Here is a 56,362-nt window from a genome sequence, read left to right on the forward strand (position 1 = left end):
ACGATGGCATCCAGGCCTTCGTCAATCTTGGACGAAGACTTGAACATCCGGTCTTTGAGTTTCTTAAAGAATGACATCGCAAAGCGCCCTAAACAGTGGTGTTAAACCTCACCTAATCGCACCGCTGCGCGGATGCAAAGGTTCAGGGCAAGGAATAAGGCGCGAGGGCCGCCAAAAACAGCGCCTGTGCCGACCAATACGTCACCCAGATCACAAATGGTGTTGCAACCCGCAGGCGGCTTTGGCGCGGCAAGATGAAATATTCAAATCCAAGGACGGTATCTGAAAGCATGAACAATAGGGCAGCAATCAAGGCCAGCGCATAGCCCGCTGGCAGGCCAACAGCCAACAGCCCCATGACAGCGATGATCGTGACATAGCCCACCACCGGCCAGCGCAATTTGCCCGTCGTGCGGAACAATAGAACGGCCATGACGCAACCCAAAAGAACAACGATCAAGCTAGGCAGGTCAGCGCTGACAGACGCCCCTACCTGCAACAACAGCGCGATATAGGCCAGATGCGCGAGCGCAAATGCCGACAACCCGGCCAGAAAGGCTTTGTCACCTGCGCGTGACAGACAAAAATCGCCCACAGCCCCAAGCGCCAAGGCGGCAATCAGTAAGGGTGGCGCCGCAAGGGCAACGCCCGCAATCGCCAATCCAGCGACCGAGGCCGTCTTGACGATTGATTTTGCAACACTGGGTGGCTGCCAGCAGTAGCGGCAACCGAACCAGATTGCTGCAATCAGGGACAGGCCGACAAGAAGGTCGGCAGTTGCAAGGTCCGTCAAATTTCGTCCGGGAAGTGTTTGACAACCAACTTGATGGGGTTCGGTGCCGCCTGCCCCAAACCACAAATCGATGCATCCGCCATTGCTGTGCAAAGGTCCTCAAGCAAGGGTTGATCCCACTGATCTGCTTGCATCAGTTTGACCGCCTTTTCGCAACCCACACGGCACGGGGTGCATTGCCCACAGCTTTCATCCTCAAAGAACCGCAGCATGTTCAGCGCTGCATCTCGCGCGCGATCCTGATCGGACAAGACAACCACAGCAGCAGAGCCAATGAACGTGCCCAAAGGTTGCAACGTGTCGAAGTCCAGCGGGACGTCGTTGATTGAAGCAGGCAACAAACCAGAGGATGGGCCACCGGGTTGATAGGCTTTAAAAACATGGCCCTCGGCCATGCCGCCCGCTGCCGCGATGACATCCGTGATCGTCGATCCTGCGGGCAACAGATAGACGCCCGGTTGCGTCACACGACCAGAGACCGAATAGGACCGCAGGCCAACGCGGCCATTCTTTTCGGTGCCGCTCAGCACTTCGGGCCCTTCGCGGCACACCCGTGCGACCCACAACAACGTTTCGACGTTATGCACCAGCGTTGGCCGGTCAAACACGCCGACTTGCGCTACAAACGGCGGGCGATGGCGCGGAATACCGCGTTTGCCTTCGATGCTTTCGATCATCGCGGATTCTTCACCGCAGATATAGGCGCCTGCACCGCGACGCAGATCGATATAGCCTGCCTCGACAACACCTGTCGCTTCCAACACTTTGATTTCACGTGCCAAAATCTCAAGCACGGCAGGGTATTCGTCGCGCATGTAGATAAAGCAGGTTTTGGCCTCAACCGCCCAGGCGGCGATCAACATACCTTCGAGAAACAGATGCGGCGTGCGCTCTAGATAGTAGCGGTCCTTGAACGTGCCCGGTTCACCTTCGTCACCGTTGACGGCCAGATACCGCGGACCCGCATTGCCACGCACAAAACCCCATTTCTTGCCAGACGGGAAACCAGCCCCGCCAAGGCCGCGCAGGCCAGAGGCAAGGACCTTTTCCTGCACCGCTTCCCAATCTCCACCGTCGCGCAGCGCGGCCAGCTCAGCATAGCCGCCGTCAGCGACATAGGCCTCATAGCCCTGATAGTCCGGCAGATGCGCGTGGGTATCATTGGCGGCAATCGCTGCCTCTACCTTGTCCAACGTCGCGTGGTCGATGTGATTGTGGCCCAATTCCAGCACAGGGGCCGTGTCGCAGCGGCCCATGCAAGGCGCACGCAAGACGCGAACCTCAGAGGCGTCCAACCCGTCTTCCAAGGCGGCCAGCAACTGCTGGGCGCCCGCCAATTCACAAGACAGCGAATCGCAGACCCGGATTGTCAGCGCGGGCGGCGTTGGCTCACCTTCTTTGACCACATCAAAATGCGCATAAAACGTTGCAACTTCATAGACTTCGGCCTGACCCATCCGCATTTCTTCGGCCAGCGCACGCAGATGCGCCGCAGAGAGGCAACCATGTGCATCCTGGATCAGGTGCAGGAACTCAATCAGCAGATCACGGCGGCGCGGCTGATCCCCCAAAAGCGCGCGAACCTCGTCCCAGGCCGCATCATCCAATTGGCGGCCCTTGGGCGTGTGCCGCCCCTTGCCTTTGCCAGATTTCCAAACACCTTCGCGGTTGTCCAAAGCCATCGCCTTTCCCCTTCAACTTACCGCAACATATCCGCCAGCTATCTGCCAAACCACGCAAAAACGACAACTACAGGGGCCAATACGCGCAGAACGGCAATTTCCCCTGACCGATCGGGAAACCTATGGTAACGATCCGAAGTATGAACCGCGCGATTTTGCCTTTTGGAATAGCCACGCTGACACCTGCCGCATTGCTGGCCGCGGGGGCGGTTTGGGGCGGCCTATGGGTGCTTGCCGCCGTGATTTATCTGACTGCAATGACCAGCCTGCTAGACCGTGTTCTTCCGCGCGAATGCACAGCCGATGAAGCCACCAACGGCGACGGGCTCGCCAGCGTGATTGCCTTGACCCACTTTGCGCTGATGCCATTGATGGTTTGGGCGCTGGCCAGTGATGGGCTTGTTTTACTTGAGAAAATAGGGCTGTTCCTGGCCGCTGGTTTTTGGTTCGGACAGGTCAGCAATGCCAATGCGCATGAATTGATCCACCGCCCCGGTCGCGGGCTGCATCGGTTGGGGATGTGGGTCTATATCACCTTGCTATTTGGGCATCACACCTCGGCGCATGTGCTGGTGCATCACATCCATGTCGGCACAGCCGCTGATCCCAACACGTCACGCAAGGGTGAAAACCTGTATCACTATATGCGGCGGGCATGGGTCGGATCATTCGTAAAGGGGTACCGTGCAGAAAAGGCCCGCCTGCAAAAGATCAACAGACCGCGCTGGCGTACCCCATATGTCGTTTATGTCGGCGGAGCCATCTTATGTCTGTCTCTGGCGGTCTTGTCAGGTGGGTTTGCACCCCTGCTCGCTTATCTCGCGCTTTGCGCACATGCCCAAGCCCAACTGCTGATGTCGGACTACGTGCAGCACTATGGCCTGTCGCGCCGCATCGGCGCGAATGGCAGGGCAGAGCCTGTCAGCGCGCGTCATAGCTGGAACAGCCCGCATTGGTTTTCCTCTGCAATGATGCTGAATGCCACGCGCCATTCCGACCACCATGCCCGGCCTGTACTGCCTTATCCCGCACTATCCATCCCCGACAATGCGCCCATGCTGCCGCGCCCCCTGCCCTTGATGGCAAGCATTGCGCTGGTCCCGCCGCTTTGGCGGCGGGTGATGGACCCACGTGTTGCGAGGTGGCAGAATGCGTAATCTTCTTTTGGCACTGGTTGTGGCCACCCCTGCGGCCGCGCAGGATCAGATGAACGCCGAAGACTTTGAGGCCTATGTCACAGACCGCACCATCACATTCCGCACTGAACTGAGTCCCGAATTTGGGGTTGAGCGTTACCTGCCCGGTCGCCGCGTCATGTGGTCAACCTTTGATGGCATCTGCCAATATGGGGTCTGGTTTGAAAGCAAGGGCGACATCTGTTTTCGCTACGAGGGCGACCCTGAACACAAATGCTGGGCAATCTTTGATGAACCCGGCGGGATGCGCGGCGTTTTCACGACACGACCAAACACGACCGTCATCTATGAAGTCCCAGAGCGCGATGACCCATTGATTTGCAACGATTTATCGTCCTGAGCATAGCGCGCTACTAAAGCCGCCCCTGCGCATCTTTATTGACCGCAAGACGACCATCCGCAAATTCGATCTCAAGATCATCAGCCTTCGCCGCAGAGGTTTTATCGGTGACAACTGCACCATCACCACGCACCACCGCATAACCGCGCCGCAGCGTTTCAACATAACCCAATGTCTCGCGCAGGCGGTCGAGGGCGTCCAGTCGCGCGGCACGCTCTGACTGTTGGCGCGTTGCCCGGTCAGACAGACGGCGCAGAACAACGTCCAACCGTTCAGCCGCCCGCGACACCCGAGTGTGCAGCACATCACTGCGTAATCCACGACTGGTCTGCGCAAGCATCTTTTGCCCGTCCCGTGTTCTGCGGCTCAATGCTGGTTCCAGACGCGCGGACAGCCCGTCCAATCGGCGGCGTTCCTCGGCCAACCGGCGCATCAAGACACCGGGGCGCAGCGCGGCCTCGGTCATCTGCAGGCGTTTTTTGTCCGCCGCGCTGCGCAAAGCAGCCGGCAAACGCTCGCCCAGATAATCTAACCGCTGGCGTGGTCCTTCGACCAGCGTATCAACCTGCGGCAACGCTCGGCCCAGATCGCGCAGCCGTTGCTGGCGCTGTGCGATCCCTGTGGTCAAGGCCCTGCTCAACCGCGCGCCTTGCTGATCAGTCCAGGCGAGTAGTTCCATCCGAACAGGCACGGCCAGTTCGGCAGCAGCTGTTGGTGTGGGCGCGCGCTGGTCAGATACAAAATCAATGAGCGTTGTGTCTGTTTCGTGACCAACGGCGGAAATCAACGGAATCGCAGACGCAGCAGCAGCCCGCGCGACAACCTCTTCGTTAAAACCCCAAAGGTCTTCGAGCGATCCACCACCGCGTGCCACAATCAGCAAATCAGGCCGTGGCAAGGCCCCGCCGGGCGTCAGCCTATTGAATCCTTCGATGGCGGCAGCAACCTCTGGCGCACATTTGGCACCCTGCACGGCAACAGGCCACACCAGAACCTTACGAGGAAAACGGTCGCGCAGACGGTGCAGAATATCGCGGATCACAGCACCCGATGGTGAGGTTACAACACCAATGATTTCAGGTAGATAAGGCAACGGCTTCTTGCGCTCGGGTGCGAACAACCCTTCGGCAGCCAGTGCTGCTTTGCGTTTTTCCAGCATGGCCATGAGTGCGCCCGCGCCCGCAGGTGCGATATCTTCAATCACCATCTGGTATTTGGATTGACCGGGAAAGGTCGTCAGCTTGCCGGTGGCGATAACTTCCATCCCTTCCTCGGGACGATGGGCCAGGCCCTGTGCGCGGCCCTTCCAGATGACACCAGCCAACACGGCGCGTTCATCCTTGAGGTCCATATAGATATGCCCGGACCCCGGACGCGACACGCGGCCGACCTCGCCACGCACCCGTACATGTGAAAACCCGCCTTCAACGGCCTTTTTCACAGCACCAGAGATTTCCGATACCGAAAATTCCGGCGTGTTATCCGCCGGGCCGTCTTCAAAAAGGTCGTTCATTCTACCCTCAGGAGGTGTCTAATCTGCGCAGTGGCAGCGATGCGAATTTCCACCGCATAAACACTTGGGTCAGAATAACCAATGCGCCGAAGATGGCAAACAGTGTTGAGTTCACCAAAACGGCCAACCCCACAGCAACAAGCCCGATCAACCAGAGCAGAAAACTGGACATCCCAACAGACGGATCATCAGGGTCGGGCCAGAACTGAACCTGTGCACGACCAAACTCTTGGGCATAGTAGTCGAGTGTCTTGAGGTAGGCCGGATCATCCAGAAAATGTTCTGTCTCGGTGTCGTGCGGCGTATAATGGATGGTGCGCCCAATGATCCGGGGGCAGAAATCCTCAAAATAGGCTTTCTCATCAGCCACATGCAGCCGCCAGACCACATCAACAATGGGCGACGGGGCCAGCGTCTCGCCGGTGCTTCCGACCAGATACATGTAGCGACGATATTCCTCGACCAGAATATAGCAAACGTCGGTCGAGTGTCCGGTCTCTTCCTCAAGCCGGTCGACCAGTGAACGTGTCAGAGGCCGTTCGTGAAAACTGTAGCCTTCCAGCCGATGCCATAACCGGCGGTCGGTTTTCGTCCTTTTCATCGTTAACACCTGCGCAGCAGCGCCCCCACGGATCAGCTTAGGTGCCGTCGGTCGGTCCGCCAAGCACCATGTTTAACAAACTATGAAAGTGTGACACTTGTGGTCCCCCCGGCGCGGCCCTAGAACCGCAACAACGCATTTTCGTCTTTTGGGGGCCGCTATGAATATTCTGATTTTGGGCAGTGGTGGGCGCGAGCATAGCCTCGCTTGGGCGATCAAGCAGAACCCAAAGTGTGACCGCCTGATCGTGGCCCCTGGCAACGCGGGCATTGCCGCCATCGCTGATTGCGCGGATATCAATATTCTTGACGGTGGCGCGGTGGCGACCTTTGCCGAAGAGAACGCCATTTCCTTCGTGGTCATTGGACCAGAGGCGCCTTTGGCCGCTGGTGTTGCAGACCGCTTGCGGGCCGCTGGCCTGTTGGTTTTCGGACCAAGCGAGGCTGCCGCACAGCTTGAAGCCTCAAAATCCTTCACCAAGGCAATCTGCGACGCGGCCAATGCCCCAACAGCGGCCTATGCCCATTTCACCGATGCCGACGCTGCGCGCAGCTATATCCGGGATCAGGGCGCGCCCATTGTCGTCAAGGCCGACGGTTTGGCCGCTGGCAAAGGCGTGATCGTTGCCATGACCGAGGACGAGGCCCTGGCCGCCATTGACGACATGTTTGATGGCAGTTTTGGCGACGCGGGCGCCGAAGTTGTGATCGAAGAGTTCATGGAAGGCGAAGAGGCGTCGTTCTTTGTGCTTTGCGATGGCAAAACCATCCTGCCTGTGGGCACGGCACAGGATCACAAACGCGCTTTTGATGGCGATCTAGGGCCCAATACAGGCGGCATGGGCGCCTATTCCCCAGCCCCAGTGATGAGCGATGAGATTACCCAAAAGGCGCTGGATGAGATTATTCGCCCCACAATGGATGAAATGGCCAAACGCGGTACGCCGTTTCAGGGCGTTCTTTTCTGCGGGCTGATGATCCAGAACGGGCAGCCCCGGCTGGTGGAATACAACGTGCGCTTTGGTGATCCAGAATGCCAATGCCTGATGATGCGGCTTGGGGGGCAGATCCTTGATCTGTTGCAGGCCTGCGCAGAACAGCGCCTGCACGAGATCAAGGTCAATTGGGCCGATGATCATGCGCTTTCTGTGGTGATGGCGGCCAATGGCTATCCGGGGTCCCATGCCAAAGGCACGGTGATTGCAGGGCTGAACAGCCTGCCAGAGGATAGTTTTCACATGGCGTTCCATGCGGGCACGGCTGAGACTGACGGCAAGATCGTTGCTAACGGGGGGCGTGTTCTGAACATCACCGCGCGCGGCGCATCATTGGCCGAGGCGCATGAGAAGGCCTATGCCATGGCGCAAAATGTGGACTGGCCAGATGGATTCTATCGGTCTGATATTGGTTGGCGGGCACTCTGACCCGGACAAACGCAAAAGCCGCGCCCCACTGGGACGCGGCTTTTTTCTTTTACGGTCAACCTTAAGCGGCGCGGCTTACCAAAACAGAATCGATCTCTGCGGCGGCGGCGTTTTCGTCGTTGCCTGCAACAGCTGCGATTTCACGTGTCAGACGCTCCAAAGCGGCTTCATAAAGTTGACGCTCTGAATAGCTTTGCTCGCGCTGATCGTCCTGACGGTGCAGGTCGCGAACGACTTCCGCAATCGCGATCAGGTCGCCAGAATTGATCTTTTGCTCATATTCCTGCGCCCGGCGCGACCACATGGCCTTTTTCACCTTGGCCTTGCCGCGCAGTGTTTTCATCGCATGGCTTACCACATCAGGCGTTGCAAGCGCGCGCATGCCAACATCAGTTGCCTTGTGGGTTGGGACCCGCAATGTCATCTTGTCCTTCTCAAAGGCGATGACAAACATCTCAAGCTCAAACCCGGCGACTTCCTGGGTTTCGATCGAGACAATCTTGCCAACCCCATGTGCTGGATAAACGACAAATTCGTTTGGGCTAAACTCGTTCTTCTTCTTGCTCATGATCGTCCTTTCATGGCGATTCATCGTGAAAGACAACAAAAAAACCGGCGGTGGCGGCACGCCTCCGTCGGGTCTGTCGACTACAAAACTAAATCAATTTCTTCGCTGCATTGCGGCAAGTATATCACAAAATTGCGTCCTTCGGAAGCGCCGTGAAAATCAACCCCTATTGGTTCATTTCACGTTTCACGCCCGAATCAGCCGCCCTCGCCTGCGGTTTCGGAAAACAGCTCCATTTTGCCTTCTTTGCCGTCCATCTCATCGGCGGAGGGCAATGGATCTTTCTTGGTAATGATCACGGGCCACATCTCGGAGTATTTGCGGTTGAACTCAACCCACTTCTCCATGTCAGGCTCTGTATCGGGGCGGATCGCATCCGCTGGGCATTCCGGTTCGCACACACCGCAGTCGATACATTCGTCAGGGTGAATCACCAGCATATTTTCACCCTCATAGAAGCAATCTACGGGGCACACCTCGACGCAGTCGGTGTATTTGCAGGCGATGCAGTTGTCGTTGACGATATATGTCATGGGGTCATCCGGCGAAGTTTACCGGCACTAGCTAGAATAGTCGCGTGGGTCATTCAAGGTCGAATGGGTCACGATTTGCGCGATGGGTCATCATGTCCCGGCGATCCTTCTTTGTGGGGCGACCTTTTCTGTCACCACCGGGATTGTAGGGACGTTTTTCCACCACAGGTGTCAGGTCTTCATATAGCGCTTGGGCTTCGGGTGCGGGGCCGCGCCTTTCACCACACGAAAGGATACGTACAACGCGGGTTTCACTGGCCTGAATGAAGGTCAAAACATCGCCCGGCCCCACCGCACGGGCGGGTTTACTTACCGGTTGGCTGTCCACCCGCACCTTTCCAACGGTCACAACGCCCGCGGCAATGCTGCGCGATTTGAAGAACCGCGCATGCCAAAGCCATTTATCGAGCCGGATAGTAGGGCGAGCCTCGCTCAATCCTTCTTGAACCCGGCCAAAGCCGCCGCAAATGGGTTATCAGGATCGATTTTCTTTTCGCGCTTGGGCTTGGCAGAGAAACTTTGCGGCTTGTTGCGATCGCCCTGCGGTTTGCCCTTGCCCTTTGGTTTGCCTTTGCCACGTGGACGCGCATCGTTTTGGGGGCGTTGCTGACGCACAGCACGGCCACCCCAAGTGAAGGTGTAAAAGACCTCCATTTCAGGTCCGGTATCGGGCGTTTCCAGCGTCGTCTCGGCGGGTGCTTCATCGGTTGGTGGCACCACCTCGGCGGGGGTTTCCGCAGGGATTTCTGCGGGGGTTTCTGTTTCGACCGAAGCCTGATCGGCGATCACATCAGCCGCGACAGCCTTAACCTTTTCGCGTTCACCCTTCTCAGCTTTATAGCCAAGGCCCGTCATCAGATCGGCGAATTGTTCCAGCGTCATACCGGTGATCGACAGCATATCGGGATTGGCCTCAAACCCACCACGGCTATCCTTGTCGCGCAGCATGTCGGCCAGACGCTCCAGCATATCAATGCGAATCGCCCGCTCACCCGCAGCACGATAGCCGGCCATGGCATAGTAGCCCGCAACTGCATCCTTGGCGGCGGGAACCGTGACCAGACCGGGCGGCGGGCTTTCTGGGAATTCAGAGAGGTCCTTGGCCAGCGACCAAAGCACCAGACGCAGGCGTGTCGGCGCCGGCTTGAGCAACAGCGGCATGAAGATCGTGAATTGACCAAAGCGCACACCATGCTTGCGCAGCGCACCGCGGGCGTCTTGGTCCAGTGCTTTGACCTCATCAGCAACTTCACCACGCGGGATGATGCCGAACCCTTCAGCCATGCGGTAAGCAAAGCCTTTGGCAGTACCCGTCAGCGTCTCGTCGTTCTTGAGCGCCAAGAGCGGTTCGAACCCGGCGGCGATCTTGCGGTCAATGAAATGTTGCAGGCGGCGCTGCACCTTTGCGGCCACGTCGGTGCCTGCCTCTTCGTCGACAAAAACCTCGATACCCGGCTTGAGTGGATCATCCCCAACCGTCAGCTTGCCAACGGCTTGGTCGCCCCACATCAGTCCACCCTGTTCGGTGAAATCAATCTCGGGGTCAGGCGCGTTATAGAACCGATCCGCCAGCAGATGGAATTGCGGTACCAGCGCCTGCACAGATGCCTGTCGCAAGGTTTTGGCCTCATCGGGGCTGCCCGCCTTGTCCATACGGAAGCGGAACCCTTCTAACCGTCCGACGAATTCGCCCTCTACGGTCACTTCACCCTTGTCGTTCACGTCAGCCACAAGGCTCTCCTTCTGCTTGAGCCGGCGAAGCAGAATGCTGGTCCGCCGGTCCACAAATCTTTGCGTCAACGCGCCGTGCAGCGCATCTGATAGTCGATCTTCTACCGCGCGGGTTGCATCACGCCAATGAGATTCGTCATCAAGCCACCCTTTGCGTTGCGCCACATACGTCCACGTGCGGATATAGGCCAGCCGCTTTGACAGCGTATCGATGTCCCCGTCGGTGCGGTCAATGCGTTTCACCTGCAAAGCGAACCAGTTGGCAGAGACATGCCCAAGCTGGTGCAGATCATTGAAGATATGGGTCAAAAGCCCGGCATGTTCACCTTTGCTGATGCCCCGGAAATCGGGGATGCGGCAGACATCCCAGAGCAGTTTCACCGATGGGCCGTCCGTCGCACGCGCGATCACTTCGGGATCTTGGGCCAGGGCCTTGAGTGCGGCCAGATCATCGCTTTCGCGCACGCGTGTCAGCCACGGATCGTCAGTGCGGTCTTCGAGCGTCGCGACCAATCGTTTCATCGAGCCGAACTGTAAATCGCTGTTGCGCCATTGCAGTTTTTTCACCGGTTGAAAGCGGTGTTCGCAAATGGCCTCTGCCACGGCGTCGTCCAACGCGGGGGCCTCGCCCGTGACGCCAAAGGTGCCATTCTCTATGTGCCGCCCGGCGCGCCCTGCAATCTGGCCCAGTTCTTCGGGTTGCAAATGCCGCATCCGTCGCCCATCGAATTTGGTGAGCGAGGAAAAGCCGACATGGCTGATATCAAGGTTCAGCCCCATCCCGATGGCGTCCGTTGCCACCAGATAGTCAACATCGCCGTTTTGATACATCTCGACCTGCGCATTGCGGGTGCGCGGCGACAAAGCGCCCATAACAACGGCTGCACCACCTTTCGTGCGGCGCAACAGTTCTGCAATGGCGTATACGTTTTCAACCGAAAAGCCCACGATCGCTGATCGCGCGGGCATGCGGCTTATCTTTTTCGAACCTGTGTAGGTCAGCTCTGACATCCGTTCCCGCCGCATGAATTGCGCTTCTGGCACCATCGCCGCAATCGCGCCGCGCATGGTTTCAGCGCCCAGCAACAGCGTCTCATGCAGGCCGCGCGCATGCAGCAGCCGGTCGGTAAACACATGCCCGCGTTCTGGATCACCGCACAGCTGGATCTCATCCACTGCAAGGAAATCACATCCCATGCCATCCGGCATCGCCTCAACCGTGCAAACCCAATAGGCGGCACGCGGCGGCACGATGCGCTCTTCTCCGGTGACCAATGCAACAACACTGGGACCACGCACAGCGACAATTCGGTCATAAACCTCGCGCGCCAGAAGACGCAGCGGCAGGCCAATCACGCCGGTGCGATGCGATAGCATCCGCTCAATCGCATAGTGGGTTTTGCCAGTGTTGGTCGGGCCCAGAACGGCCGTTACACGGGAAACCGTCATGTCATTCCCCGATACCCGGAGGCAGGCGCGCTAAAGCGACTGACCTTCCAATTCCAATTCAAGACGATCCGCAAAGCCTTGTACTTCTGCGGACTGCGGATTGAGTTCAAGGATCATACGATAAAGATCCAATGCATCATCCTTGCGATCCATTTCTTCCATAATCAACGCCAGCCCGCGCATTGCTTCAAAATGACGTGGGTTGAGGCTAAGGACTTGGCGGATATCATCCAAGGCCGGGCCGGTCTTGCCCAACAAATAATACGAGGACGCCCGCCCATAATACCCTTCAGCGAAATCCGGCGCATGATCGACGAGGGCCGTAAAGTGTTCAGCCGCTGCCAAAGGGTCTCCATCATCCAATGCATCTTTGCCGCGCCGCAAAAGCAGGTCCATGGCCGCTGATCCGCTTCGTTCCCAAGCAGTTATGATCTGCCGCTCAATGCGCGGATAGCTGGCCTCATCAGCGTCCTGTAGCTGTTGATAAAGCTCGTCCAATGCGGTTTCTTGCGCAACCACGGGTAAGGAAAACCCGCATACGACAAAAAGTGCCGTAACGATATGTTTGAAGCGATGTGTCATCATACCCATAACAGTAAGTGTAGCGCACTGTGCGGCCAACACCAGAGCCCGTGCAGTCACATAAATGACAAAGGGAAGAAATATGAGTGATGTTGTGACCGAAGCCGTCGCCGCCTTAAACGCAAAAATGGATGGAGCCGGTTTTAATGGCACCGCAAAATTCGCCATCAAAGGCGAAGGAAGCATCATCATTGATGCTGATGGCGCACGTGCAAGCGACGACGACGCCGATGTAACATTGACCGCTTCGCCTGATGTGTTCAAAGCAATCCTCGACGGCGAAATGAACCCGACAACCGCATTCATGACTGGCAAGCTCTCTGTTGATGGCGATATGGGTCAGGCAATGAAACTATCAGGCGTGCTCAGCTAATATGGAAACGGCCCCCCTCTTTGAAGAGATCGCAGATGGTCCCGCAGGCGGGGTGGCCCATTGGCTTAAGACATCTGATGGGCTGCGCATTCGCGTGGCCCATTGGGATTTGGCAAACGCCAAAGGCACCGTGCTGATCTTCCCCGGTCGTACGGAGTTCATTGAAAAATATGGACAATCTGCCGCCGCATTCCGTGATCGCGGCTATGCCAGCCTTGCAATTGACTGGCGCGGACAGGGCCTTGCCGACCGCATGACTGACAACCCCGCCGTTGGGCATGTGGGGGCATTTGGCGATTATCAGCAAGATGTGACAGCCACGGTCGCGCATGCATCCGCGCTTGGCCTGCCGCGCCCATATTTCCTTTTGGGCCATTCCATGGGGGGCTGCATTGGATTGCGATCCCTGATGGAGGGCCTTGATGTGCAGGGTGTGATGTTCTCTGCACCGATGTGGGGTGTTCAGATGGCCGCCCCCTTGCGCCCCCTCGCTTGGGGCCTTTCTGCGATGAGCACGCCATTGGGCTTTGATCAGGCACTGGCCCCCGGCCAATTCGAGGAAAGCTATGTCAATCGTACCACATTCGAAGAAAACACCCTGACCAACGACCCAGAGGTTTTTGGAACCCTGCGCAACCAGCTCGCCCAGCATCCCGAACTGGGCCTTGGTGGCCCGTCCTTGCGCTGGTTGAATACGTCACTGCGCGAAATGCATAAGCTGGCCCTTGATCCGTCGCCCAACATCCCTTGCCTGACTTACCTTGGCACGCAAGAAGCTATTGTCGATCCGCTGCGCATTCAGGAACGGATGGGCGGTTGGCCCGGCAGTACACTGCGGGTGATCGATGGCGGCAAGCATGAAATGCTGATGGATGTCCCAAAGATGCGCGATGCAATCTTTGATGAAACTGTAGCGTTCTTTGACGCGCAGCGCGCCGTCGCCGCTTAATCCAGTTCACTTTCTGCCCGCACCCGAAAGCCGGCGCGCCGCAATTCTGCAACCGTGTCACCAACATGCTGAGCATCGCGGGCCTCGATCACGATTTCCAATTCGGCCTGCTTCAGCGAGACACTTTGCATCATCCGCTGGTGGATGACCTCGATCACATTGGCCCCTGCCTCACCAATGATCCTTGAAATATCAGAGAGTTGTCCAGGCGTGTCGTCAATTTCAAAGGTCAGGCGGGTGATCCGCCCGTCGCGCACCAATCCCCGCAGGATGAGTGTGGACAACAGCCGCGAGTCGATGTTGCCACCGCAGACCACCAATCCGACCTTCTTGCCGCGTAGTTCTTCTGCGTATTTTTCAATGACGGCCAGCCCGGCCCCTGCCGCCCCTTCGGCCACGATTTTTTCGTGCGACAGCAGGTCAAAGACCGCCGCTTCGATTTCGCCCTCGGTCGCTGTTTCAACGCGGTCAACATGCTGGTTGATCAAAGCGACATTTGCATCCGAAGGCGCGCGCACAGCGATCCCTTCTGCCAGCGTTGCCCCACCAAAGTGGGTGTCGCTCCCATCGAATCTGGCCTTCACAGCATCGAAATTCGCAGCCTGCGCGCCGACCACCTGCACCCCCGGCTTTATCGCCTTCGCCGCGACGGCCATACCAGCGATCAAACCACCCCCGCCAATCGGCACCACGATGCAATCCAGATCAGGTTCTTGCTCCAGCATTTCGACCGCGACGCTGCCCTGCCCTGCGACAACGACTGGGTCATCAAATGGATGAATAAAGGTCATGCCCTTAGAGGCCGCCATATCAAGCGTGAACTGCACGCTTTCATCAAAGCCCGTGCCGTGCAGCACGACCTCTGCCCCGAAATCCTTGGTGCGTTTGACTTTGTTGAACGGCGTGCCCTCGGGCATGACAATCACAGCAGGTATGCCTAACCGACTGGCGTGATAGGCGACCCCTTGGGCATGGTTACCTGCCGAACAAGCGATCACGCCAGCCGTGCGTTCCGCCTTGGTGAGCGTCAACAGCTTGGCCAGCGCACCCCGCGCCTTGAAGGCATTTGTGTGCTGCAGGTTTTCCAACTTGAGATAAAGATCAATGCCCAGATGCAGTGACAGCCGCGCGGCATGCACAGTTGGCGTGCGCATCGTGGCAGGCTTGATGGCCGCGTAAGTCTTTGTAATCAGGTCAAGATCAAGGGTCATCTGCTGCCTCGGCAAATCGGTTTCGGCACAGCCTATCCAGCTTGCACGGCAGGCGAAACCCACCTTGCACGTCAGCCTGCCATTGGCGGACGCAGGTGATGCGCTATTGTGGTGGTCATGGCTGATGTGCTTACCTTCACGGACCGCGGGATCTATTGCCCCGCTGGTGATTTCTACATTGATCCCTGGCGTCCTGTTGACCGTGCGCTGATCACCCACGGGCACAGCGATCACGCGCGCCCCAATATGGGCCGTTATCTGGCGACCATAGGCACCGCCCCGGTCATGCGGCACAGGCTGGGCGAAATTGACTTGCAGACGACGGCCTATGGGCAGGTCATGCAAATCGGTGATGCTGCTGTGTCATTCCACCCTGCTGGCCACGTGCCCGGCTCGGCCCAGATCAGGGTCGCGGTCAAAGGTGAAGTCTGGGTTGTTTCCGGCGATTACAAAACTGTTGCGGACGGTTTGTCGGAACCATTTGAACCGATCGCCTGTCATGCCTTCATTACAGAATGCACATTTGGGCTGCCGATCTTCAAATGGACGCCAAAGGACCTGCTGACAACGCAAATCAATGATTGGTGGGCTGTCAATGCCGCCGCCGGGCGGACGTCTATTCTGGGGGCTTATGCATTGGGCAAGGCCCAGCGCCTGTTGGCAACTGTCGATCCAGAGATCGGCCCGATCCTGACCCATGGCGCGATTGAGGCCACCAATGAGGTGCTGCGCGCAAGGGGTCACCCTGCCTGAAACCATCCCTGTGACCCCCGAGACGACAAGCAAGACCCATCCCGGCGCACTCGTGTTGGCGACACCCAGCGCGCTTGGCACCACATGGAGCCGCAAGTTCGGCCCCTCATCCACGGCCTTTGCCAGCGGCTGGATGGCCCTACGCGGCGTACGCCGCAGACGTGCGGCGGATCGGGGGTTTATCGTGTCAGATCATGCCGATTGGGATGGGTTGAACGATGCCATCAAGGCCACAGGTGCCACCAAGATCTTTGCCACACATGGCTACACCACCGCGTTTCAGCGCTGGTTGTCCGGGCAGGGCTATGACGCGCATATCGTGAGCACCGATTATCACGGCGAAGCACGCGACACCGATCCGGCAGAGGACACATGAAGGATTGCTCCGCCCTCTTCACCCGGATTGATGAAAGCACCAAGACAACCGTCAAAGTGGCGGCCCTTGCCGAATATTTCCAGACAGCCACGCCCCAAGACCGGCTTTGGACGATTGCCCTGTTCACAGGTCGGCGCCCCAAACGGACGATCACAGCGGCACGGCTACGTGAATGGGCCGCAGAGGTGGCCGGGCTGCCGGATTGGCTGTTTGAGGAAAGCTATAGCATCGTTGGCGATCTGGCCGAGACGATTGCCTTGGTGCTGCCGCCTGCAACGACGACCAGCGATGACACACTGACCGGCTGGATTGGCTATATTCGCCAGCTTTCTACAATGGAGGATGACGCGCGCAAATCAGGTATTCTCAAGGCATGGGACAGCCTGCCCAGCACAGAGCGGTTTTTGTTCACTAAACTGCTGACTGGCGGGTTCCGCATCGGGGTCAGTGCTAAGCTGATCATCCGCGCGCTGGCCAAAGCCACAGGGCAGGACGAGGCCACGTTGACCCATAAACTGATGGGCAATTGGACGCCTGACAGCACCACATGGGAGGCTTTGATCGAAGCGGATGACCCCGCCGCCGATTTGTCGCGCCCCTACCCCTTCTATCTGGCCTATCAGTTGGACGGGTTCGATGATCTGGGGCCGCCTGCCGATTGGAATGCCGAACGCAAATGGGATGGCATCCGGGGGCAACTGATCCTGCGCGGTGGTGAACATCACCTGTGGTCGCGGGGCGAAGACCTGATGACGGACCGCTTTCCAGAGCTCGCACAACTCAAGGACTATCTGCCCGATGGCACGGTTCTGGTTGGCGAAGTACTGGCATTTCAGGATGAAACCCCGTTGTCCTTCAACGCATTGCAAAAACGGATCGGGCGCAAGACTGTGCCCAAGAAACTGCTGGCCGAGGCCCCTGTGATCTTAATGGCCTATGACCTTCTGGAACATGCAGGTAACGATATCCGCGACTGGCCACTGGCAAAGCGGCGCAAGACGTTGGCGGCGCTCATCAAGGGCGTCCCATCAGCAGCACCCCTGCGCCTGTCGGCGTCAGTGCCCTTCAAGACGTGGAACGATCTGAGTGCCGCGCGCGATCAATCGCGCGACCTGAACGCCGAAGGATTGATGCTCAAACGCCGCGACAGTCCTTATTTGTCGGGGCGCAAGCGGGGTGATTGGTGGAAATGGAAGATTGATCCGCTGACCATCGATGCGGTGATGATCTATGCGCAGGCCGGGCACGGGCGCCGGGCAAATCTGTTCACCGACTACACATTTGCCGTGCGCAACGGCAATGATCTGGTGCCCTTTACCAAAGCCTATTCCGGCCTGACCGATGCAGAGTTTCGCGAAATCACCGCTTGGGTCCGCAAGAACACGTTGCAGCGTTTTGGCCCCGTGCGTCAGGTGCCGCCCACACATGTGTTCGAAATCGCCTTCGAAGGTATTCAGGCCAGCCCGCGCCACAAATCCGGCGTCGCCTTGCGGTTCCCGCGGATGCTGCGCTGGCGCCGGGACAAGCCCGTAGATGAGGCCAATACACTTGATGATCTCAAAGAGTTGTTGGCGACATTCGGCTGATGGGCTTCCAACCCAATTCCTTCAAGCATATGTAGGGCTTGATCGAGATTGAAAGGCTTCCCAATGCAACGTCCTCAGCCCGTATTTGATGCCAACACCAGTGGAGGCCAGAGCTTTGGCGATCTGCCAGAGTGGGACCTCACGGACCTTTATCCCGCGACCGACAGCCCCGAGCTGAAACGCGATCTGGCGTGGCTTGAGACCGAATGCGCAAGTTTTGCCGCAGACTATGAAGGCAAGTTAGCCGCGCTTGATGCCATAGGCCTTTTGAAAGCGGTGCAACGCTACGAGCAGATCGATGTCATTGCAGGGCGCATCATGTCCTTTGCGGGGCTGCGGTACTATCAGATCACAACTGACAGCGAACGCGCCAAGTTTATGGCGGATTGTCAGGATCAGATCACGAATTCCACAACGCCTTTGGTATTCTACGGGCTGGAATTCAACCGGCTGGACGATGATCACCTCGCGGGCCTTCTGGCCGCCAATGCGGGTCTTGCCCGCTACAAACCCGTTTTTGACCGGATGCGCGCGATGAAACCGCATCAGCTCTCTGATGAGCTGGAGAAATTCCTGCACGATCAATCAACCGTCGGGGCCGCCGCGTGGAACCGTCTGTTTGATGAAACCATGGCCGGGCTTGAGTTTGAGGTGAATAGCGAAACGCTCAACCTCGAAGCGACGCTGAACTTGTTGACCGAACAGGACAGAACCAAACGCGAAGCAGCGACCCATGCTTTGGCCGCCGTCTTTGGTGAAAACATCAAAGTCTTTGCCCGTGTCCACAACACATTGGCAAAAGAGAAAGAGATCGAAGACCGCTGGCGTCAAATGCCCTCGCCGCAGGCGGGGCGGCATCTGGCCAACCATGTGGAAGCAGAAGTCGTCGAAGCGCTGCGCAACGCGGTTGTTGCCGCCTATCCACGCCTGTCGCATCGGTACTATGCGCTCAAGGCGAAATGGCTGGGGCTGGATCGGATGCAAGTCTGGGACCGCAACGCGCCATTGCCCATGGAAAGCGACAAGATTGTGGGTTGGGATGAGGCCACCGAAACAGTCATGTCAGCCTATGCCGAATTCGACCCAAAGATGGCCGAAATTGCCAAACCTTTCTTTACAGAAGGCTGGATTGATGCGGCAGTCAAACCCGGCAAAGCCCCCGGTGCCTTTGCCCACCCCACGGTCACGCCTGTCCACCCATATGTGATGCTCAACTACCTGGGCAAACCGCGTGATGTCATGACATTGGCACATGAATTGGGCCATGGCGTGCATCAGGTGCTTGCCGCAGAGCAAGGCGAATTACTGTCCTCCACGCCGCTGACGTTGGCGGAAACGGCCTCTGTCTTTGGCGAGATGCTGACCTTCCGCAAACTGCTTGATGGCGCGCAAAATCAGGAAGAACGCAAAATCCTGCTAGCGGGCAAGGTTGAAGACATGATCAACACCGTCGTGCGCCAAATCGCGTTCTATGATTTTGAATGCAAGCTACACGCCGCGCGCGCCGAAGGTGAATTGACGCCAGATGACATCAACGCGCTTTGGATGTCCGTACAGGCCGAAAGCCTTGGGCCAGTGTTTGACTTTGCCGATGGATATGAAACCTTCTGGGCTTATATCCCGCACTTTGTGCATTCGCCCTTCTACGTCTATGCCTATGCATTTGGCGACGGCCTGGTGAATGCGCTTTACGCGGTCTTTGAGGAAGGCGATCCAGATTTTCGTGAAAAATACTTCGACATGCTGCGCGCAGGTGGGTCCAAGCATCACAAGGAATTGCTGGCCCCATTTGGGCTTGATGCGTCCGACCCCAAGTTCTGGGACAAGGGGCTGTCGATGATCAGTGGCATGATCGATGAATTGGAGGCGATGGAGGCCTAGCATCGCCACAGATCAAGTCGCTTCTCTGACGGAACCCTAGTCCAACTCTGTCCAGGGCCAGGGTTTCACCTCGCTTGCGGCGGTCTGATACCGTGCAGCTTTGGCCATCCAAACGCCCATCGTCGTGCCCATTTCGGCCAGTTGATCGTTGGGTTCACGCTTGTTGAAAACCATGATCAAGAATTGGGCAACGGTCATCAGACCCAGCAGCGTGCTGGCCATGCTCATCAGCACGGCGATGATCACCATGTTGAGCAGGCGCAGCCAGATATTCTCGTAGTCTGTTTCCAGATCAGCGTCGCTTGTTTCTTGATCCTTGGCCATCTGTCTCTCCTAGGCTGGGGGTTCGCCAGCCGCAAAAACCATATCCATCATGTGCTGTGTGCCGCGCGAGAATTCAAGCGGGCATGGGTATTCTGCCCCAGTTTGCACCGAATGGCAGAAGTTTTCCACCTGATTGACGTAGTGATCCACCGCAGGCCAGCGTTCGGTCACCCTTGTCAGACCGTTATTCTCAAGCCTCAGCTCTGCGATATCAAAGACACTGGCGTTGAACGGACAAGTTAGCGTCAACACGCCTTTGTCGCCGTGGAAAACGATGCTTTGGCGGTTAAACAACCGCATCGACACCATGCTTTGATAGCTGAAACCTGGGAATTGCGCGGTGAACTGTGCAAAAACGTCAACGCCGTTTTCATAGCGCAGATTCGCGTAAGGCACCGCATTAGGTTCTTGTCCACTGACAAAGCGTGCGGCCCCCATCGTATAGACCCCAATATCACGCAACCCTCCGCCGCCTGCCTCGGGCCGGTTGCGAATGTTGGTGGCGTCATCGTTGTAGAAACTGAACGTCGCCTCGACATGCAGCAATGTGCCAATGGCACCGCCCTGTACCAGCTCTCTCGCGCGCTGAAACTGTGGGTGATGCACGATCATATAGGCCTCTGCCGCGAGCTTCCCAGCGGCGTCGCGTACCGCGATCAGTGCGTCGACCTCATCCGCGGCCAAGGCAATTGGTTTCTCACACAAGACATGCTTGCCTGCCGCCAGGGCCTTTTTCGTCCATTCCACATGCAGGTGATTTGGCAAGGGGATGTAGACCGCATCAATTTGGGGATCGGCAAGCAATGCCGCATAGTCCTCATAGACCTGCAAATCAGGTGCAAACGCCTGAAACCCTGCCGCCTTTTCAGCGCTGGACGTGGCCAACCCAAACAACTGCGCGCCCTTTGCGGCATGGATGGCTGGCCCCATATGCTTTTGGGCAAAGTTCGCTGCCCCCAGAATACCCCAACGTAGTGGTGTCATATCTTCGCCCTCCGTTTCCGTCACGTTAGCGCCAACATTGCGCAGTGTGAACATTGCCAGGGTGGTAAGCCCGCAAAAAATAACCCCGCCGGGCGGGCCGGCGGGGTGAATGACTTAACAACGCGGGGACGATCAGGCGTCGGCCAACATGCCCTTCTGACGCGCAAGTTCTTGCATCTTGGCTTGCAGCTTTTCAAACGCGCGCACCTCAATCTGGCGGATGCGCTCGCGGCTGACATCATACTGGCCGCTGAGATCTTCCAGCGTCACGGTTTCCTCAGACAGCCGACGCTGCATCAGGATGTCTTTTTCGCGGTCGTTCAGCACCGACATCGCGTCGGCCAACAGCTCACGACGGGCATCAAGCTCATCACTCGCTTCATAATCAGCCGCCGTATTGGCGCTTTCGTCCTCAAGCCAGTCCTGCCACTGCGCGGCACCTTCACCATCGGCACTGACCGTCGCGTTCAACGAGGCGTCACCACCGGACAAGCGACGGTTCATCGAAATGACCTCGTCTTCGGTCACGCCAAGATCGTGGGCGATCCGTTCAACGTTCTCGGGGCGCAGATCACCGTCTTCCAGCGCACCAATCCGGTTCTTGGCCTTGCGCAGGTTGAAGAACAGTTTCTTCTGCGCAGAGGTCGTGCCCAGCTTTACCAGTGACCAAGACCGCAGGATATACTCCTGGATCGACGCACGGATCCACCACATGGCATAGGTCGCCAGGCGGAAACCCTTTTCAGGGTCAAAACGCTTTACCGCTTGCATCAGGCCTACGTTTGCTTCGGAAATCACCTCGGCCTGCGGCAATCCATAGCCACGATAACCCATGGCGATTTTGGCTGCCAATCGCAGGTGCGATGTGACCATCTGATGCGCGGCATCCGTGTCCTCATGATCGACCCAACGCTTGGCGAGCATATATTCCTGCTCAGGCTCCAGCATGGGGAACTTGCGGATTTCCTGCATGTAACGGTTCAGACCACCCTCTGGGGTTGGTGCTGGAAGATTCTTATAATTACTCACTGTATCTGCCCTCCTATGTTTAAAGGCTTAACATGGATATGGTAGCGCTCACACCGGGTTTCAAGAGGTGCCTTATCCGTTTTTCGTAAAAGCAATATGAACTATACGGTTTAGTAATACGAGGTACATTTCCGTGCGCTCACGCACATGGGATCGAATATTTCAGCCCTCAGCACCAAGTGCGCGCAAAAGATCATGCATATCTTGGGGAATCTCTGCTTCAAATTGCAGAAATTCATCTGAAACCGGGTGTCTAAAGCCCAAAGTGGCCGCATGCAACGCCTGACGCGGGAAGGCCGCGACAGCGGCAACACCGGCTTCTCCGATCACCTTTGGTGACAATTTGCGCCGCCCGCCATAGACCGGATCACCAATCAATGCATGACCGCAATGGGCCATATGCACACGAATCTGATGGGTGCGTCCGGTTTCCAGCCAACATTCGATCAAGGCAGCACACGCAGGCGACCCTAGCGGTTCCACGATCCGCGACCGTGTCACAGCATGACGCCCGGCAGTGAAGGAAACAGCTTGTCTTTGGCGATCCGTCCGGTGGCGGCCAAGGAACGTCTGAACCTTAAGGATATTGCCCGGCTCAAAGGACGTGCCCTTGATCCCACGCAAACGCGGGTCGTTCTGATCCGGCAAACCATAACAAACGGCAAGATAACGGCGTTCAACCGTATGAACAGCGAACTGATCCGCCAGGTGATGATGCGCGCGGTCCGATTTCGCAGCGACCAGCAGGCCGGTCGTTTCCTTGTCGATGCGATGCACGATGCCGGGGCGTTTCATACCACCGACACCCGACAGCGTCTCGCCGCAATGATGGATCAGCGCATTCACCAGCGTGCCGCCCGGCGTGCCGGGGGCGGGATGCACAACCATGCCTGCAGGTTTATTGATGACAATCAGATCATCATCTTCAAACACCACATCAAGGGGGATGTCCTCTCCGCTAATGTGGCTTTCTTCGGCGACCGCGACGGTGACCGCAACAACGGCGCCTTCCGCAATCCGGTGGCGCGGATCAATGACAACGGCCCCATCAACCGTCACAGCACCATCCGCAATCAACTTGGCCAGTCGCGAGCGGCTTAGCGACGCCTCGGCCGGCACATCACGGCCCAGAGCCTTGTCCAGCCTTGGCGGCGGGTTCGGTCCGATTTCAAATGTAATGAGCGTCTCACCCACGGTCGTCTCCGGTACTGCATGGGAGGGATGGTACCGCCTCCCCGGCTTGAACGGGGGACCCCTGGTTCCACAAACCAGTGCTCTAACCAACTGAGCTAAGGCGGCAACAGGCTTGATCTAGCGGGATGAGATCACGATTGCAAGACCCCTAAAAGGCAATCTGCCAGGTCTCTTCCACCAAATCGACACCAAAGGAATGCACGGGTTCTGCATGGGTGCGCGTCAGCCCGTTACGGGTGTAGATGCGGCCTGCGGCGGCGTGGCTTTCGTGGGTCCACAGGGTTAACCCGGCGTAGCCTGCGGCGCGGGCAAAGCCCAGGCATTGATCCAAAAGCGCTTGTGCAACGCCCGTGCCCCGCGCGTCTTGCACCACATAAAACAGTCGCAACTTGGCAGTCGTGTCATCCTTGCGTACGCAAAAGATGCTGCCCAAGCGCTGATCTCCTTGATGCGCAATCCATCCCGCCTCGCAGGTGTTATCATGCGCTTCTACAAAGCCCTCAATGATGCGATGTACCAAAGGCCCAAAGCTGTCATCAAAACCCTCGGCCTTGGCGTAGTAGGTCGCGTGCTGGCTGACCAGCCAATCGGCGTCAGCTGCATCAAAGGGGCGCAAGTCAAAATCCATAATATAACTTTGCACTCCCTGCCCTTGCCAATCAAGCGCACGCCACGCTAGGACAGGAACCATCAGATCAAAGGGACTGACATGGGTATCAACAGCGAACGCGACATAGAAGCCAATATGCAAATCGGGCCAACCGATCAGGGCATGGTGCGGATATTCATCGAAGCCGACGGCGTCGAGATACCGATGGATTTTGAACCTTCTGAGGCAGACGAGATAGCCGAGGAAATCAAAGCCGCAGCAATGGCGGCACGGGCGGTCAAGTAAGGTGGGTAAAACCCACGCTTTGCATTGATGATCGCGTACGTCGCGTGGGTTTTGCCCACCCTACATGCCATTCAATAGGATTGCGTCACAACAAACCCCGGATCACGTGCCGCCTGCGCCCTGACGGCCGCGTGGCGCGCAAATTTCTGCACCATCACTTTGCGCCGTGCCCCCGCCAGTTTCGCCTCTGGCCCCATGCGGATGATCTCTGCGTCATAGGCGTCCGCCAAGATCAGCCCGGTGTCATCGGGCAATAACTCGGTCGGGAAAGCGCTGTCGACGGCCCAGAAGAACCTGTCGCACCATTCCAGATACCCATGCCACTTGTGATCAGATTGAAAATCAGCACGGCTGGATTTGCATTCGATAATCCAGACCTCGCCCTTCGGCCCTAGCGCCATCACATCAACGCGCAGGCCTGACGTGGGCACCAGCTCCTCAACACTCACAAAATCATGGCTGCGTAGTGCGCGCGACACCCCCCGAGCCAACAATTGGCCGGGCATCAAAGTTGGCGTGTCGAGATCATCTGGCATGCGCAAGACCCTGAACAATACGTGAACAAAATGCAAGAATATTCGCATTGACATGATACCCATAGGTTTCATATATAAATGGAATCAAAAGGTATCATTTAGGAAGAAACGATGGACTCACAACCCACTTTTCGCGCGCTCGCCGATCCCACGCGCCGCGATATCCTGATCTTGCTGCGCGACCAATCCATGACCATCGGTGAGGTCGCCCAGAACTTCGACATGACGCGCGCAGCCGTCAAAAAGCATCTGACGGTCCTGTCTGACGGCGGGCTGATCACCGTCAAAGCACGCGGCCGCGAACGTATTAACACACTCGACCCAACCGGCATGGCACCGCTTCGCGACTGGCTCACTTTCTTTGACGCCTTCTGGGATGACCGCCTGAACGCATTAAAAACAGCTATTGAAAAGGACCTCCAATGACCCTGCAAAAGACAATCTACCTCAAAGCCGACAAACCCACCGTCTGGGAATATCTGACAGACCCCGACAAGCTGGCCATCTGGTTTCATAAACCGGCCAAGACACTGCAAGCGGGCGACGCATATGAGATGTTCGGCACAGAATCGGGCAACAAACTGATGTGGGGCGAGGTTCTTGCCGCAGACCCTCACGACCACTTGTCCTATTCATTTACCATCGGCCCCATGGGCGATGCAGTCAGCACCGTGACATGGACCCTTGAAGATGTCCCCGGCGGCACACGCCTGTCGCTGAAGCACGCCGGGCTGCCCGCAGGGGCCGCGGCGTTTGATCTGACGCTGGCATTGGATAAGGGGTGGGATGATCATCTGGCGCGGATGCGCGCATCCATTCACGCGTAATGTGAAACGACTCAGCACAGCACCTTAGTGCGGCGGCGAAACGCGCTCAAATGTACCACATTTGGGCGCGTTCATCTTTCTGAATAGATTTACCTATATATTTCAATAGGTAAGGCGAAAATATTTATCTTCGGTTCATGCAATCTGTTCAGCTTTATGACACAACTTTGGCGTAAATGCCTACACTGCACAGGTGAAAGCCTTTGTGCCGTCACGTTTTTGTCTGCTTTGGCTCCTACCTTCATATCCAAGGAAGAGGAAACGCTGCACATGTCTATGTTAATGAATATCTCGTTTTTCGAAGTTGGAATGGCCCTGCTTTTTGTTGGTGCCGCAGAACGCGTCCTGCTTGGTTATGCCCCTGCTGAAATGGTTGGCCGCGATGGCTGGCTGCTCCGCGGCGATATCGAAGAATAAACCTTACTCAAAGGGCTTGCCGATCCGGCCTTGCCCGCCTACCTGTTCATCGACGGGTTCTGCGCCTCTTGTATACCATAGGTACAAATCCAGTGGCCTTAAGCAAATCCGAGGGAGCTGGCTCTGTTTGGATCCTGGTCTGATTACCTGGCGCCCACCTGTATATACAGGTCCTCGGGATTAGTTACCTCTACGGTCGCCGCGGTTCCCGTCACCTTTGATCCCAGACATACCCCCGCCATGACGTCGATCAATCTGCGTGTTGCGCAGGCACCGGGACCGGCAACATCACCTGGCGGGATCAGCGCCACAAAAGTTGCCGACAGCCACAAAACAGTGGCGCAGACATAGCCGCATCAGATCGGGTTCTTTGTCGGGACGCATGGGCGATCTCCTTACCCGGCCACCTTAGCCAATTAGGAAACTACGACAAACAGCGGGCGTGTGACCTTAGCGGCCAAACGCCTCTGGCTGTACCTCGCGGGCCATGTGATCAAGTACGGCATTCACGAACTTCGGTTCTTTGCCGTCAGCAGAAAATGCCTCTGCCACGCCCACGAATTCGCTGATCACGACCTTGGGTGGCGTCTGCTTAAGCACCAATTCCGCTCCAGCAGCACGAAAAAGCGCACGCCAAGTTGGATCGATCCGCGCAATCGGCCATTTCGCCACCAAGGCGCGGTCGGTCATCTGATCAATGGTCGCCTGTTCATCGACGGATTTTTCCATCAGGGCGCGGAAGGTGTCCACATCCCCTTCGGTCATCTCGCCTTCGTCATAGACAGCGCCAAGGCGGTGATCTTCAAATTCGTGCACCACGGCATCAACGGTCTGGCCCGATGCCTCCATCTGGAACAGTGCCTGCACAGCATAGAACCTTGCTGCGGATTTCATCTTGCGTTTTTGATTGTTCGAAAGGGTCATGTGGTGGTCTTGTTGTCCGTATCGCCAGCCATCAGAATCTCGCGGGTGAACCCCACGGCTTTCTCGGCTTGGCCCCACTTACGGGCGAGTGCGATCAGGTGCAAGGCCGCAGCAGCCGCCCCACCACCTTTGTTCATTTCAGCCGGATCAGCGCGGACTTCGGCTTGGCCCCGGTTCTCGACCGTCAGGATGCCATTGCCGATGCACAGGCGTTGCAGCCCAAGCAATTGGATCGCGCGGCTGCTATCATTGCACACGGTATCGTAATGCGTCGTCTCGCCCCGGATCACGCATCCAAGGGCCACGTAACCGTCAAAATTGCTCATCTGTTCGGCAATGCCGATGGCCGTAGGAATTTCCAGCGCGCCGGGCACTTCAACCACGTCCCAGGTGGCGCCCGCCTTTTCGATCTCGGCCTTGGCACCGGCGATCTGATTGTCCGAAATGTCTTTGTAATAGGGTGAGGCAACGATCAGTACTTTGACCGGCTTATCAAACTGGGGCAGCGGCATGATGTAGTGGGATGGGCCAGCCATTATCCAATCTCCGAAATTTTGCGCGTGCCGACAATTTCCAACCCATAGGCATCAAGCCCCACAACCTTTGGCTGGGGTGAGTTGGTCAGCAGTTCAATCTCATGCAAACCCAAAGAGCTCAGGATCTGCGCACCCAGCCCGTATTGGCGCAGGGTCTGGGGCGAGGCATCCTCGCTTGGATCCAGCTTCATATGGACGTCGCGCAACAGCACCAAGGCGCCACGGCCTTCTGCGGCAATCAAGTTCATGGCATCACCAAACTCGTCGCGACGCCCTGTCGGGCCAACGCCGACGACATCCAGCATTGGGTCCATGGCATGCATGCGTACCAAGACCGGTTTGTTCGTGCTGATGTCCCCTTTGATCAAGGCGATATGCTCGGCCCCTTGGGTTTCATCGGTGTAGATGCGCAGCTCCCATTCACCGCCGAATTCGGATTGGATCGTGCTGGTTTCACGCACGCGCACCAGATTATCATGTCGGCGGCGATAGGCGATCAGATCGCTGATGGTGCCGATCTTGATGTTATGGAGCTGAGCGAATGCGATCAGGTCAGGCAGGCGGGCCATCTCACCGTCTTCTTTCATGATTTCGCAGATCACGCCCGATGGGTTCAGCCCAGCCAGACGCGAGATATCAACGGCGGCCTCGGTATGCCCCGCGCGGACCAGCACACCACCGTCACGCGCGCGCAGCGGGAAAACGTGCCCTGGTGTTGCGATATCCGCAGCCCCTTTGGTCCCGTCGATGGCCGTAGCCACGGTGCGAGCACGATCATGGGCAGAGATCCCGGTGCTGACACCTTCGCGGGCTTCGATGCTGACCGTAAACGCGGTTTCATGGCGGGAAGAGTTATGCGAGGCCATCAGTGGCAGGCCAAGCGCATCAATACGCTCGCCCGGCAGCGTCAGGCAGATCAACCCGCGCCCGTATTTCGCCATGAAGTTGATCGCATCAGGTGTTGCCATCTGCGCAGGGATCACCAGATCGCCTTCGTTTTCGCGATCTTCATGATCGACCAGCACGAACATCTTGCCGTTGCGGGCGTCTTCGATGATCTCTTCGATCTTGCTGATCGCATCAGACCAATCGCGTTCCACAGGGCCGGGGGCTTCAAAGTTCTGGTTCATGGGGCTTTCCGCGTTGCACTGCTTCGCAGATAGCCCAGCGGCAGGTGTTTGAAAAGCGTCTAAGCGCCGGTTGAGCCTGTAACGTAAGGTGGGTCTTGACCCACCTGCTCGTCAAAGAATGCAGCCGCTGGCAGAAAACCCGCCATCTGCGCCGCCTCCGCCCATTCGCGCTCAAATCCAGTTTCGCCGATCATCACAAGACGATCGGCAGGGTGGCCCTGCGATGTGGCAATCAAACGGATCTGGTCGCGCATCTGCGACCAACTATCGGTGAACCTTGGTGCCGCAAAGGCCCGCGCCAGCCCGGCACAGGTGGCCAAATGCGTTGGCGTCACTGGCCGATGGGCAATGCCGGTACATTGTGCCCTTTGTAGTGACAGCAGTTTTTCCGAACGCGCCGCGGGGACCGCCTGGCCGTCATGCAGAACCCGCAACGCATTGTTCGAAAACAGAAAACCGATCAGGTCATGACCCGTGCTCGCCCTAATCCCGGCGTATGTCTTATAAGGCAGCCCTAGCTCAGCCGCCCGGCGCACGCGCAGACGCACCACCTCAATCGGAAGCGTTGGCATCAGATCCTTGCGCGCTTTCTTCCAGACATGTCTGCGCCAGCTTTTGCCCGGCTCATCTACCCGGCCAGAGTTATGTCCGATCCCTGCCATCACTCATCCATCCTACTGCTTGACCAGCAGCCTCACGTGCGGCGGCCTCGCTGTCAAATGAAGCGGGCGGCGCTTCTGACAAATATCGCCAGCCGTGGGGGTCTTCGGGGTCTCGTCTGCATTCGCGATAGGCAAACCGCCCATCTATCAGGCGCAAAATATCAATGCAGCGGTCACCGGTGTCGTCTTCGATCGAGGCCAGCACCAGCGGCTTCATCAGCCGTAATCGCGCAACCGCGCGACATAGCGGGCCATTGTGTCGATCTCCAGATTGATGGCGTCACCGACACGCGCATCGCCCCAGGTCGTTGCCGTTTTGGTATGTGGGATAAAGTTGATGCCAAATTCGGTGCCTGCAACCTCGTTCACTGTCAGCGAAGTACCATTGAGCGCCACAGACCCTTTGGGGGCGATAAACCGGGCCAGATCATCCGGCGCGCGTAACGTGACACGGGTGCTGTCACCTTCATCATGCATCGCCACAATCTCGGCTACGCCGTCCACATGACCGGACACGATATGACCTCCCAACTCATCCCCGACCTTCAAGGCACGCTCAAGGTTCAGCGGCCGGCCGACGTGCCAGGCGTTGCGGCCAATATTGGTAAGGTTCACGGTCTCCGCGCTGACCTCAACATCAAACCAGTTCTGCGGATCAGTCCCCAGCGCGATCACCGTCAGGCATACCCCATCACAGGCAATCGAAGCACCGATATCGATCCCGGCGATGTCATAGCTGGTTCCGATCCGTGCCCGCAGATCACCACGTTGTTCAAGTTCTAACACCTTGCCGATATCTGTGATGATGCCTGTGAACATGATAGCCCTTTCATTGCGCCCCCCTGACGTAGCCGAGCCGCAACGCGCGGGCAAGCAAGACCGCTTGCCAGCCCGCCATAAAAGCGACAGGAATAGACCTTAAGACAACGACAACCTACCAACAGGCTGCCTTATGACCACAGCCCGCACCTTTCTTTTCCTACAGGGGCCACATGGCCCCTTCTTTCGGCATTTGGGAAAGATGCTGCGCAAGACAGGTGCTGCCGTCTGGCGTGTTGGGTTCAATGCCGGGGATGCCGTATTTTGGCGCCGCACACCGGGCTATATTCCATTTACCGAAAATCTGGCGCATTGGCCTCAAGCGCTCGCCAGCATTCTGAACGAAAAGCAGATCACAGATATCGTGATCTACGGCGATACCCGCCCCCTCCATGCTGAAACCGTCAAACAGGCGCGCGCCCTCGGCCTGCGCATCCATGTTTTTGAAGAGGGCTATCTGCGCCCCTATTGGGTCACGTATGAGCGGGACGGCAGCAACGGCCATTCGCGCCTGATGGATATCAGCGTGCCACAGATGCAGGCAAAGCTGGCGCAATCCGGCCCGGACGTGCCAACACCGCCTGCTCAATGGGGCGACATGCGCCAGCATATCTTTTACGGCGCAGTCTATCATTGGTTTGTGATGTTCCGAAACGGGCGCTATCCGGCGTTCCGCACCCACCGCGCCACGCCGATCCGGCGCGAGGCAGCGCTTTACACTAAGCGCCTGCTTTCAATGCCGTTTCTTGCGGTTGGACGGGCTCTCGCGACACGGCGGATCACGGCGGGTGGCTATCCTTATCACGTCGCCCTGCTGCAGTTGGAACATGACGCCAGTTTTCAGGCGCATTCGCCGTTTGATGACATGTCACAGTTCATTTCTGACGTGATTGCGGGCTTTGCAAATGGCGCGCCCAAACACCATCACATCATCTTCAAAGGGCATCCGCTTGAAAACGGGCAGTCGCCGCTGCGCCGGATGATTGCTGATGCTGCACGCACCCACGCGGTGTCAGAACGGGTGCATTACCTGCGCGGCGGCAAGCTCGCGCAAATTCTTGACGATGCCCGGTCTGCAGTGACAGTGAATTCCACTGCTGGCCAGCAAGCACTTTGGCGCGGCATCCCGTTGAAATCCTTTGGCACTGCGGTTTATGACAAACCGGAATTCGTCTCAGATCAGCCCATCGCGGCCTTCTTTGCCGCACCCCATCGCCCCGATCTGGAAGCCTATCGCGAGTACCGGGAGTTTCTACTTGAAACAAGCCAACTTCCCGGTGGTTTCTATTCCGCCTCAGGGCGCAAACAGTTGTTGCGCCATGTCGTAGATAAAATGCTTGCCCCGCTCGACCCTTACGATGCGCTCAGCGCCGTAGGTTCCTCAGAACGCGCGCCAATCCGCGTTGTGAAGTAACCGGACCTGCCGTAGCGTGCCGCAATGACAGATACCAAGCGCCAGAACCTTTACGTCTACAACGGCGGTTTTCTGACCGAAGGGCGCGTGCGCCGGATTTTAGATCTGGCAGGCTTTGATATCAAACTCGGCGCGCCAAAGGGTGACGATCTGGTCGGCGTCTGGGGCCACAGCCCGACAGCGCCACGCGGTGAAGCGGTCGCAACCCGCAAGAGGGCAGATATTGTCAGGGTTGAAGACAGTTTTCTGCGGTCAGTGCGTTTAGGGCGCGATGGTGACAGCCCCATTGGCCTGAACATCGACCGGACGGGCGTTCACTTTGATCCCGAAACACGCTCTGACCTTGAAACCATTCTGACCGAGGACCCGCTGGATGATACTGTCCTGCTCAACCGGGCCAAGGCAGGCATTGCGACGCTCAAGGCCGCGCATCTGTCAAAGTACAACGCCTTTGATCCCGCCCTGCCGGTGCCTGATCCCGGTTATGTGTTGGTCGTCGATCAAACCCGCAAGGATGCATCAATCAAGGCCAGCGGTTGCGACAGCAACTCTTTCCGCGAGATGCTGTTTTTTGCCCTGACCGAACACCCCGGCGCGCGGATCATCATCAAGACCCACCCCCAGACCAAGGCCGGGCACAGCGAAGGGTATTTCACCGATAAGGACGCCAATGAGCGTATCACGGTTCTGGATGGGTCCGTCTCGCCCTGGGCGCTGCTGGATGGCGCGATTGCCGTCTACACCGTGTCGTCACAATTGGGGTTCGAGGCGATCCTAGCGGGGCACAAACCTGTTGTTCTGGGTCAGCCCTTTTACATGGGATGGGGGCTGACCGATGATCGCAAGCCGCTGCAACGCAGGCAGCGCACCCTCACCCGCGCGCAGCTTTTTGCGGGCGCGATGATCCTTTACCCCACATGGTATGATCCCTTTCACGACCGGCTTTGCAGCTTTGAAGAGGCAGCAGCGACCCTTGCCAGTGCGGCAACGGCCTGGCGCGATGATTACAAAGGCTGGGTCGCCGCAGATATGCGCCTGTGGAAACGCAAACCACTGCAACAGGTCTTTGGTGGCAGCAAAGCAGTGCGTTTTGCCCGCGGCAACGCCGCCGCGCGCAAAGCACAACGCCGCGACGCGCGCCTGATGCGATGGGCCAGCAAAGGTGGCGACGATGCCACATTGGTCGAAGACGGCTTTCTGCGTTCGCGGGGTTTGGGGGCTGATCTGATCGCGCCGCTTAGTCTGGTTCTGGATGATGTGGGCATCTATTATGACGCAACGCGGCCCAGCCGCCTTGAGAACCTACTGAACGCATCTGATGCGCTGGATGATGGCGCGCGTGCGCGGGCCACAGCCCTGATCGCGCGGATCACCGATGCGCGACTGTCAAAGTACAACCTGACCCGGTCATCCCTGCCAGAGCTTCCCAAAGGTCGGCGCATTCTGGTGCCGGGACAGGTGCAAGATGATGCCTCAATACGACTGGGCACAACGGACGTGACCGATAATGAAGGGCTTCTGGCCGCTGTGCGTGACGCAAACCCGGCGGCGGTGTTGATCTACAAACCGCACCCCGATGTCGAGGCAGGCCTGCGGCCGGGGGTCGTGAGTGACGCAGACAAGCTGGCAGATATGATCCTGACTAGCGCCGATCCCATCGCAGCGATTGATGCCGTTGATGAGGTCTGGACCATGACATCGCTCATGGGGTTTGAGGCCCTGCTGCGTGGCAAGCAAGTCACCTGTCTTGGTTCGCCCTTCTATAGCGGCTGGGGGCTGACCGACGACCGTGCCATGCCCATTGGCCGACGAGTTGCCCGCGTTGACCTGCCCGCCCTCGTGCATGCCACACTGATCGCCTATCCGCGCTATCGCGATCCCGTCACTGGGCTGCCCTGCCCTGTTGAAGTGATCGTGGATCGCATCGAAAACGACGACCTGCCCAAACCCGGCGCGGGCAATCGCGCATTGGCAAAACTGCAGGGCCTGTTTGCAAGCTACGCGCATCTTTGGCGCTGATCAGGTCCGCCGCCAACTGTGACAGATGTCATCGCCCACAGGCTGGACCTGCTCCAACGCAAATCGCGGCGCTTGGGCCAGTTGATCAATCCCCATACCGGCCAGCATCGGCGTGCCTTCCGCGCCAATCGCCGCCCCGGCAGAAAACACCACAAGGCGGTCCACCAGATCAGCATGCAACAGGGATGCAGCCAGCATGCCGCCGCCTTCGCAAAAGACGCGCGTGATACCCTCTGCGGCCAAAGCCGCCATCACCGCCGCTGGATCAACCTGCCCCGCTGCAATCTGACACGGCAGGCTTTTGGCGCCTGCGGTAGCCCATGCCGCAACATCCGCATCGGGACCGTGGCACAGCCAGACCGGTACATCGCGGGCGGTCTGCATCAGCGTGGTGTCTGCCGCAATCTTCATGGCGCGCGAGACAACAACGCGCACAGGTTGCGGCACATGGCCCATGCCGCGCACCGTCAGCGACGGATCATCGGCCCGCACCGTACCGGCACCCACCATGACTGCGTCATGACGTGCGCGCATCATATGGACAGCACGGCGCGCAGCAGGGCCAGTGATCCATTTGCTTTCACCCGTGGCCGTAGCAATGCGACCATCCAGAGTGCCCGCTAGTTTCAGCGTCACAAAGGGGCGCTGCTGGGTGACGCGCAGAAAGAACCCCGCGTGGTCCTGATCTGCCCTTTTACCAAGAACACCTTGGGTGACGGCGATGCCTGCCGCCTCTAGCATGGCAATCCCGCGACCAGAGACGCGCGGATCAGGATCACCTGTCGCGACCACGACACGCGCTATTTTTGCATCAATCAAGGCCTGCGCGCAGGGGGGCGTTTTACCTACATGGGCACAAGGCTCCAGCGTGACATAAGCCGTAGCCCCGGCCGCGGCAGCGCCAGCCTGCGCCAGAGCGCGGGGTTCTGCATGCGGGCGGCCGCCATCAGCCGTCCAACCGCGCCCCACCACTTGCCCGTCTTGGACAATGACACAGCCAACAGCCGGATTTGGCCAAACACGCCCCATACCGCGCCGGCCCAATGACAGGGCCACCGCCATGAAACGTACATCCGCGTCTTGGGTCACTCTTCGTCTTCAGCAGGGGTATCAGGACGCAATTCGCTGACAAATTTGTCGAAATCGTCTGCGGCCTGGAAGTTCTTGTAAACGCTGGCAAAACGCACGTAGGCGACGGTGTCGATCCGCGCGAGGCTTTCCATCACAATCTCACCAATGGTGCCCGACGGTATATCCGTCTCGCCCATGCTTTCCAGACGGCGCACGATGCCGCTGATCATCTGATCAATGCGTTCAGGCTCTACGGGGCGTTTCTGCAAGGCGATCCGGATTGAGCGTTCCAGCTTGGGGCGGTCGAAATCTTCGCGCCGCCCGTTGGTTTTGATCACCACCAGATCACGCAGTTGCACCCGCTCGTATGTGGTAAAGCGTCCGCCACAGGCCGGGCAGAACCGCCGCCTGCGGATCGCCACGTGATCTTCTGCGGGGCGGCTGTCTTTGACCTGAGTGTCAACATTTCCACAAAATGGGCAACGCATGCTGGATCCTTATCTCTCGCTTATGGGCCTATCGCTTGTGTCGCGGCCCAACTTATCCACAGGCACTATAGGAAGCATGTCAGGTTTTGGGTAGTGGGCAATTTGAGGCGCAAGATGCAGCGGAAGAACCGTTGCCGTTGGGACTCGGTTTTGATGAGCGTTCAGCACAAATGCGCCACGACATTGCGCGTATGTGGCCGGTCGCGATGCTCAAACAGATAAATCCCCTGCCATGTCCCCAGCGCCATGCGCCCTTCGGTAACCGGAATAGTTAAATGCGTGGGCAGCAATGACGCCTTGATATGGGCGGGCATATCGTCGGGTCCTTCGTAGGTGTGGGTCAGATAGGACATGCTGGGGTCTGTCGTGGGCGGCACAAGCCGCGCAAAAAAGTTCTGCAGATCGGTCTGCACCTCGGGGTCAGCATTCTCCTGAACAACGAGGCTGGCCGATGTGTGTTGTATGAACAGGGTCAAAAGGCCTGTGCCCACAACCCAATCCGCAACCTCGCGCGTAAATTCATATAGGCCGGGGCCGGATGTCGAAATCTCAAACCGTGTTTGCATGCCCGCACAATCGGCGGGGGATGGGCAAAGTGCAAGGGCGCAGGGGCTACTCTTCCACGCAGGCCAGAGATGCCTGCGGGCGGGCCGCTTTGTCGTCCGATGCGTCATCCGACAGCCCCAGAATTGAGGCCAATAGCGGAGCCATAGAAACCGCGCAGGTCCCTTCATGATCGCTTGCCACGGTGGGTAACATCGCGACCCGTGTGAGCGAGGCATAGGATTGCGGTACCGGTTCGGTGCCGTAGGCATTGGCAGCCGGAACCAATGAAACAGAGAGCATCGCTGCCGCAAATGAGATCGAGAGTTTGGTCATGACGACATCCTTTCTGATCTAGGATGTGCGCCTAAGTGGTGGCATTTTCAATGTGCTGAAACCGTATGTCACGTGATCGTAAATGCACATGAGCACCGCGTGAGCGGCTAAAAGCTGCATTTATCCGAACAACCGCTCGCCCTGCTCGTCAATAATCTGCTTGGCCTTGGCGACCGATGCTTCCTCTGCCTGTTCCTTGGAATTCAGCACATCCGAGCGGATCAACAATTGTTCTTGCCCGCCTTTTTCAATCCGAGCCGCCAGCCGCCAGCCGCCGCTTTCCTTTTGTGGCGTGGGCGTTATGGCGAAACCATTGTAGGTTTCAGACAGCGCTAGCGCAGGGGTCTTACCGCCACCGAAGAGTTTGGAAAAAAGTGACATGGGTCTCTCCTGTTGAAACTCGAGAATATGAACAACACAAATAGAAGTGAAGGCGTGAAGGATCGCGACGTGCCGTGCATGCACCGCTACGCAATCCTAGACTTTCAAAGAAAGCCACATGTTTACGTGCTGATCTTACTGATCCAAGAACGACCGCAATTTCCGAGACCGGCTTGGATGCTTCAACTTCCGCAACGCCTTTGCTTCGATCTGGCGAATACGTTCACGCGTGACGCTGAACTGCTGGCCCACTTCTTCAAGCGTGTGGTCCGTGTTCATACCAATGCCGAAACGCATCCGCAGCACACGTTCTTCACGCGGAGTAAGTGAGGCCAGAACCCGTGTTGTGGTTTCCTTGAGGTTTTCCTGAATGGCGCTGTCCAAAGGCAGGATCGCATTCTTGTCCTCGATGAAGTCACCCAACTGGCTGTCTTCCTCGTCACCAATTGGCGTCTCAAGGCTGATCGGCTCTTTGGCGATTTTCATCACCTTGCGGACCTTTTCCAAAGGCATTTGCAGCTTCTCTGCCAATTCCTCCGGCGTCGGCTCACGGCCAATCTCATGCAGCATCTGGCGACCAGTACGGACCAGTTTGTTGATCGTTTCGATCATATGGACCGGGATACGGATCGTGCGCGCCTGATCAGCGATTGAACGGGTGATCGCCTGACGGATCCACCATGTCGCGTAGGTCGAGAACTTGTAGCCACGGCGGTATTCGAACTTATCGACCGCCTTCATCAGGCCGATGTTACCTTCCTGGATAAGATCAAGGAATTGCAGGCCGCGGTTCGTGTATTTTTTGGCGATGGAAATGACCAGACGGAGGTTCGCCTCGACCATTTCTTTCTTTGCCTGACGTGCCTCTTTTTCGCCCTTCTGGACCTGCTGCACGATCCGGCGGAATTCGGTGATGTCGACACCGACATATTGACCAACCTGGGCCATGTCGCTGCGCAATTCTTCGATTTTTCCGGTCGATTTCTCGATCATCATCTGCCAGCCGCGGCCAGATTTCTCTGACATCTCTTCTAGCCAGTTAGGATCCAGTTCGCGTCCGCGATAAGCGTCAATAAACTCGCGGCGGTTGATGCGGGCCTGATCGGCCAGTTTCACCATAGAGCTGTCGATGGACATGATCCGGCGGTTGATGCCGTACAGTTGGTCGATCAGCGCCTCGATCCGGTTGTTGTGCAGGTGAAGCGAGTTCACCAGTTCCACAATTTCGGAGCGCAGTTTCTGATACTTCTTTTCCTGCTTGTCAGAGAATGATGAATCCTCGTTCAAAGTCGCGGACATCCGCGCATCCTGCATGTCGGAAAGGTCAGCGAAGTCGCGTGCGATCAACTCAAGCGTTTCAAGAACGCGTGGCTTAAGGGCAGCCTCCATTGCGGCCAAGGACATGTTGGCCTGATCGTCATCATCATCGTCGTCATCTTTGGCAATCGGGTTGCCATCGGCGTCAAGCTCTTGCGCCTCTTCCTTCTTCGGCTCGGTTCCGGCGACAGCGGGTGCTGCGACAACGGTTTCTTCCTCGCCATCTTCGCCCAGTTGGTTGCCAAAGGTGGTTTCAAGATCGATGACATCGCGCAAAAGAATGTCTTCGGACAAGAGTTCGTCGCGCCAGATGGTGATCGCCTGAAATGTCAGCGGGCTTTCACACAGCCCAAGGATCATCGTATTGCGGCCAGCCTCGATCCGTTTGGCGATGGCGATTTCGCCTTCGCGGGACAGCAATTCAACGGAACCCATCTCGCGCAGGTACATGCGCACCGGGTCATCCGTGCGGTCGAGCTTTTCCGTCTCGGCGCTACCAATGGTCACATCGCGGGAACCGGACACTGTCGCGACTTCGGTGCCGCCCTTGTCGTCTTCGGCTTCTTCGCTTTCTTCTTCTTCGGTGACCTGAATGCCCATTTCAGAGAGCATCGACATCACGTCTTCGATCTGATCCGACGACACCTGCTCTGGCGGCAGCACCGCGTTCAGCTGGTCATATGTGATATAGCCCCGCTCGCGCGCGTCAGCGATCATTTTCTTGACCGCGGCTTGGCTCATATCAAGGCTGATATCGCCGTCCTGGTCACCATCTTTACGGTCGTCGTTGTCTTTCGCGGCCATGCAGAATGCCCCTTCGAATGCGTTGTTCCCCTGCCGAAGTGATTCGGCTGATTCGGCTTTTTCCGAATCAACCTCGCATCGAGGTGATTCGCAAGCAGATGACACTTTGTTTTTAGTGACTGTGGCTTGATTCACGACTTAGAGCGATTGTGCCCTTTTGCAAAGTTGATTTGGTCAAGAAGTTGGTCAAATGCACTTTGCTCGTCTTTCTTCATGCGGGCGCCGTTCTCACCAACGGCATATTCGGCCCGGTCTTCGTTATCACCCCGCCCCGCTTGGTCCAGCGCGGCAGAGGCTTGCGCCAAACGCCATGTCACCCCTTCATCTGCAACGCCGCTGAGATCCTCAACCGCGTCTTCGATTTCGCGTGCATGGCCGCGTCTGGCCACTAGCTTGGCAAATTCTTCGGCCAGGCAAAGCCGGGCCACATCAACATCCCCTGCCCGACGCACCGCCGGGCTTATGGCCACATGGTTCTGGGCGAGCAGCTTTTCAAGGGGCTCCGATCCCAGTTCGGCATTTATTGCCTTGGCAGGGTCCTCTGCATCCAGATGGCGCAGCAAGGCCGCCTGCACATCCCGGTGCAATGGGTCATGGCAATCCATCTGCTCCAGCGCCGTTTCAAATTCTGTGGCCACCGCTGGCGTCACCATCATTGTGGCCAGAATGACCGCTTCGCGCAGATGCCCTTCGTCCGCCGTGCCCGCAGCCAAGGCCGATGCGCGCGCCGCAGCCACAGGGCTGACCTCGCGTTTCCAAGCCTCTTGCTTGGGGTTCCAGTTGCGCGTGCCTGCCTTGCGCGCCGCCCCCGGTTTGCGCGTCGAAAACAGCGCCCAGCGCAAATCCTTGATCGCTTGACCATAGTGGCCGCGAATTGACGTATCCTTAATCAGGTTGATCTTTTCGCGCAGCGCCTTGTCCAGCGCCGCCTTGCGCTCGGGGCTGTCAAACACCTGCCCGTCGGTTTCACGTTGCCACAGCAGTTGCACCATTGGGATCGCCTGATCGAGCAGCTTCTGCATTGCCCCTGCCCCTTGCGTCTTGATCAGATCATCGGGGTCCATCCCTTCTGGCATCAACGCAAAGCGCAGCGATTTCCCGGCCTCTAGTAGCGGCAAGGCGATATCAATCACACGCATTGCCGCGCGCAGACCTGCCTTGTCACCATCCAGCGCTATGATCGGCTCTGGCGCGATCCGCCAGAGCAGACGCAACTGATCCTCGGTGATTGCGGTGCCCAATGGGGCGACGGTAGCACCAAACCCCGCTTCGCTAAGCGCGATCACATCCATATAGCCCTCGGCGACGATCAGCGGCTTGCCTTTGCCAGCCGCCTCACGCGCGGGTCCGTGATTGTAAAGGCTGCGCCCTTTGTCAAAGAGAGTGGTTTCGGGCGAATTGTAGTATTTTGCCGGATGGTTGGGGTCCATCGCCCGGCCACCAAACCCAATCGCCCGCCCGCGTGCATCGCGGATCGGGAACATGATGCGGTCACGGAACCGGTTATAAAGACCGTTGCCCCTGTCACTCTCTGCCGCCAGTCCGGCTTCAATCACCAGCTTGGCCTCAACCCCTTTGCCGGTCAGGTGTTCCAAGGCGCCTGTATTGCCGGGAGCAAAACCAATATCCCAGCGCGCCTGCGCATCAGCACTCAGCCCGCGCCGCTCCAGATAGTCGCGGGCCTCTGCGGCGGCACCTGTCTGCAATTGCAACCGGTGAAACTGCACGGCCTGCTCCATCACGTCGACCAAAACGCTGCGATGATCGGCCTTTTCCTGCGCACGCGGATCGCTGGCGGGTACTGGCATGCCAGCCTCGGCCGCAAGGATCTTCACGGCCTCCATGAAATCCACATTTTCGGTCTCGCGCACAAAGGAAATCGCATCACCCTTGGCGTGGCACCCAAAACAGTAGTAGAACCCTTTGCGGTCATCGACGTGGAAACTGGCGGTCTTTTCCTGATGGAAAGGACATGGCGCCCACAAATCGCCCTTGCCCTGATTGGACTTGCGCGTGTCCCATATCACCTTACGGCCCACGACTTGCCCAAGGGACAGCCGTGTGCGCAATTCATCAAGGAAACCGGGTGGCAGACTCATAGCGGCAGTATCTGCTATTCAGCCGCCAATGGAAATGGGGGCTAGGCGCGTAAGGCAACGCCACGCATGGCGACCTGCAGTTCATGCACCAAAGTCGCAGCCATTGATCGCATAGCCATGATTTCAAACGCGGCAGGCCCAGTGCGAGTAATCGTCACCGACATGTGCCCTAGCATGGTTTTGGCCACATGGTTTGTTTTGAAGGCAGATGGGCGCAGATCGACTGGCACGAGACGGGCAAGCACATCTTCGACGCCCGCGCCCGCAATGGAAACGACCGCCCAAGCATCAGATTGATCGGTCACTGCCGCCAACCCATGAAGCGACACATCACCAGCCAGCATCCACGTGCCATGGCCAAACCATGTAACAGCCCCACTGCGTCGGTTCACTGCAGGCAATCCTGCACTAACCTGCGCTTTCAATGCATCGGATGCCGCCTTCTGTTTCCCCTCAAACGGAGCCACACTGACGCACCGCTCTAATGCCACCTCACGCAGCTCCATACTGCCTTCGCTGATCGGCAAAAGCCCGTCACAGGGTGTCAAAGCAATCAAATTAGCCACGTGCGCGCCCTCCTGTCGGATCAAAGAACACTGGATCGCAGACCTCTACCTCTTCGGTGATGTCCCTTAGGTGATCGCGCAGCTTGATCACATCGCCATGGCGCGCGCGGCCATCCTCAAGGAACCCAAGGGCCAGATGTGTGTCCAGCGTCGGGGAATAGCAGACCGAGGTTGTGTAGCCTTTGCTGTTCACCCGCGTTTCTGCTGCATCCGTTTCAAACAGATGCGCGCCAGCCATCAGGACATTATCCGCGCCCTTCGATTTCAGACCGACCAGTTGCTGGCGTTCGTCCCCCACCAAGCCCGGTCTGGCAGCCGCTGATTTTCCGATGCAATCTTTCTTGGCGCTGATCATCCGCCCCATGCCGATATCAAAAGCAGTTGTGCGCCCGTGGATTTCCGCATGGGTGATGAACCCTTTCTCAATCCGCAGCACGTTAAGCGCTTCCATACCATAAGGACCGCCGCCCATCACCTCGGCCTGTGCCGTCAGCATCCGAAACAGGCTTTCGCCATAGCGCGCAGGCACTGCCACCTCATAAGCATGCTCGCCCGAAAACGAGATGCGGAACAGCCGCCCCTTCACACCTGCAACATCAACCTCACCGCAGGCCATGAAAGGCCATGTCGCTTCATCAAGCGGCTGATCCAGAACAGCGTTTAGCAAATCGCGCGCCTTCGGTCCGGCCACGGCAAATTGCGCCCATTGTTCGGTTACCGAAATCACATTGGCGTTCAGGTCCGGGCGCAGCGCCTGCAGCACGAACTCAAGATGCCGCATGACCAACCCGGCGGCGGCCGTGGTCGTGGTCATCACAAAGTGATCTTCTGCCAGCCGCGCCGTTGTGCCGTCATCCAGAACATGCCCGTCTTCACGCAACATCAGCCCATACCGGACACGGCCCGTTTTGAGGGTCGAGAACATGTTGGTGTAAACGAAATCCAGCAAGGCCCCAGCATCTGGTCCCTGAATGTCGATCTTGCCCAAGGTTGAGACATCACAAACCCCAACTGCATTGCGGACGAATCCCACCTCGCGGTCGCAGGATTGCTGCCAGTGGGTTTCGCCCGCTTGCGGGAAGTAGCTAGGGCGATACCACAACCCCGCCTCAATCATTGGTGCTGCGCGCGCAACGGTTGCCTTATGCGAGGTGGTAAAGCGTTCCGGCGCAAAACCTTTGCCTTGGCTGCCTGCCCCCATCGCCGCGATAGGCACCGGCACATAAGGCGGACGGAACGTAGTGGTTCCCGTCTCAGGGATGCCCCGCCCTGTCGCATCTGCCAACACGGCCAAAGCAACCACATTGGACGATTTGCCCTGATCGGGGGCCATGCCTTGGGTCGTGTATCGTTTCATATGCTCGACCGAGCGAAAGTTCTCTTGTGCGGCCAGTTTGATGTCCTTTACATGCACATCATTCTGGAAATCGATCCACATGCGCCCTTTACCCGGCACCGCCCAAAGCGGCGTTACGGCATAAGCCGCATCATCCGCCACAGGGACCGTCACCTTGGGTTTTAACCCAAGGCCCCGTGCAAGGTCAGCAGCAACCGCCGCACCTTCGGCCAAGCAATCTGCGGTGCTAAAGCTGCCGTTACAGGCCCCCGCCGTGACCATCCCCGGAACGCTGTCCGGTGTGGGCACAAAGGATGCGATATCCTCGCGCCATGTCGGGCGCCCGTTCATATGACAGGTCAAATGCACTGTCGGGTTCCAGCCACCCGACATCGCCAGACAATCGGTCTGAATGTCGCGCGTGCCGCCGTTGTGGCTGATCGTGATACCGCTGAGCCCGTGACGCCCTTTGGTCTGAATAACCTGCGCACCTGTATAGATCGGAAAGTCACCATCGATCTTTGCGTCGTCACGGCTGTCGATCAAGGCGGCCACTTTGATACCCGCCGCATGCAAATCGCGGGCGGTGCGGTGGGCGTCGTCGTTGTTGCAAAAGATGGTCACAGCCTTGCCCGGTGCCACGCCCCACCGGTTCAGGTAGGCGCGCACCGCGCTGGCCATCATCACGCCGGGGCGGTCGTTGTTGGGAAATGCGATCGGGCGCTCTAGCGCGCCTGCACAAAGAACCGCATGCTTTGCCGTGATCCGCCAAAAGCAGTTAAGCGGTTTGCCCTTCGCAGTATCACCAGTCACCGTTTCAAGTGCTGCATAGGTGCCCTGATCATAAGCCCCCGTCACCGAAGTCCGCGTCATCAGGCGCACATTGTTCATAGCGCCCAGTTCCGCCAAGACGTTGTGCACCCAATCCACCGCAGGCTGCCCGTCAATCTTTTCGCTTTCGCGGAGCAAGCGGCCGCCCATCGCGGTGTCCTCATCAGCAAGGATCACATCTGCGCCCGCGCGCGCAGCCGTAAGGGCCGCCATCAGCCCCGACGGTCCTGCACCAATCACCAGCACATCGCAAAAAGCAAAAGCCTTTTCATAGGTATCTTCATTGGCCTTGCCACTAAGCGCACCCAGACCTGCCGCACGTCGGATCACCGGCTCATAGAGTTTTTCCCAAAAGCTGCGCGGCCACATGAAGGTCTTGTAGTAGAAACCCGCCCCCAGAAAGGGTGCTGCCAGATCATTCACCGCCATCATGTCATAACGCAGCGAGGGCCAGGCATTCTGGCTGAACACCTCCAACCCTTCGGACACTTCAAGGGTTGTTGCCCGCACATTCGGTTCTGCCTGCGCGCCGCGTCCGACAGTGACCAGCGCGTTCTGTTCTTCGGACCCCGCAGACATGACGCCGCGTGGGCGGTGGTATTTGAAGGAGCGGGCGACCAGCCTAATGTCATTGGCCAAAAGCGCCGCCGCGACTGGTTCACCCGGCACGCCTTGCAGTTTGCGGCCATCAAAGCTGAAAGTGACCGTCTGTGCAGGTGCTTCCAATCTCATCGCTTCACCTTTTCGGCCAATGTCGCCTTGTGGACGGCATGGGTCACCGTGTTACGCTCCACCACCAGCCATGCCCCGCAACCTGCCTCGTGAAACCACAGATCGCGGGTGTCGCCTGCGGGGTTGTCGCGGTTGTGCAGATAGTCATCCCACGCCTCTGGCCCGGCATCAGACGCGGGGCGCGACAAGGCCAGCGCATCGCCCTGATAGTAAAACTCGCGCCGATCACGCTCACCACAATTGGGGCAGGTTATGCGCATGTCATGCCTTTCTCATCTTGACCAAGAAACTCAATTCCAACGTTCACCCCTAGTGCAAGTTATGCTGAGAACCGGTGCCCTCTTCGTCCAGCAGTCCCACCCCACTGCGGAACCGGTCCAACCGGAATTTCGCAGCCGCATCATGGTGGTTTCCGGTGGCCATCAGATGGGCAAAACTGAAGCCCGAGGCTGGCACGGCCTTGAACCCGCCGTAACACCAGCCGCAATCAATGAAGAGCCCCTCGGTCGGGGTTTTGTCGATGATCGGTGATCCGTCGGGTGTCATATCCATGATCCCGCCCCATGACCTTAGAACGCGTGCCTTGCCAATCATCGGCATCAGCGTCATCGCCGCGTCCATCACATGTTCCTTCATCGGCAGGTTCCCCCGCGCGGCATAAGAGGCGTAGAAATCAATATCGCCACCAAAGACGAGGCCCCCCTTGTCAGACTGACTGATATAGAAGTGGCCCATGCCAAAACTGACAACATGGTCAATCACCGGCTTGAGGCCCTCGCTGACGAAGGCCTGCAAGACATGGCTTTCAATCGGCAGGCGCATGCCCGCCATCGCGGCCACCTGACCAGAACGCCCCGCAACCACGATCCCCACCTTCTTGGCCTTGATCGCGCCGCGCGTGGTCTGCACACCTTTGACGACGCCACCTTCGATGTCGATACCGGTGACTTCGCAGTTCTGGATGATATCGACGCCGCGCTGATCCGCCCCGCGCGCATAGCCCCAGGCCACCGCATCATGGCGCGCCGAACCGCCACGCGGATGATAGAGCCCGCCATAGATCGGGAACCGCCCATTATCGAAATCCAGATAAGGGAGCAGTTCACGCACGCCGTCACGGTCCAGAAGCACCGCGTCATCGCCCTGATTGATCATGGCATTACCGCGCCGCGCAAAGGCATCGCGCTGGCCATCAGAGTGAAACAGATTGATCAAACCGCGCTGCGAATGCATCACATTATAGTTCAATTCCTGCTCCATCCCTTCCCACATCTTCAGCGAATGAGAATAGAACTCGGAATTGCCCGGCAAAAAGTAGTTGGCGCGCACGATCGTTGTGTTCCGGCCCACGTTGCCACCACCGATGTAGCCTTTTTCGAGAACGGCGATGTTCGTCAGCCCGTGTTCCTTGGCCAGATAAAACGCCGTTGCAAGCCCGTGACCGCCCCCGCCGATGACAATCGCATCGTATTCCGCTTTCGGCTCGGGATCGCGCCAAACAGGTTTCCAGCCCTTTTGGCCAAACAACCCCTCTTTGATCACCCGAAAGCCAGAATAACCCATGCCGCGTTCCCTCATGCTCCGCACGACACTAGCAACCATGATACCTGATTGCATGGTCTCTTTTCGACAAATGCCGGACGGTGGGCGACCTCATAGAAACCGTCTGGGTAGGCGGCGCAAATGGCGCGAAAGGACGGTCTCGAATGCGGCGGCTGCTTCGCTGGCTTCAAAGGCATCCAGCGGGATCACCGAAAACTGCCGCTGGTCCACCAGCAGAAACAAGAAGCTTTCAGTGCGCGCAAAACCCAGAAACAGCTTCCAGGGTTGCTGGTGATCACCTTCCAGACTGGACACGCCAACACCTGCCGTCGCGACAGTCGCGGTGATTGGCGCTTTGTATTTGCGCAACGCCCGAAAATGCCTGCGCCACAGCCTGTCCCGCAGCAGATCCATCGCAACGAAGACCAGCGCGCCCGCAACAAGCAACAGCGCAAACGGTCCCGGCACCCCTTGCCAAAAGAGGAACCCGGCGCAGAGCATCACAACGCCAGCCAGCCCATAGTTCCCTGCACGTCCCAGCGCCCGGTAGGCCCAAAGCTCGCCGCAGGCCCGCATAAAGCGGGCCTCGTCGATGGCATAGGTCACTGACACAGGTGGGCTAACTTCTTGCATCAGCGACGGCTTGCGTGCCGCAGGAGCGTAGAGTTACAGCCCCTTCGCACGATAGCTGTCAGCGACTTTGCGGATGGACACCAGATAGGCCGCAGTGCGCAGGTCCTGCACATCGCTGCGCGCATGCCACACCTGACGCATGGCCTGATAGGCTGCACGCATCGTGTCATCCAGACCAGAGCGCACCAGCTCTAGCTCACCCGCACCGCGCAGATAGCGGTCTTTGAAGTTCGGGCTGAGTTCCCAACCAAGGTCCTTGTCCGCCGACAAACGCTCCAACTCATCAATGACCAGTTGGTGACGGCTTTCCTCGGCCCGGCGCTGCATGCGGCCAAAGCGGATATGCGACAGGTTCTTGACCCATTCGAAATACGAAACGGTCACACCGCCCGCGTTTGCATACATGTCAGGAATGATCACACAGCCGTTGTCGCGCAGGATGTCATCCGCGCCCGCCGTGATCGGCCCGTTGGCCGCCTCGATGATCAGTGGTGCCTTGATGCGATCTGCATTGCTCAGGTTGATGACACCTTCTAGCGCCGCGGGGATAAGAATGTCGCAATCTTCCTCCAGCAATGCACCACCATCCATGTGATGGTTCGCGTCAGGATAGCCTGCCACGCCGCCATGTTTAAGGATCCATTCGCGCACCGCTTCGACGTTTAGACCCCTTTCGTCATGCAGCGCCCCGTCTCTTTCAATGATGCCAGTGATCAGAGAGCCGTCTTCTTCTGACAGGAACTTGGCGGCGTGATAGCCCACGTTGCCCAAACCCTGTACGATAACACGCTTGCCTTTCAGGCTTCCGCTGAGGTTGGCCATGGCTATATCTTCAGGGTGGCGAAAGAACTCTTGCAGGGCATATTGCACGCCGCGGCCTGTCGCCTCGACCCGACCGGCAATGCCGCCCGCGTTTGTCGGCTTGCCCGTCACACAGGCGGCACCGTTAATATCAGTGGTGTTCATCCGTTTGAACTGATCGGCAATCCACGCCATCTCACGCTCGCCGGTGCCCATATCAGGGGCGGGCACGTTTTGTGCTGGGTTGATCAGATCGCGCTTGATCAGCTCGTAGGCAAAGCGGCGGGTGATCAGTTCAAGTTCATGATCCTCCCAATCGCGCGGATTGATGCGCAACCCACCCTTTGATCCCCCAAAGGGCGCTTCGACCAAGGCGCATTTGTAGGTCATCAAGGCGGCCAATGCCTCAACCTCATCTTGATGAACGGACGGCGCAAAGCGCAAACCACCCTTGACGGGCTCCATATGCTCAGAGTGAACAGAGCGATATCCGGTGAAGGTGTGGATGTCGCCGCGCAGCCGGACACCAAAGCGCACAGTATAAGTGGCGTTGCACACACGGATCTTCTCCTCAAGTCCAGGAGCCAGATCCATCAGGGCAACGGCCCTGTTGAACATCATATCAACGGATTCACGAAAACTTGGTTCGGGTGGATTGGATTGCGTGTTCATGTGTCAGTCCTTGTTGGGCATTATTTGATTACAAGCGCAACGGACGTAAAAGTCCGCGATCCCACCATAGAACCGATTCGCAAGAAAGCGTCCAAAAAATGGGCAGCTAGATGAACCCACGGTGAATACCGCGTTTCTTGGCGCTAAACAGGGACGCCGCATTTGGCAAATTTGTTTCGGTAACGCCAACATTTGCCTCGCAACTGCCACAATGTGGCCACTTTACTCACCTAATTCCGCTGGAACGCCTTGCCGTCATTACTTTTTTTGCCAAGGCGCGCGTTGTTATGATATTTGTGAAGATGACGTAATCCGCCGCGCTGCTACGCCGGTTTCTGCCATTCGTATTCGGGGAACACCTAATGCTGCAAATGAAAGACACCACGACAAGAGTTTCGCTTCTGAAACAGTCGCGCGCTTCATTCTTGCGCCAGTTCGGCCGGGATGAAGACGGCAGTATTATTGTCATGACGCTGCTTTTGCTGATCGTGATGCTTGTGCTGGGCGGTATGGCTGTCGACTTCATGCGTTTTGAATCGCGGCGCGCTATGTTGCAAAGCGTGGCAGATCGGGCAGTGCTGGCAGCTGCTGAACTTGATCAGACGATGGACTCAAGTGCTGTGGTTGTCGATTTCTTTGACAAGGCCGGCTACGATGGCGCCATTATCGGGACGCCAACCGTTGACAACACAGGCAGCAGCCGCTCGGTTGCTGTCAATTCAGAGATTGACGTCAACACGTTTTATCTTCGATTGATCGGAATCGACACGCTGACAGCGCCCGCCCGTTCGTCCGCGGTCGAAGGCACAGGTAACGTTGAGGTGTCGCTAATCCTCGACATCTCGGGCTCCATGGGTAACTGGGTAGCCAGTCAAAGTACAACAAAGATGGAATTGCTGCGTGCGGCAGCAAAAGACTTTGTCGATGATCTACTGCTTGATGAGTATGACGACCGGATTTCGATCAATCTTGTTGCCTATTCACAGCACGTTGCAATTGGTGATGAGATTTATAAAGCGTTGAGAACGACGCCAGATACAATCACCGAAAGTGGTGTCGAAATCAGTTCATATGTGACCGTCGATGAGCCTCTGTTCGATGACGACGGTACGGCTCTTCCTGATCACGGGACCGACGTTGCGCTTGATCCAGGCCTTGGAAATACATTCACAAACCCAAGCCGTTGTGTTGATTTTCTTCCTGCTGAATACAGCCAGCTCGCGTTTAACACGGCGCGTGTTTATGAGCAGGTTGAGTATTTTCAGCACTACGATGACGACTGGCAGAACATGAACCGCCCCGTTTGTCCTGACCAGGGCTTTGAGGGCATCATTCCCATGTCTCAAGACCCCGATGCTTTGAAAGATGCCATCGACCTGTATCGCCCAACCACTTTTACCTCGATCCACCTTGGCATGAAGTGGGGTGTATCGCTGCTTGATCCATCCATGCGCGACCTACTTGGTGGTATCGGCAGCATTGACGATGTGTTCCGGGATAGCCGCCCAGCTGACTATGGCGACACGAACACTGTAAAATACATCGTTCTGATGACCGATGGTGAGAACGTGCGTGGGCGTCGGGTCGAAGATGAACACTATGACACCTACGAATGGCGCGCGACATGGTCAGAGTATCCGATGGATTATTGGCGCTGGAATATCTCATCCACGTCTTATGGCCGTGATGATCTCACTGATTTCCCGACCACAGCTGCTCTCCATGATCAGTGGATGCAAAGCATGTGTGATTTGGCGGACGACTACATTACGATCTTCACCATTGCGATGGGCTCAACGTCCCACGGCGAGGGCGAAATGCTTGAATGTGCGTCACAGCCATCCTTTGCATTCAATACCGACTTGACCAGCGCCGATGGTGAGCCTGGCATCGATGAGATCTTTGACAAGATCGCAAAGCAAATCACTGCATTGAGATTGAACCTCTGATGAAAATGCTGCAGCCGCTCATACGTTTCTGCGAACGATTTGCTAAAGATGACAAAGGCACGGTGACAGTCGAATTCGTTCTCGTGTTTCCGATGTTCTTTGGCTTCTTCCTGATGACCTACGAAAGTGGGATGATCTCGGCACGCCATGTGATGCTGGAACGCGGCGTTGATATTGCGGTCCGTGATGTGCGGATTGGTGTGCTGCCAAATCCGACACGAGAGCAACTGCGCCAGCGTATTTGCGATACGGCGTTGATTATTCCTAATTGCGAACAGCAGCTAGAAATCGAAATGCTGCGGCGCGATCCAACGGCGTGGGTTGCGGTCCCATCCACTGTGCGTTGTGTCGACCGTGGTGACATCAATGCTGACAACTCGGATGTTGATACAACGGCCAACAACCAGTTGATGGTAATCCGCGTTTGCGTGCGCATTGACCCCGTGTTGCCAACTACAGGTTTGGGAAAGGCGATTGTCGAAAGCAATTCAGATTCATCTGCGGACGGCTCTTATGCGCTTGTTTCCATGGCCGCCTTTGTCGTTGAACCCTTTAAGGTCGAGGATTGATCTTGCTGACTGAATTCCTCCAAGAGTTTCGCGACGACGAAGACGGTTCAATGGCAATTGAACTGCTGTTGGTAACTCCCATCCTTGTATGGGCGCTGCTATCGACCTTTGTGTATTTCGATCTGTTTCGCGTTGAGTCAAACAGCAACCGGGCCGCGCTGACGATGGCTGATATGTTCAGCCGTGAAGCGGCCCCCATCACGCCAGCATACCTGAATGGCGCACGCGAGGTGCTCCGTGCCCTTACATTTGAAGAGGCAAACCCCGACTATCGCGTCACTGTTTATCGCTACCGCGAAACCCAGGATGACTATCGTAGAGTGTGGTCAAAACGTCGTGGCCTTGGCGCTGCGCTAAGCAACTCTGACTTGGCCGATCTGAAGGCCGCAGATCGCTTGCCTCTTATGGCGAACAATGATCAGGCCATTTTGTTTGAGACGCGCACCGAATATGATGCACCGTTCTCGATTGGCCTAGGTCCGTTTAGCGGCACCGATCTGGATGACGTTACCTTCCAAACCTTTATCGTCATTCGCCCGCGCGAGGGACGTTTGTGCTGGGATCAAGACCCTGATGATGGGCTTGCTAACCAGGTTTGCGGTCCTTAATCCGCAACGCAATCTGTTCTGCCATGAACTTTGACTGACCGGCAGCTGTTACGCCCCCTACTCCAACACGGCGCCCGACGCGCCACCAAAGCCCCGGCGCCCAAGCGCGGGGTTTTTTGCTTTTCAGCACCAGCGTGAACCCATTCGATGGCTTCAACGCAAATGCACCGCGTGCCACAGCCTCAATCTCAGAAATTTCAGCCAAGAGCGCGCCCGTGCTGTCCCGCACTTCTGTTTCAGTCAGCGTGATGACTTGTGTTGTGGCGCGCCGCAGCTTTTCAGCTAGCAAAAGCATTGCCACCCCAAAAACCAGCATGAACACCATCCAGTGCAATGCAGGCGGGCGGGCCAGCGTTGTGTAGATGACAAACGCTCCAAGCAAGAACAACACACCATAAGCAAACCAACGCCGCCCTTGCGAGGCCTGAACAGTGGCATAAATGCCGTCTTGGTCTGGTTGAAACATGGCTTGTCCTTCACGCTTTCTAACGGCTTAGCCGAAGCGCCTGGGAATGCCTAGGCCGCGACGGCCTTGCGCACCAAATCCCAATAGATCGCCTCTATCGTTGCGGTCTCTAGTCGCCCATCCGTGCGATACCAATGGGAGAGCCCTGTCAGCATGCCGATAAGGGCCATTGTCGTGACCCGTGTATCGGCCATCTTAAAGACGCCAGCGGCCTCGCCAGCCCGTAGAATCTCTTCCAGGGCATCTTCATAACGATGCCGCATCGCCTCAATCTGGGCGAAGTTCTCGGGCGATAGGTTGCGCAGCTCCATGTAAGCCACGAACACTTGATCAGCGCGGGGCAGATGAAAGTGGATATGAAAGCGCGTAAAGCCTTCGAGCCGTGCCAGCGGATCACCAGATATGTCCGCCGTATCCCAAGCGGCTAGCAGATCGGTCATATGCGACCGCATCAATTCAAAAAGCAGGCTTTGCTTGTCGGGTGTATAATTATAAAGCGCGCCTGCCTGCACACCGACCTCTGCCGCGATCTGGCGCATTGAGACAGCGGCAAACCCGTGCTGGGCAATCAGTCGCAGCGCTGCCGCCTGTACCTTGGGGCCAGTGATGTCAGAATGAGAACCTTGTTTGCGCGCCATGAAAACCGTCTAACTGAACAATCGTTCAATTGCAAAGCCCGCAAATGCCATTGCCCCATGCCCGCGGCAAAGACTATGGTGCGCGCTATGCGACTAACCGCCCTTCTTTCCCTCGCACTTGGTGCCTGTACAACCTTTCCCGCGCTCGACGGCACCATCAGCGATGCCGCTCGGCAAGCGCCCTACCCCGATCTGACGGCGGTGCCCTTGGCCCCTGCTGCCACGGGTGCGGAGGAAGATGTGTTGTCCGGTCGCATCGCAGCGCTTGAGGCCCGCGCCGCCCGTATCCGCCAGATTGACATCGGCGCGTTGCAGTAGCCTTGTCTATTCGCTAGACGAAGGCCAAGACATTGCAACGATGGAACCCTGCCGCATGACTACACCACTACGCCTTGGAATCGCCGGTCTGGGCACGGTTGGGGTCGGCATTGTGCGGATCGTACAGAAACATGCAGCCCTGCTGGAACAGCGTGCAGGCAGGCCTGTGGTTATCAGCGCAGTCTCTGCCCGTTCCAAGACCAAGAACCGCGATGTGGACCTGTCAGCGTATGATTGGGAAGATGATCCGGTTGCATTGGCCAAACGCGCCGATGTGGATGTGTTCATCGAGGTCATGGGCGGCCACGAAGGCCCAGCCAAACACGCAACAGAAGCAGCCATTGCATCGGGCAAGGACGTGGTCAGCGCCAACAAGGCTTTGCTCGCGATCCATGGCCAGACACTGGCAGAAGCCGCCGAAGACGCAGGCCAAGTCATTCGTTTTGAGGCCGCCGTTGCCGGTGGCATTCCGGTTGTGAAATCCTTGACCGAAGGTCTGGCGGGCAATGAAATCAACCGCGTAATGGGCGTGATGAATGGCAGCTGCAACTACATCCTAACGCGGATGGAAGACGCCGGGCTTAGCTATGAGGCCGTATTTGATGAGGCTAACCAGCTTGGCTTTCTTGAAGCTGATCCAGAGCTGGATGTGGGCGGCATTGATGCAGGCCACAAATTGGCGCTTTTGTCCGCCATCGCCTTTGGCACGCAGGTGGATTTCGACGCGGTAGAGCTGGAAGGCATCGGATCGGTGACAATCGACGATATCCGGCAAGCCGCCGATATGGGTTACAAGATCAAGCTGCTGGGCGTGGCTCAGATGACAGGGCGTGGGCTGGAACAGCGCATGTCGCCCTGCTTGGTGCCTGACACCTCGCCTTTGGGGCAACTTGCTGGCGGCACCAACATGGTTGTGCTTGAAGGCGATGCTGTCAGCCAGATCGTGCTGCGCGGCCCCGGCGCGGGTGAAGGCCCGACCGCCAGTGCGGCGATGGGGGATGTCATGGACATCGCCCGTGGCGTGCGCATGTCGACCTTTGGGCAACCTGCCAAAACGCTGCGCAAGGCGCGCGCCGCACGTGCGGCCGTGCCCGCACCTTACTATCTGCGCATGCAGCTTCTGGACAAACCCGGCGCCTTGGCCAAAGTGGCCCATGCATTGGGCGAGGCCGGTATCTCAATCGACCGGATGCGACAGTATGACCATCAAGACACCACCGCGCCCGTGCTGATCGTGACCCACAAAACCACCCGCACCGCATTGGAAGAGGCCTTGGTTGATTTCAAGCAAACCGGTGTCGTCCATGGTGACCCAGTCGCTATCAGGATCGAAGCAGTCTGAAGCAAACCACAGCAGGTTTAGCGCAAACAGTCTTGTGGCCCGTGGCGCGACAGGCTTTAGGAAGATAAGCCATAAAGGACGCCAACCATGCCCGAAGCACTTGATTTCAACGACCGTAGCCTCTCGCTCGACCTCGCACGCGTCTCGGAAGCCGCCGCGATTGCATGCACCCCGCTGATCGGGCGCGGTGATGAAAAGGCAGCGGATCAGGCCGCGGTCGATGCGATGCGCACCCAGCTCAACCGTCTGGATATCGCCGGCGTCGTCGTGATCGGTGAAGGTGAGCGTGACGAAGCGCCAATGCTTTTTATCGGCGAAGAGGTTGGCACGGGCTCAGGCCCCGGCGTGGATATCGCGCTGGACCCGCTGGAAGGCACCACGCTGACCGCCAAAGACATGCCCAACGCATTGGCCGTCATCGCAATGGGGCCGCGCGGCTCCATGCTGCACGCGCCTGACGTCTATATGGACAAGCTGGCCATTGGTCCGGGCTTCCGCACCGGCGTTGTGACCCTTGATATGTCTCCGTCCGAGCGCGTGTCTGCATTGGCCGCCGCAAAGGGCTGTTCAACCAATGACATCACCGTTTGCGTGCTAGAACGTCCGCGCCACGAGGACATGATCGCAGAGCTGCGCAACACAGGTGCTGCGATCCGCCTGATCACTGACGGCGACGTCGCCGGTGTGATGCATTGCGCCGAGCCGGAACTGACAGGCATCGATATGTATATGGGGTCTGGCGGCGCGCCTGAGGGTGTGCTGGCCGCAGCAGCGCTCAAATGCATGGGCGGGCAGATCTTTGGCCGTCTGATGTTCCGCAATGATGATGAACGTGGGCGCGCAAAGAAGGCCGGGATCACCAATTTTGACCGCGTCTATACCCGCGATGACATGGTCACCGGCGATGTAATTTTTGCAGCGACCGGGGTCACCGATGGTTCACTGGTGCCGGGGATCAAACGCGAGGTTGGGTTTGTGACCGCCGAGACGATCCTGATGCGCTCCAAGACGGGATCGGTGCGCCGGATGATCTATCGCAACCCTCTGAGCTAAAGAAGACCGGCATTGTATGAATCGGGCGTGGCGCAGGCCGCGCCCTTTCTATATTGTGCCGGCTTATGACGAACACACCAGATCATGCGTTTTTAGAGGTTGAAACCTCTGCCACGGGCCGCCGTTGGATCGGCCCAACGGTGGAAGAAGACCGCCTTGCCGAGGCCCTCGCACAGGATACCGGCCTGCCTGCCCCGCTATGCCGCGTTCTGGCCAAGCGTGATATTACTGCTGCGAATGTGGACGGTTTTCTGGCACCTACACTGCGCGATTTGCTGCCCGATCCACAGGGGCTGCGGGATATGGACAAGGCGACCGGGCGTTTCCTGCAAGCCGTCGCCGCTAAAGAGCGGATTGCAATCTTTGCCGACTATGATGTTGACGGGGGCACCTCTGCCGCGCTCCTGATCTGCTGGTTGCGCGATATGGGGTTGCGCGCGACGCTTTATGTGCCGGACCGCATCGACGAAGGCTATGGGCCGAATGATGCCGCTATGGCAGCACTCGCCAAGGACCATGACCTGATTATCTGCGTGGATTGCGGCACACTTTCGCATGGGCCGATTGCGGCGGCAAAGGGCGCTGACGTCATTGTTCTTGATCACCACCTCGGCGGTGAAACCCTGCCGGATGCGCTGGCCGTGGTGAACCCGAACAGGCAGGACGAAAGCGGCGCGCTGGCGCATCTTTGTGCCGCGGCTGTGGTGTTTTTGATGCTGGTTGATGCCAACCGAAAACTGCGCGAGGCAGGCCAGAAAGGGCCGGACCTGATGGCGATGGTTGATCTGGTTGGTCTGGCAACAGTGGCGGATGTGGCCCCGCTTGTGGGCGTGAACCGCGCCTTTGTGCGGCAAGGACTGACGGTCATGGCACGGCGCAACCGCATTGGTTTGACGGCATTGGCGGATGTGGCGGGGCTGGATCAGGCCCCGACCAGCTATCATCTGGGCTTCATGCTGGGGCCGCGGGTGAATGCCGGCGGGCGGATCGGCAAGGCGGATCTGGGCGCGCGGCTGTTGTCGACCGATGATCCGAATGAGGCAACGGCACTGGCCGAGCGGCTCGACACCCTTAACACCGACCGCCGCGAGGTCGAGGCAAAGGTACGTGACCTTGCCCTTGAGCAAGCCACAGAACGCGGGCTGGACGGACCGCTGGTTTGGGCCGCTGGCGAGGGCTGGCACCCGGGCGTGGTGGGCATCGTCGCCTCGCGGCTAAAAGAGGCCACCAACCGCCCTGCGATTGTGATCGGACTGGACGGCGACGAAGGCAAAGGCTCTGGTCGGTCGGTAAGCGGTATTGATCTGGGGGCCGCGATCCAGCGGATGGCTCATGATGGGCTATTGATCAAAGGTGGTGGGCACAAGATGGCCGCAGGTCTGACGGTACCGCGCGACAAACTGGACGCAGCCATGGCGCGTCTGGGTGAATTATTGGCCAAACAGGGGGCAGCAGATATCGGGCCTGCCGACCTCAAGATCAGCGGCATCCTGATGCCCGGCGCGGCCACGGTTGAGCTGATCAACCAGATAGAAGACGCAGGCCCCTTTGGCGCTGGCGCCCCTGCCCCGCGCTTTGCCTTCCCCGATTGTCAGATACACTTTGCCAAACAGGTTGGCGCGAACCACCTCAAGATCAGTTTTGGCGATGGTCTGGGCGGGCGAATCGAAGGGATCAGCTTTGGCGCGATGGACGGGCCACTTGGGCCTATGCTGCTGGGTCACAACGGGGCGCGGTTCCATCTGGCAGGCCGGTTGGAAATCAACACATGGCAAGGGCGACAGTCGGTGCAGTTGCGGCTCGAAGATGCCGCCCCGGCCCACTAAATCGTCGTAGAAAAAAGCCACAAAAAACCTCTTGCGCGCCCGGCACAGTTTCCCTAAAAGCGGCGCACCAACTGCGGTCCCTTCGTCTATCGGTTAGGACGCCAGGTTTTCAACCTGGAAAGAGGGGTTCGATTCCCCTAGGGACTGCCATTGGTGACCTTCCCCAAAATTGAACGATACGTCCTGTTCTT

General features: G+C 57.8%; 58 protein-coding genes, 2 tRNA genes and 1 pseudogene (1 of these 61 cut by a window edge). 22 read left to right on the plus strand and 39 right to left on the minus strand.

What is annotated here, in order from left to right:
• The 3 genes from ftsY to DHN10_RS14910 form a co-directional block, all read right to left on the minus strand.
• Positions 1-77, minus strand: the beginning of a protein-coding gene (ftsY, locus tag DHN10_RS14900) for a signal recognition particle-docking protein FtsY (protein WP_108816146.1). 1,246 nt of this gene lie to the left of the window's left edge; 77 of the gene's 1,323 nt are visible here — the first part of the coding sequence; the start codon lies at positions 75-77; the stop codon falls past the left edge of the window.
• Between the two features lie 65 nt (positions 78-142).
• On the minus strand, positions 143-793 hold the full coding sequence (locus DHN10_RS14905) for a lysoplasmalogenase (RefSeq protein ID WP_159087015.1): 651 nt from the start codon (positions 791-793) through the stop codon (positions 143-145).
• Positions 790-2,475: an NAD(P)H-dependent oxidoreductase subunit E gene (locus DHN10_RS14910; RefSeq protein ID WP_108816148.1), complete on the minus strand. Its 1,686-nt coding sequence runs from the start codon at positions 2,473-2,475 to the stop codon at positions 790-792. Before DHN10_RS14910 ends, DHN10_RS14905 begins: the two co-directional genes overlap by 4 nt.
• Positions 2,476-2,615: 140 nt before the next feature.
• Here DHN10_RS14910 and DHN10_RS14915 point away from each other — a divergent pair, with 140 nt between their 5' ends.
• Both DHN10_RS14915 and DHN10_RS14920 read left to right on the plus strand, forming a co-directional pair.
• Positions 2,616-3,632 carry an alkane 1-monooxygenase gene (locus tag DHN10_RS14915; protein ID WP_108816149.1) on the plus strand — a complete coding sequence of 339 codons (1,017 nt, stop codon included), beginning with the start codon at positions 2,616-2,618 and terminating at the stop codon, positions 3,630-3,632.
• Positions 3,625-4,011: a hypothetical protein gene (locus tag DHN10_RS14920; RefSeq protein ID WP_108816150.1), complete on the plus strand. Its 387-nt coding sequence runs from the start codon at positions 3,625-3,627 to the stop codon at positions 4,009-4,011. Before DHN10_RS14915 ends, DHN10_RS14920 begins: the two co-directional genes overlap by 8 nt.
• A gap of 13 nt (positions 4,012-4,024) precedes the next feature.
• Here DHN10_RS14920 and xseA read toward each other — a convergent pair whose 3' ends face one another.
• Together xseA and DHN10_RS14930 are read right to left on the minus strand one after the other, a co-directional pair.
• Positions 4,025-5,524 carry an exodeoxyribonuclease VII large subunit gene (gene xseA, locus DHN10_RS14925; protein ID WP_108816151.1) on the minus strand — a complete coding sequence of 500 codons (1,500 nt, stop codon included), beginning with the start codon at positions 5,522-5,524 and terminating at the stop codon, positions 4,025-4,027.
• 7 nt (positions 5,525-5,531) lie between these two features.
• Positions 5,532-6,125, minus strand: coding sequence for a hypothetical protein (locus DHN10_RS14930; RefSeq protein WP_108816152.1), 594 nt, complete (start codon positions 6,123-6,125; stop codon positions 5,532-5,534).
• Positions 6,126-6,285: 160 nt separating this feature from the next.
• Between DHN10_RS14930 and purD the strand changes: the two genes are divergently transcribed.
• Positions 6,286-7,548, plus strand: coding sequence for a phosphoribosylamine--glycine ligase (purD, locus tag DHN10_RS14935; RefSeq protein ID WP_108816153.1), 1,263 nt, complete (start codon positions 6,286-6,288; stop codon positions 7,546-7,548).
• Positions 7,549-7,609: 61 nt separating this feature from the next.
• Here purD and DHN10_RS14940 read toward each other — a convergent pair whose 3' ends face one another.
• The 5 genes from DHN10_RS14940 to DHN10_RS14960 all read right to left on the minus strand — a co-directional run bounded on the left by DHN10_RS14940 (position 7,610) and on the right by DHN10_RS14960 (position 12,414).
• Positions 7,610-8,116 carry a CarD family transcriptional regulator gene (locus DHN10_RS14940; protein WP_108816154.1) on the minus strand — a complete coding sequence of 169 codons (507 nt, stop codon included), beginning with the start codon at positions 8,114-8,116 and terminating at the stop codon, positions 7,610-7,612.
• Between the two features lie 197 nt (positions 8,117-8,313).
• On the minus strand, positions 8,314-8,649 hold the full coding sequence (fdxA, locus tag DHN10_RS14945; RefSeq protein ID WP_108816155.1) for a ferredoxin FdxA: 336 nt from the start codon (positions 8,647-8,649) through the stop codon (positions 8,314-8,316).
• Between the two features lie 49 nt (positions 8,650-8,698).
• On the minus strand, positions 8,699-9,085 hold the full coding sequence (locus DHN10_RS14950; protein WP_108816156.1) for an RNA-binding S4 domain-containing protein: 387 nt from the start codon (positions 9,083-9,085) through the stop codon (positions 8,699-8,701).
• Positions 9,082-11,829, minus strand: a complete 2,748-nt coding sequence (locus DHN10_RS14955; RefSeq protein WP_108816157.1) for a helicase-related protein — start codon at positions 11,827-11,829, stop codon at positions 9,082-9,084. Before DHN10_RS14955 ends, DHN10_RS14950 begins: the two co-directional genes overlap by 4 nt.
• 30 nt (positions 11,830-11,859) lie before the next feature.
• On the minus strand, positions 11,860-12,414 hold the full coding sequence (locus DHN10_RS14960; protein ID WP_306419271.1) for a tetratricopeptide repeat protein: 555 nt from the start codon (positions 12,412-12,414) through the stop codon (positions 11,860-11,862).
• Between the two features lie 79 nt (positions 12,415-12,493).
• On the opposite strand from DHN10_RS14960, the gene DHN10_RS14965 reads away from it, so the two are divergent.
• Positions 12,494-12,784 carry an SCP2 sterol-binding domain-containing protein gene (locus tag DHN10_RS14965; protein WP_108816159.1) on the plus strand — a complete coding sequence of 97 codons (291 nt, stop codon included), beginning with the start codon at positions 12,494-12,496 and terminating at the stop codon, positions 12,782-12,784.
• Between the two features lies 1 nt (position 12,785).
• A complete protein-coding gene (locus tag DHN10_RS14970) occupies positions 12,786-13,733 on the plus strand; it encodes an alpha/beta hydrolase (protein WP_108816160.1) in 948 nt (315 codons plus the stop codon).
• Here DHN10_RS14970 and DHN10_RS14975 read toward each other — a convergent pair.
• Positions 13,730-14,944 (minus strand): threonine ammonia-lyase, encoded by a 1,215-nt coding sequence (locus DHN10_RS14975; RefSeq protein ID WP_108816161.1) that lies wholly within the window; start codon positions 14,942-14,944, stop codon positions 13,730-13,732. The genes DHN10_RS14970 and DHN10_RS14975 overlap by 4 nt on opposite strands.
• Positions 14,945-15,061: 117 nt before the next feature.
• Here DHN10_RS14975 and DHN10_RS14980 point away from each other — a divergent pair.
• The 3 genes and pseudogenes from DHN10_RS14980 (at position 15,062) to DHN10_RS14990 (ending at position 19,540) form a co-directional block, all read left to right on the plus strand.
• A pseudogene (locus tag DHN10_RS14980) lies at positions 15,062-16,073 on the plus strand (ligase-associated DNA damage response exonuclease).
• On the plus strand, positions 16,070-17,659 hold the full coding sequence (locus DHN10_RS14985; RefSeq protein ID WP_108816162.1) for an ATP-dependent DNA ligase: 1,590 nt from the start codon (positions 16,070-16,072) through the stop codon (positions 17,657-17,659). Before DHN10_RS14980 ends, DHN10_RS14985 begins: the two are co-directional and overlap by 4 nt.
• A gap of 63 nt (positions 17,660-17,722) precedes the next feature.
• On the plus strand, positions 17,723-19,540 hold the full coding sequence (locus DHN10_RS14990; protein WP_108816163.1) for a M3 family oligoendopeptidase: 1,818 nt from the start codon (positions 17,723-17,725) through the stop codon (positions 19,538-19,540).
• A 36-nt stretch (positions 19,541-19,576) separates the two neighbouring features.
• On the opposite strand, the gene DHN10_RS14995 is transcribed toward DHN10_RS14990, so the two are convergent.
• The 6 genes from DHN10_RS14995 to DHN10_RS15020 all read right to left on the minus strand — a co-directional run bounded on the left by DHN10_RS14995 (position 19,577) and on the right by DHN10_RS15020 (position 23,699).
• A complete protein-coding gene (locus DHN10_RS14995) occupies positions 19,577-19,864 on the minus strand; it encodes a DUF4389 domain-containing protein (protein WP_108816164.1) in 288 nt (95 codons plus the stop codon).
• Between the two features lie 9 nt (positions 19,865-19,873).
• On the minus strand, positions 19,874-20,848 hold the full coding sequence (locus DHN10_RS15000; protein WP_108816339.1) for a Gfo/Idh/MocA family protein: 975 nt from the start codon (positions 20,846-20,848) through the stop codon (positions 19,874-19,876).
• Between the two features lie 132 nt (positions 20,849-20,980).
• A complete protein-coding gene (gene rpoH, locus DHN10_RS15005) occupies positions 20,981-21,877 on the minus strand; it encodes an RNA polymerase sigma factor RpoH (protein WP_108816165.1) in 897 nt (298 codons plus the stop codon).
• A 162-nt stretch (positions 21,878-22,039) separates the two neighbouring features.
• Positions 22,040-23,071, minus strand: a complete 1,032-nt coding sequence (locus DHN10_RS15010) for an RluA family pseudouridine synthase (protein ID WP_108816166.1) — start codon at positions 23,069-23,071, stop codon at positions 22,040-22,042.
• 28 nt (positions 23,072-23,099) lie between these two features.
• Positions 23,100-23,176: transfer RNA gene (locus tag DHN10_RS15015), tRNA-His, on the minus strand.
• A gap of 43 nt (positions 23,177-23,219) precedes the next feature.
• The gene (locus DHN10_RS15020; protein WP_108816167.1) at positions 23,220-23,699 is read right to left on the minus strand and encodes a GNAT family N-acetyltransferase; all 480 of its coding nucleotides are present in this window, start codon (positions 23,697-23,699) and stop codon (positions 23,220-23,222) included.
• A gap of 81 nt (positions 23,700-23,780) precedes the next feature.
• Here DHN10_RS15020 and DHN10_RS15025 point away from each other — a divergent pair, with 81 nt between their 5' ends.
• Positions 23,781-23,966 carry a DUF6324 family protein gene (locus DHN10_RS15025; protein WP_108816168.1) on the plus strand — a complete coding sequence of 62 codons (186 nt, stop codon included), beginning with the start codon at positions 23,781-23,783 and terminating at the stop codon, positions 23,964-23,966.
• Positions 23,967-24,037: 71 nt separating this feature from the next.
• On the opposite strand, the gene DHN10_RS15030 is transcribed toward DHN10_RS15025, so the two are convergent.
• Positions 24,038-24,502, minus strand: coding sequence for an MmcB family DNA repair protein (locus DHN10_RS15030; RefSeq protein ID WP_108816340.1), 465 nt, complete (start codon positions 24,500-24,502; stop codon positions 24,038-24,040).
• 111 nt (positions 24,503-24,613) lie between these two features.
• Here DHN10_RS15030 and DHN10_RS15035 point away from each other — a divergent pair, with 111 nt between their 5' ends.
• The 3 genes from DHN10_RS15035 to DHN10_RS19905 all read left to right on the plus strand — a co-directional run bounded on the left by DHN10_RS15035 (position 24,614) and on the right by DHN10_RS19905 (position 25,746).
• The gene (locus DHN10_RS15035; RefSeq protein WP_108816169.1) at positions 24,614-24,928 is read left to right on the plus strand and encodes an ArsR/SmtB family transcription factor; all 315 of its coding nucleotides are present in this window, start codon (positions 24,614-24,616) and stop codon (positions 24,926-24,928) included.
• Complete coding sequence (locus tag DHN10_RS15040) at positions 24,925-25,329, plus strand: SRPBCC family protein (RefSeq protein WP_108816170.1); 405 nt, start codon at positions 24,925-24,927, stop codon at positions 25,327-25,329. Before DHN10_RS15035 ends, DHN10_RS15040 begins: the two co-directional genes overlap by 4 nt.
• Positions 25,330-25,599: 270 nt before the next feature.
• Complete coding sequence (locus DHN10_RS19905; RefSeq protein ID WP_199910690.1) at positions 25,600-25,746, plus strand: hypothetical protein; 147 nt, start codon at positions 25,600-25,602, stop codon at positions 25,744-25,746.
• Between the two features lie 450 nt (positions 25,747-26,196).
• Here DHN10_RS19905 and nusB read toward each other — a convergent pair whose 3' ends face one another.
• The 6 genes from nusB to DHN10_RS15075 are packed head-to-tail and all read right to left on the minus strand — an operon-like array spanning position 26,197 to position 29,817.
• Positions 26,197-26,670 (minus strand): transcription antitermination factor NusB, encoded by a 474-nt coding sequence (gene nusB / locus DHN10_RS15050; protein WP_108816172.1) that lies wholly within the window; start codon positions 26,668-26,670, stop codon positions 26,197-26,199.
• Entirely contained in the window at positions 26,667-27,206 is a 540-nt protein-coding gene (locus tag DHN10_RS15055; protein WP_108816173.1) for a 6,7-dimethyl-8-ribityllumazine synthase, read from the minus strand. The genes nusB and DHN10_RS15055 overlap by 4 nt, the downstream gene beginning before the upstream one ends.
• A complete protein-coding gene (gene ribB, locus DHN10_RS15060; protein ID WP_108816174.1) occupies positions 27,206-28,336 on the minus strand; it encodes a 3,4-dihydroxy-2-butanone-4-phosphate synthase in 1,131 nt (376 codons plus the stop codon). Before ribB ends, DHN10_RS15055 begins: the two co-directional genes overlap by 1 nt.
• Before the next feature lie 59 nt (positions 28,337-28,395).
• The gene (locus DHN10_RS15065) at positions 28,396-28,998 is read right to left on the minus strand and encodes a hypothetical protein (protein ID WP_108816175.1); all 603 of its coding nucleotides are present in this window, start codon (positions 28,996-28,998) and stop codon (positions 28,396-28,398) included.
• Positions 28,979-29,215 carry a hypothetical protein gene (locus DHN10_RS15070; RefSeq protein ID WP_108816176.1) on the minus strand — a complete coding sequence of 79 codons (237 nt, stop codon included), beginning with the start codon at positions 29,213-29,215 and terminating at the stop codon, positions 28,979-28,981. The genes DHN10_RS15065 and DHN10_RS15070 overlap by 20 nt, the downstream gene beginning before the upstream one ends.
• On the minus strand, positions 29,215-29,817 hold the full coding sequence (locus tag DHN10_RS15075) for a riboflavin synthase (protein WP_108816177.1): 603 nt from the start codon (positions 29,815-29,817) through the stop codon (positions 29,215-29,217). The genes DHN10_RS15070 and DHN10_RS15075 overlap by 1 nt, the downstream gene beginning before the upstream one ends.
• A 133-nt stretch (positions 29,818-29,950) precedes the next feature.
• Here DHN10_RS15075 and DHN10_RS15080 point away from each other — a divergent pair, with 133 nt between their 5' ends.
• Together DHN10_RS15080 and DHN10_RS15085 are read left to right on the plus strand one after the other, a co-directional pair.
• A complete protein-coding gene (locus tag DHN10_RS15080; RefSeq protein WP_108816178.1) occupies positions 29,951-31,231 on the plus strand; it encodes a capsule biosynthesis protein in 1,281 nt (426 codons plus the stop codon).
• A gap of 24 nt (positions 31,232-31,255) precedes the next feature.
• Entirely contained in the window at positions 31,256-33,250 is a 1,995-nt protein-coding gene (locus DHN10_RS15085; protein ID WP_108816179.1) for a capsular polysaccharide biosynthesis protein, read from the plus strand.
• On the opposite strand, the gene ribD is transcribed toward DHN10_RS15085, so the two are convergent.
• The 13 genes from ribD to DHN10_RS15150 all read right to left on the minus strand — a co-directional run bounded on the left by ribD (position 33,251) and on the right by DHN10_RS15150 (position 47,402).
• The gene (gene ribD, locus DHN10_RS15090; RefSeq protein WP_108816180.1) at positions 33,251-34,312 is read right to left on the minus strand and encodes a bifunctional diaminohydroxyphosphoribosylaminopyrimidine deaminase/5-amino-6-(5-phosphoribosylamino)uracil reductase RibD; all 1,062 of its coding nucleotides are present in this window, start codon (positions 34,310-34,312) and stop codon (positions 33,251-33,253) included.
• 23 nt (positions 34,313-34,335) lie between these two features.
• On the minus strand, positions 34,336-34,809 hold the full coding sequence (gene nrdR, locus DHN10_RS15095) for a transcriptional regulator NrdR (RefSeq protein WP_108816181.1): 474 nt from the start codon (positions 34,807-34,809) through the stop codon (positions 34,336-34,338).
• A 161-nt stretch (positions 34,810-34,970) separates the two neighbouring features.
• Positions 34,971-35,375, minus strand: coding sequence for a secondary thiamine-phosphate synthase enzyme YjbQ (locus DHN10_RS15100; RefSeq protein WP_108816182.1), 405 nt, complete (start codon positions 35,373-35,375; stop codon positions 34,971-34,973).
• Positions 35,376-35,421: 46 nt separating this feature from the next.
• Positions 35,422-35,688, minus strand: a complete 267-nt coding sequence (locus DHN10_RS15105) for a hypothetical protein (protein ID WP_108816183.1) — start codon at positions 35,686-35,688, stop codon at positions 35,422-35,424.
• Positions 35,689-35,808: 120 nt separating this feature from the next.
• Complete coding sequence (locus DHN10_RS15110) at positions 35,809-36,069, minus strand: HlyU family transcriptional regulator (RefSeq protein WP_108816184.1); 261 nt, start codon at positions 36,067-36,069, stop codon at positions 35,809-35,811.
• 135 nt (positions 36,070-36,204) lie between these two features.
• Positions 36,205-38,190 (minus strand): RNA polymerase sigma factor RpoD, encoded by a 1,986-nt coding sequence (gene rpoD / locus DHN10_RS15115; RefSeq protein ID WP_108816341.1) that lies wholly within the window; start codon positions 38,188-38,190, stop codon positions 36,205-36,207.
• Positions 38,191-38,321: 131 nt separating this feature from the next.
• Positions 38,322-40,289 carry a DNA primase gene (gene dnaG, locus DHN10_RS15120; protein ID WP_108816185.1) on the minus strand — a complete coding sequence of 656 codons (1,968 nt, stop codon included), beginning with the start codon at positions 40,287-40,289 and terminating at the stop codon, positions 38,322-38,324.
• A 41-nt stretch (positions 40,290-40,330) separates the two neighbouring features.
• Positions 40,331-40,855, minus strand: coding sequence for a sarcosine oxidase subunit gamma (locus tag DHN10_RS15125; protein ID WP_234417148.1), 525 nt, complete (start codon positions 40,853-40,855; stop codon positions 40,331-40,333).
• Positions 40,848-43,754 carry a sarcosine oxidase subunit alpha family protein gene (locus DHN10_RS15130; protein ID WP_108816186.1) on the minus strand — a complete coding sequence of 969 codons (2,907 nt, stop codon included), beginning with the start codon at positions 43,752-43,754 and terminating at the stop codon, positions 40,848-40,850. The genes DHN10_RS15125 and DHN10_RS15130 overlap by 8 nt, the downstream gene beginning before the upstream one ends.
• A complete protein-coding gene (locus DHN10_RS15135; protein ID WP_108816187.1) occupies positions 43,751-44,014 on the minus strand; it encodes a sarcosine oxidase subunit delta in 264 nt (87 codons plus the stop codon). Before DHN10_RS15135 ends, DHN10_RS15130 begins: the two co-directional genes overlap by 4 nt.
• A 49-nt stretch (positions 44,015-44,063) precedes the next feature.
• Positions 44,064-45,317, minus strand: coding sequence for a sarcosine oxidase subunit beta family protein (locus DHN10_RS15140; RefSeq protein ID WP_108816343.1), 1,254 nt, complete (start codon positions 45,315-45,317; stop codon positions 44,064-44,066).
• Between the two features lie 90 nt (positions 45,318-45,407).
• Positions 45,408-45,929, minus strand: a complete 522-nt coding sequence (locus DHN10_RS15145; RefSeq protein WP_108816188.1) for a YcxB family protein — start codon at positions 45,927-45,929, stop codon at positions 45,408-45,410.
• A 33-nt stretch (positions 45,930-45,962) separates the two neighbouring features.
• Positions 45,963-47,402, minus strand: coding sequence for a Glu/Leu/Phe/Val family dehydrogenase (locus DHN10_RS15150; RefSeq protein WP_108816189.1), 1,440 nt, complete (start codon positions 47,400-47,402; stop codon positions 45,963-45,965).
• Positions 47,403-47,773: 371 nt separating this feature from the next.
• Here DHN10_RS15150 and DHN10_RS15155 point away from each other — a divergent pair, with 371 nt between their 5' ends.
• The 3 genes from DHN10_RS15155 to DHN10_RS15165 are packed head-to-tail and all read left to right on the plus strand — an operon-like array spanning position 47,774 to position 50,528.
• On the plus strand, positions 47,774-49,351 hold the full coding sequence (locus DHN10_RS15155) for a TadE/TadG family type IV pilus assembly protein (protein WP_159087016.1): 1,578 nt from the start codon (positions 47,774-47,776) through the stop codon (positions 49,349-49,351).
• Positions 49,351-49,920, plus strand: a complete 570-nt coding sequence (locus DHN10_RS15160) for a TadE/TadG family type IV pilus assembly protein (RefSeq protein ID WP_108816191.1) — start codon at positions 49,351-49,353, stop codon at positions 49,918-49,920. The genes DHN10_RS15155 and DHN10_RS15160 overlap by 1 nt, the downstream gene beginning before the upstream one ends.
• 2 nt (positions 49,921-49,922) lie before the next feature.
• Positions 49,923-50,528 carry a TadE/TadG family type IV pilus assembly protein gene (locus DHN10_RS15165; protein WP_108816344.1) on the plus strand — a complete coding sequence of 202 codons (606 nt, stop codon included), beginning with the start codon at positions 49,923-49,925 and terminating at the stop codon, positions 50,526-50,528.
• Here DHN10_RS15165 and DHN10_RS15170 read toward each other — a convergent pair.
• Positions 50,506-50,994 (minus strand): hypothetical protein, encoded by a 489-nt coding sequence (locus DHN10_RS15170; protein ID WP_108816192.1) that lies wholly within the window; start codon positions 50,992-50,994, stop codon positions 50,506-50,508. The genes DHN10_RS15165 and DHN10_RS15170 overlap by 23 nt on opposite strands.
• Positions 50,995-51,044: 50 nt before the next feature.
• Positions 51,045-51,632, minus strand: a complete 588-nt coding sequence (locus tag DHN10_RS15175) for a TetR/AcrR family transcriptional regulator (RefSeq protein WP_108816193.1) — start codon at positions 51,630-51,632, stop codon at positions 51,045-51,047.
• A 57-nt stretch (positions 51,633-51,689) separates the two neighbouring features.
• On the opposite strand from DHN10_RS15175, the gene DHN10_RS15180 reads away from it, so the two are divergent.
• The 5 genes from DHN10_RS15180 (at position 51,690) to DHN10_RS15200 (ending at position 56,321) form a co-directional block, all read left to right on the plus strand.
• Complete coding sequence (locus tag DHN10_RS15180; RefSeq protein ID WP_234417149.1) at positions 51,690-51,950, plus strand: hypothetical protein; 261 nt, start codon at positions 51,690-51,692, stop codon at positions 51,948-51,950.
• A gap of 55 nt (positions 51,951-52,005) precedes the next feature.
• Entirely contained in the window at positions 52,006-53,292 is a 1,287-nt protein-coding gene (locus DHN10_RS15185; protein ID WP_108816346.1) for a homoserine dehydrogenase, read from the plus strand.
• Positions 53,293-53,379: 87 nt separating this feature from the next.
• Entirely contained in the window at positions 53,380-54,345 is a 966-nt protein-coding gene (gene glpX, locus DHN10_RS15190) for a class II fructose-bisphosphatase (protein WP_108816194.1), read from the plus strand.
• Positions 54,346-54,410: 65 nt separating this feature from the next.
• The gene (recJ, locus tag DHN10_RS15195; protein WP_108816195.1) at positions 54,411-56,171 is read left to right on the plus strand and encodes a single-stranded-DNA-specific exonuclease RecJ; all 1,761 of its coding nucleotides are present in this window, start codon (positions 54,411-54,413) and stop codon (positions 56,169-56,171) included.
• A gap of 75 nt (positions 56,172-56,246) precedes the next feature.
• A tRNA-Glu gene (locus DHN10_RS15200) sits at positions 56,247-56,321 on the plus strand.
• The last annotated feature ends 41 nt before the right edge of the window (positions 56,322-56,362 follow it).

Origin of the sequence: Loktanella sp. Alg231-35, from assembly GCF_900143545.1 — a bacterium.
Lineage (GTDB): Bacteria > Pseudomonadota > Alphaproteobacteria > Rhodobacterales > Rhodobacteraceae > Yoonia.

Coding starts and splice junctions, on each gene's coding strand:
- DHN10_RS14985 (WP_108816162.1), top strand. CDS start 16,070: ATGAAGGATTGCTCCGCCCTCTTCACCCGGATTGATGAAAGCACCAAG.
- rpoD (WP_108816341.1), bottom strand. CDS start 38,190: ATGGCCGCGAAAGACAACGACGACCGTAAAGATGGTGACCAGGACGGC.
- DHN10_RS15170 (WP_108816192.1), bottom strand. CDS start 50,994: ATGTTTCAACCAGACCAAGACGGCATTTATGCCACTGTTCAGGCCTCG.
- DHN10_RS15110 (WP_108816184.1), bottom strand. CDS start 36,069: ATGTCACTTTTTTCCAAACTCTTCGGTGGCGGTAAGACCCCTGCGCTA.
- DHN10_RS14940 (WP_108816154.1), bottom strand. CDS start 8,116: ATGAGCAAGAAGAAGAACGAGTTTAGCCCAAACGAATTTGTCGTTTAT.
- recJ (WP_108816195.1), top strand. CDS start 54,411: ATGACGAACACACCAGATCATGCGTTTTTAGAGGTTGAAACCTCTGCC.
- DHN10_RS14920 (WP_108816150.1), top strand. CDS start 3,625: ATGCGTAATCTTCTTTTGGCACTGGTTGTGGCCACCCCTGCGGCCGCG.
- nrdR (WP_108816181.1), bottom strand. CDS start 34,809: ATGCGTTGCCCATTTTGTGGAAATGTTGACACTCAGGTCAAAGACAGC.
- xseA (WP_108816151.1), bottom strand. CDS start 5,524: ATGAACGACCTTTTTGAAGACGGCCCGGCGGATAACACGCCGGAATTT.
- DHN10_RS14930 (WP_108816152.1), bottom strand. CDS start 6,125: ATGAAAAGGACGAAAACCGACCGCCGGTTATGGCATCGGCTGGAAGGC.
- DHN10_RS15075 (WP_108816177.1), bottom strand. CDS start 29,817: ATGTTCACAGGCATCATCACAGATATCGGCAAGGTGTTAGAACTTGAA.
- DHN10_RS14990 (WP_108816163.1), top strand. CDS start 17,723: ATGCAACGTCCTCAGCCCGTATTTGATGCCAACACCAGTGGAGGCCAG.
- DHN10_RS14965 (WP_108816159.1), top strand. CDS start 12,494: ATGAGTGATGTTGTGACCGAAGCCGTCGCCGCCTTAAACGCAAAAATG.
- DHN10_RS15080 (WP_108816178.1), top strand. CDS start 29,951: ATGACCACAGCCCGCACCTTTCTTTTCCTACAGGGGCCACATGGCCCC.
- DHN10_RS15140 (WP_108816343.1), bottom strand. CDS start 45,317: ATGGGTTATTCTGGCTTTCGGGTGATCAAAGAGGGGTTGTTTGGCCAA.
- DHN10_RS15035 (WP_108816169.1), top strand. CDS start 24,614: ATGGACTCACAACCCACTTTTCGCGCGCTCGCCGATCCCACGCGCCGC.
- DHN10_RS15145 (WP_108816188.1), bottom strand. CDS start 45,929: ATGCAAGAAGTTAGCCCACCTGTGTCAGTGACCTATGCCATCGACGAG.
- DHN10_RS19905 (WP_199910690.1), top strand. CDS start 25,600: ATGTCTATGTTAATGAATATCTCGTTTTTCGAAGTTGGAATGGCCCTG.
- DHN10_RS14955 (WP_108816157.1), bottom strand. CDS start 11,829: ATGACGGTTTCCCGTGTAACGGCCGTTCTGGGCCCGACCAACACTGGC.
- DHN10_RS15070 (WP_108816176.1), bottom strand. CDS start 29,215: ATGAAGCCGCTGGTGCTGGCCTCGATCGAAGACGACACCGGTGACCGC.
- purD (WP_108816153.1), top strand. CDS start 6,286: ATGAATATTCTGATTTTGGGCAGTGGTGGGCGCGAGCATAGCCTCGCT.
- DHN10_RS15105 (WP_108816183.1), bottom strand. CDS start 35,688: ATGACCAAACTCTCGATCTCATTTGCGGCAGCGATGCTCTCTGTTTCA.
- nusB (WP_108816172.1), bottom strand. CDS start 26,670: ATGACCCTTTCGAACAATCAAAAACGCAAGATGAAATCCGCAGCAAGG.
- DHN10_RS15025 (WP_108816168.1), top strand. CDS start 23,781: ATGGGTATCAACAGCGAACGCGACATAGAAGCCAATATGCAAATCGGG.
- DHN10_RS14915 (WP_108816149.1), top strand. CDS start 2,616: ATGAACCGCGCGATTTTGCCTTTTGGAATAGCCACGCTGACACCTGCC.
- dnaG (WP_108816185.1), bottom strand. CDS start 40,289: ATGAGTCTGCCACCCGGTTTCCTTGATGAATTGCGCACACGGCTGTCC.
- ribD (WP_108816180.1), bottom strand. CDS start 34,312: ATGGCGGTGGCCCTGTCATTGGGCCGGCGCGGTATGGGGCGTGTTTGG.
- DHN10_RS14960 (WP_306419271.1), bottom strand. CDS start 12,414: ATGATGACACATCGCTTCAAACATATCGTTACGGCACTTTTTGTCGTA.
- DHN10_RS15000 (WP_108816339.1), bottom strand. CDS start 20,848: ATGACACCACTACGTTGGGGTATTCTGGGGGCAGCGAACTTTGCCCAA.
- DHN10_RS15155 (WP_159087016.1), top strand. CDS start 47,774: ATGAAAGACACCACGACAAGAGTTTCGCTTCTGAAACAGTCGCGCGCT.
- DHN10_RS14910 (WP_108816148.1), bottom strand. CDS start 2,475: ATGGCTTTGGACAACCGCGAAGGTGTTTGGAAATCTGGCAAAGGCAAG.
- DHN10_RS15030 (WP_108816340.1), bottom strand. CDS start 24,502: ATGCCAGATGATCTCGACACGCCAACTTTGATGCCCGGCCAATTGTTG.
- DHN10_RS15180 (WP_234417149.1), top strand. CDS start 51,690: ATGCCCGCGGCAAAGACTATGGTGCGCGCTATGCGACTAACCGCCCTT.
- DHN10_RS15065 (WP_108816175.1), bottom strand. CDS start 28,998: ATGGCAGGGATCGGACATAACTCTGGCCGGGTAGATGAGCCGGGCAAA.
- DHN10_RS15100 (WP_108816182.1), bottom strand. CDS start 35,375: ATGCAAACACGGTTTGAGATTTCGACATCCGGCCCCGGCCTATATGAA.
- DHN10_RS15160 (WP_108816191.1), top strand. CDS start 49,351: ATGAAAATGCTGCAGCCGCTCATACGTTTCTGCGAACGATTTGCTAAA.
- ribB (WP_108816174.1), bottom strand. CDS start 28,336: ATGAACCAGAACTTTGAAGCCCCCGGCCCTGTGGAACGCGATTGGTCT.
- DHN10_RS14975 (WP_108816161.1), bottom strand. CDS start 14,944: ATGACCCTTGATCTTGACCTGATTACAAAGACTTACGCGGCCATCAAG.
- fdxA (WP_108816155.1), bottom strand. CDS start 8,649: ATGACATATATCGTCAACGACAACTGCATCGCCTGCAAATACACCGAC.
- DHN10_RS15130 (WP_108816186.1), bottom strand. CDS start 43,754: ATGAGATTGGAAGCACCTGCACAGACGGTCACTTTCAGCTTTGATGGC.
- DHN10_RS15150 (WP_108816189.1), bottom strand. CDS start 47,402: ATGAACACGCAATCCAATCCACCCGAACCAAGTTTTCGTGAATCCGTT.
- DHN10_RS15085 (WP_108816179.1), top strand. CDS start 31,256: ATGACAGATACCAAGCGCCAGAACCTTTACGTCTACAACGGCGGTTTT.
- DHN10_RS15185 (WP_108816346.1), top strand. CDS start 52,006: ATGACTACACCACTACGCCTTGGAATCGCCGGTCTGGGCACGGTTGGG.
- DHN10_RS15020 (WP_108816167.1), bottom strand. CDS start 23,699: ATGGATTTTGACTTGCGCCCCTTTGATGCAGCTGACGCCGATTGGCTG.
- DHN10_RS15040 (WP_108816170.1), top strand. CDS start 24,925: ATGACCCTGCAAAAGACAATCTACCTCAAAGCCGACAAACCCACCGTC.
- DHN10_RS14970 (WP_108816160.1), top strand. CDS start 12,786: ATGGAAACGGCCCCCCTCTTTGAAGAGATCGCAGATGGTCCCGCAGGC.
- DHN10_RS15175 (WP_108816193.1), bottom strand. CDS start 51,632: ATGGCGCGCAAACAAGGTTCTCATTCTGACATCACTGGCCCCAAGGTA.
- glpX (WP_108816194.1), top strand. CDS start 53,380: ATGCCCGAAGCACTTGATTTCAACGACCGTAGCCTCTCGCTCGACCTC.
- DHN10_RS15055 (WP_108816173.1), bottom strand. CDS start 27,206: ATGGCTGGCCCATCCCACTACATCATGCCGCTGCCCCAGTTTGATAAG.
- DHN10_RS15135 (WP_108816187.1), bottom strand. CDS start 44,014: ATGCGCATAACCTGCCCCAATTGTGGTGAGCGTGATCGGCGCGAGTTT.
- DHN10_RS14995 (WP_108816164.1), bottom strand. CDS start 19,864: ATGGCCAAGGATCAAGAAACAAGCGACGCTGATCTGGAAACAGACTAC.